Annotated in this window: 58 protein-coding genes; 28 read left to right on the top strand and 30 right to left on the bottom strand. The window is 64.0% G+C overall.

Annotated elements, in window-relative coordinates; genetic code table 11:
- Both HGO92_RS03720 and HGO92_RS03715 read left to right on the top strand, forming a co-directional pair.
- Nucleotides 1-1,427 (top strand): HNH endonuclease signature motif containing protein (locus HGO92_RS03720; RefSeq protein ID WP_169991905.1); only part of this gene is annotated, 1,427 nt, incomplete at its 5' end.
- Nucleotides 1,428-1,453: 26 nt separating this feature from the next.
- Nucleotides 1,454-1,870, top strand: a complete 417-nt coding sequence (locus HGO92_RS03715) for a YchJ family protein (RefSeq protein ID WP_346768836.1) — start codon at nucleotides 1,454-1,456, stop codon at nucleotides 1,868-1,870.
- A gap of 76 nt (nucleotides 1,871-1,946) precedes the next feature.
- Here HGO92_RS03715 and HGO92_RS03710 read toward each other — a convergent pair whose 3' ends face one another.
- On the bottom strand, nucleotides 1,947-5,303 hold the full coding sequence (locus HGO92_RS03710) for an SNF2-related protein (protein WP_169991903.1): 3,357 nt from the start codon (nucleotides 5,301-5,303) through the stop codon (nucleotides 1,947-1,949).
- 328 nt (nucleotides 5,304-5,631) lie between these two features.
- Here HGO92_RS03710 and HGO92_RS03705 point away from each other — a divergent pair, with 328 nt between their 5' ends.
- Nucleotides 5,632-6,066: a hypothetical protein gene (locus HGO92_RS03705; protein ID WP_169991901.1), complete on the top strand. Its 435-nt coding sequence runs from the start codon at nucleotides 5,632-5,634 to the stop codon at nucleotides 6,064-6,066.
- Nucleotides 6,067-6,163: 97 nt separating this feature from the next.
- Here HGO92_RS03705 and HGO92_RS03700 read toward each other — a convergent pair whose 3' ends face one another.
- The 4 genes from HGO92_RS03700 to HGO92_RS03685 all read right to left on the bottom strand — a co-directional run bounded on the left by HGO92_RS03700 (nucleotide 6,164) and on the right by HGO92_RS03685 (nucleotide 11,602).
- Complete coding sequence (locus HGO92_RS03700; protein WP_169992076.1) at nucleotides 6,164-8,017, bottom strand: IucA/IucC family protein; 1,854 nt, start codon at nucleotides 8,015-8,017, stop codon at nucleotides 6,164-6,166.
- A 107-nt stretch (nucleotides 8,018-8,124) separates the two neighbouring features.
- Entirely contained in the window at nucleotides 8,125-8,658 is a 534-nt protein-coding gene (locus HGO92_RS03695; RefSeq protein WP_169991899.1) for a GNAT family N-acetyltransferase, read from the bottom strand.
- Nucleotides 8,655-10,058 carry a lysine N(6)-hydroxylase/L-ornithine N(5)-oxygenase family protein gene (locus HGO92_RS03690; protein WP_169991897.1) on the bottom strand — a complete coding sequence of 468 codons (1,404 nt, stop codon included), beginning with the start codon at nucleotides 10,056-10,058 and terminating at the stop codon, nucleotides 8,655-8,657. The genes HGO92_RS03695 and HGO92_RS03690 overlap by 4 nt, the downstream gene beginning before the upstream one ends.
- Nucleotides 10,055-11,602, bottom strand: a complete 1,548-nt coding sequence (locus HGO92_RS03685) for a pyridoxal phosphate-dependent decarboxylase family protein (RefSeq protein ID WP_169991895.1) — start codon at nucleotides 11,600-11,602, stop codon at nucleotides 10,055-10,057. Before HGO92_RS03685 ends, HGO92_RS03690 begins: the two co-directional genes overlap by 4 nt.
- A gap of 374 nt (nucleotides 11,603-11,976) precedes the next feature.
- Here HGO92_RS03685 and HGO92_RS03680 point away from each other — a divergent pair, with 374 nt between their 5' ends.
- The gene (locus HGO92_RS03680; protein ID WP_169991893.1) at nucleotides 11,977-13,287 is read left to right on the top strand and encodes an Nramp family divalent metal transporter; all 1,311 of its coding nucleotides are present in this window, start codon (nucleotides 11,977-11,979) and stop codon (nucleotides 13,285-13,287) included.
- Between the two features lie 77 nt (nucleotides 13,288-13,364).
- Here the strand turns inward: HGO92_RS03680 and HGO92_RS03675 are convergent, their stop codons facing one another.
- Complete coding sequence (locus HGO92_RS03675) at nucleotides 13,365-13,550, bottom strand: FitA-like ribbon-helix-helix domain-containing protein (protein ID WP_169991891.1); 186 nt, start codon at nucleotides 13,548-13,550, stop codon at nucleotides 13,365-13,367.
- Between the two features lie 67 nt (nucleotides 13,551-13,617).
- A complete protein-coding gene (locus HGO92_RS03670; protein ID WP_169991889.1) occupies nucleotides 13,618-14,865 on the bottom strand; it encodes an NAD(P)/FAD-dependent oxidoreductase in 1,248 nt (415 codons plus the stop codon).
- A gap of 175 nt (nucleotides 14,866-15,040) precedes the next feature.
- On the opposite strand from HGO92_RS03670, the gene HGO92_RS03665 reads away from it, so the two are divergent.
- Both HGO92_RS03665 and HGO92_RS03660 read left to right on the top strand, forming a co-directional pair.
- Nucleotides 15,041-15,496 (top strand): Lrp/AsnC family transcriptional regulator, encoded by a 456-nt coding sequence (locus tag HGO92_RS03665; protein WP_240974352.1) that lies wholly within the window; start codon nucleotides 15,041-15,043, stop codon nucleotides 15,494-15,496.
- Between the two features lie 132 nt (nucleotides 15,497-15,628).
- Nucleotides 15,629-16,354 (top strand): NADPH-dependent FMN reductase, encoded by a 726-nt coding sequence (locus HGO92_RS03660; protein WP_346768835.1) that lies wholly within the window; start codon nucleotides 15,629-15,631, stop codon nucleotides 16,352-16,354.
- A gap of 185 nt (nucleotides 16,355-16,539) precedes the next feature.
- Here HGO92_RS03660 and HGO92_RS03655 read toward each other — a convergent pair whose 3' ends face one another.
- Nucleotides 16,540-17,334, bottom strand: coding sequence for a SurA N-terminal domain-containing protein (locus HGO92_RS03655; RefSeq protein ID WP_169991885.1), 795 nt, complete (start codon nucleotides 17,332-17,334; stop codon nucleotides 16,540-16,542).
- 269 nt (nucleotides 17,335-17,603) lie between these two features.
- Between HGO92_RS03655 and HGO92_RS03650 the strand changes: the two genes are divergently transcribed.
- Complete coding sequence (locus HGO92_RS03650; protein ID WP_169991883.1) at nucleotides 17,604-17,759, top strand: hypothetical protein; 156 nt, start codon at nucleotides 17,604-17,606, stop codon at nucleotides 17,757-17,759.
- 73 nt (nucleotides 17,760-17,832) lie between these two features.
- Here the strand turns inward: HGO92_RS03650 and HGO92_RS03645 are convergent, their stop codons facing one another.
- Nucleotides 17,833-18,300, bottom strand: a complete 468-nt coding sequence (locus HGO92_RS03645) for a DUF4383 domain-containing protein (RefSeq protein ID WP_169991882.1) — start codon at nucleotides 18,298-18,300, stop codon at nucleotides 17,833-17,835.
- A 293-nt stretch (nucleotides 18,301-18,593) separates the two neighbouring features.
- On the opposite strand from HGO92_RS03645, the gene HGO92_RS03640 reads away from it, so the two are divergent.
- Nucleotides 18,594-18,827, top strand: a complete 234-nt coding sequence (locus tag HGO92_RS03640) for a metallothionein (protein ID WP_169991880.1) — start codon at nucleotides 18,594-18,596, stop codon at nucleotides 18,825-18,827.
- Between the two features lie 78 nt (nucleotides 18,828-18,905).
- On the opposite strand, the gene HGO92_RS03635 is transcribed toward HGO92_RS03640, so the two are convergent.
- Complete coding sequence (locus tag HGO92_RS03635; protein ID WP_169991878.1) at nucleotides 18,906-19,583, bottom strand: GOLPH3/VPS74 family protein; 678 nt, start codon at nucleotides 19,581-19,583, stop codon at nucleotides 18,906-18,908.
- Between the two features lie 108 nt (nucleotides 19,584-19,691).
- Here HGO92_RS03635 and HGO92_RS03630 point away from each other — a divergent pair, with 108 nt between their 5' ends.
- Nucleotides 19,692-20,756: an App1 family protein phosphatidate phosphatase gene (locus HGO92_RS03630; protein WP_169991876.1), complete on the top strand. Its 1,065-nt coding sequence runs from the start codon at nucleotides 19,692-19,694 to the stop codon at nucleotides 20,754-20,756.
- Nucleotides 20,757-20,816: 60 nt separating this feature from the next.
- Here HGO92_RS03630 and HGO92_RS03625 read toward each other — a convergent pair whose 3' ends face one another.
- Nucleotides 20,817-21,359 carry a CarD family transcriptional regulator gene (locus HGO92_RS03625; RefSeq protein ID WP_169991874.1) on the bottom strand — a complete coding sequence of 181 codons (543 nt, stop codon included), beginning with the start codon at nucleotides 21,357-21,359 and terminating at the stop codon, nucleotides 20,817-20,819.
- A 134-nt stretch (nucleotides 21,360-21,493) separates the two neighbouring features.
- Between HGO92_RS03625 and HGO92_RS03620 the strand changes: the two genes are divergently transcribed.
- The 5 genes from HGO92_RS03620 to HGO92_RS03600 all read left to right on the top strand — a co-directional run bounded on the left by HGO92_RS03620 (nucleotide 21,494) and on the right by HGO92_RS03600 (nucleotide 25,003).
- The gene (locus HGO92_RS03620) at nucleotides 21,494-22,141 is read left to right on the top strand and encodes a TetR family transcriptional regulator (RefSeq protein WP_169991872.1); all 648 of its coding nucleotides are present in this window, start codon (nucleotides 21,494-21,496) and stop codon (nucleotides 22,139-22,141) included.
- A 28-nt stretch (nucleotides 22,142-22,169) separates the two neighbouring features.
- Complete coding sequence (locus HGO92_RS03615) at nucleotides 22,170-23,429, top strand: plasmid pRiA4b ORF-3 family protein (RefSeq protein WP_169991870.1); 1,260 nt, start codon at nucleotides 22,170-22,172, stop codon at nucleotides 23,427-23,429.
- Entirely contained in the window at nucleotides 23,419-23,901 is a 483-nt protein-coding gene (locus HGO92_RS03610; RefSeq protein WP_240974351.1) for an acyl-CoA thioesterase, read from the top strand. The genes HGO92_RS03615 and HGO92_RS03610 overlap by 11 nt, the downstream gene beginning before the upstream one ends.
- 182 nt (nucleotides 23,902-24,083) lie before the next feature.
- Nucleotides 24,084-24,287: a cold-shock protein gene (locus HGO92_RS03605; RefSeq protein ID WP_074699652.1), complete on the top strand. Its 204-nt coding sequence runs from the start codon at nucleotides 24,084-24,086 to the stop codon at nucleotides 24,285-24,287.
- A gap of 167 nt (nucleotides 24,288-24,454) precedes the next feature.
- A complete protein-coding gene (locus tag HGO92_RS03600) occupies nucleotides 24,455-25,003 on the top strand; it encodes a DUF488 domain-containing protein (protein WP_169991868.1) in 549 nt (182 codons plus the stop codon).
- 141 nt (nucleotides 25,004-25,144) lie between these two features.
- On the opposite strand, the gene HGO92_RS03595 is transcribed toward HGO92_RS03600, so the two are convergent.
- Nucleotides 25,145-25,579, bottom strand: coding sequence for a DoxX family protein (locus HGO92_RS03595; RefSeq protein WP_169991866.1), 435 nt, complete (start codon nucleotides 25,577-25,579; stop codon nucleotides 25,145-25,147).
- Nucleotides 25,580-25,830: 251 nt separating this feature from the next.
- Here HGO92_RS03595 and HGO92_RS03590 point away from each other — a divergent pair, with 251 nt between their 5' ends.
- Nucleotides 25,831-26,604, top strand: coding sequence for a M50 family metallopeptidase (locus HGO92_RS03590; protein ID WP_169991864.1), 774 nt, complete (start codon nucleotides 25,831-25,833; stop codon nucleotides 26,602-26,604).
- A gap of 84 nt (nucleotides 26,605-26,688) precedes the next feature.
- Here the strand turns inward: HGO92_RS03590 and HGO92_RS03585 are convergent, their stop codons facing one another.
- On the bottom strand, nucleotides 26,689-27,027 hold the full coding sequence (locus tag HGO92_RS03585) for a DUF8129 domain-containing protein (RefSeq protein ID WP_169991862.1): 339 nt from the start codon (nucleotides 27,025-27,027) through the stop codon (nucleotides 26,689-26,691).
- 305 nt (nucleotides 27,028-27,332) lie between these two features.
- On the opposite strand from HGO92_RS03585, the gene HGO92_RS03580 reads away from it, so the two are divergent.
- Nucleotides 27,333-27,635, top strand: a complete 303-nt coding sequence (locus tag HGO92_RS03580; RefSeq protein ID WP_169991860.1) for a DUF4193 domain-containing protein — start codon at nucleotides 27,333-27,335, stop codon at nucleotides 27,633-27,635.
- 33 nt (nucleotides 27,636-27,668) lie between these two features.
- Here the strand turns inward: HGO92_RS03580 and HGO92_RS03575 are convergent, their stop codons facing one another.
- Genes HGO92_RS03575 through HGO92_RS03565 form a run of 3 tightly spaced genes read right to left on the bottom strand, consistent with a single transcriptional unit; the run spans nucleotide 27,669 to nucleotide 31,382 of the window.
- Complete coding sequence (locus HGO92_RS03575) at nucleotides 27,669-28,037, bottom strand: nuclear transport factor 2 family protein (RefSeq protein ID WP_169991858.1); 369 nt, start codon at nucleotides 28,035-28,037, stop codon at nucleotides 27,669-27,671.
- 46 nt (nucleotides 28,038-28,083) lie between these two features.
- Nucleotides 28,084-30,756 (bottom strand): multicopper oxidase domain-containing protein, encoded by a 2,673-nt coding sequence (locus HGO92_RS03570; RefSeq protein WP_169991856.1) that lies wholly within the window; start codon nucleotides 30,754-30,756, stop codon nucleotides 28,084-28,086.
- Nucleotides 30,753-31,382 carry a helix-turn-helix transcriptional regulator gene (locus tag HGO92_RS03565; protein ID WP_169991854.1) on the bottom strand — a complete coding sequence of 210 codons (630 nt, stop codon included), beginning with the start codon at nucleotides 31,380-31,382 and terminating at the stop codon, nucleotides 30,753-30,755. The genes HGO92_RS03570 and HGO92_RS03565 overlap by 4 nt, the downstream gene beginning before the upstream one ends.
- Before the next feature lie 227 nt (nucleotides 31,383-31,609).
- Here HGO92_RS03565 and HGO92_RS23635 point away from each other — a divergent pair, with 227 nt between their 5' ends.
- The gene (locus HGO92_RS23635) at nucleotides 31,610-33,265 is read left to right on the top strand and encodes an HNH endonuclease (protein ID WP_240974350.1); all 1,656 of its coding nucleotides are present in this window, start codon (nucleotides 31,610-31,612) and stop codon (nucleotides 33,263-33,265) included.
- A 15-nt stretch (nucleotides 33,266-33,280) separates the two neighbouring features.
- On the opposite strand, the gene HGO92_RS03555 is transcribed toward HGO92_RS23635, so the two are convergent.
- From HGO92_RS03555 to HGO92_RS03545, 3 genes are all read right to left on the bottom strand, one after another.
- Complete coding sequence (locus HGO92_RS03555) at nucleotides 33,281-34,099, bottom strand: family 1 encapsulin nanocompartment shell protein (protein WP_205834109.1); 819 nt, start codon at nucleotides 34,097-34,099, stop codon at nucleotides 33,281-33,283.
- Nucleotides 34,096-34,506, bottom strand: a complete 411-nt coding sequence (locus HGO92_RS03550; protein WP_240974349.1) for a ferritin family protein — start codon at nucleotides 34,504-34,506, stop codon at nucleotides 34,096-34,098. Before HGO92_RS03550 ends, HGO92_RS03555 begins: the two co-directional genes overlap by 4 nt.
- Nucleotides 34,507-34,599: 93 nt before the next feature.
- On the bottom strand, nucleotides 34,600-35,019 hold the full coding sequence (locus HGO92_RS03545; protein WP_169991852.1) for a MarR family winged helix-turn-helix transcriptional regulator: 420 nt from the start codon (nucleotides 35,017-35,019) through the stop codon (nucleotides 34,600-34,602).
- 126 nt (nucleotides 35,020-35,145) lie between these two features.
- Here HGO92_RS03545 and HGO92_RS03540 point away from each other — a divergent pair, with 126 nt between their 5' ends.
- From HGO92_RS03540 to HGO92_RS03520, 5 genes are all read left to right on the top strand, one after another.
- The gene (locus HGO92_RS03540) at nucleotides 35,146-36,045 is read left to right on the top strand and encodes a glucose 1-dehydrogenase (RefSeq protein ID WP_139006130.1); all 900 of its coding nucleotides are present in this window, start codon (nucleotides 35,146-35,148) and stop codon (nucleotides 36,043-36,045) included.
- A 249-nt stretch (nucleotides 36,046-36,294) separates the two neighbouring features.
- On the top strand, nucleotides 36,295-36,498 hold the full coding sequence (locus HGO92_RS03535; protein ID WP_169991850.1) for a cold-shock protein: 204 nt from the start codon (nucleotides 36,295-36,297) through the stop codon (nucleotides 36,496-36,498).
- Between the two features lie 178 nt (nucleotides 36,499-36,676).
- A complete protein-coding gene (locus tag HGO92_RS03530; RefSeq protein WP_169991848.1) occupies nucleotides 36,677-39,511 on the top strand; it encodes an aconitate hydratase in 2,835 nt (944 codons plus the stop codon).
- Between the two features lie 260 nt (nucleotides 39,512-39,771).
- On the top strand, nucleotides 39,772-40,236 hold the full coding sequence (locus HGO92_RS03525) for a DUF4383 domain-containing protein (protein WP_169991846.1): 465 nt from the start codon (nucleotides 39,772-39,774) through the stop codon (nucleotides 40,234-40,236).
- A gap of 90 nt (nucleotides 40,237-40,326) precedes the next feature.
- On the top strand, nucleotides 40,327-40,755 hold the full coding sequence (locus tag HGO92_RS03520) for a hypothetical protein (RefSeq protein ID WP_205834108.1): 429 nt from the start codon (nucleotides 40,327-40,329) through the stop codon (nucleotides 40,753-40,755).
- A 40-nt stretch (nucleotides 40,756-40,795) separates the two neighbouring features.
- Here the strand turns inward: HGO92_RS03520 and HGO92_RS03515 are convergent, their stop codons facing one another.
- Nucleotides 40,796-41,017, bottom strand: a complete 222-nt coding sequence (locus tag HGO92_RS03515) for a hypothetical protein (protein WP_169991844.1) — start codon at nucleotides 41,015-41,017, stop codon at nucleotides 40,796-40,798.
- Between the two features lie 279 nt (nucleotides 41,018-41,296).
- Between HGO92_RS03515 and HGO92_RS03510 the strand changes: the two genes are divergently transcribed.
- Nucleotides 41,297-41,578 carry a DUF3040 domain-containing protein gene (locus tag HGO92_RS03510; RefSeq protein ID WP_169991842.1) on the top strand — a complete coding sequence of 94 codons (282 nt, stop codon included), beginning with the start codon at nucleotides 41,297-41,299 and terminating at the stop codon, nucleotides 41,576-41,578.
- A 48-nt stretch (nucleotides 41,579-41,626) separates the two neighbouring features.
- Here HGO92_RS03510 and HGO92_RS03505 read toward each other — a convergent pair whose 3' ends face one another.
- The 9 genes from HGO92_RS03505 to HGO92_RS03465 all read right to left on the bottom strand — a co-directional run bounded on the left by HGO92_RS03505 (nucleotide 41,627) and on the right by HGO92_RS03465 (nucleotide 46,617).
- Nucleotides 41,627-41,803, bottom strand: a complete 177-nt coding sequence (locus tag HGO92_RS03505; RefSeq protein WP_169991841.1) for a hypothetical protein — start codon at nucleotides 41,801-41,803, stop codon at nucleotides 41,627-41,629.
- A 48-nt stretch (nucleotides 41,804-41,851) separates the two neighbouring features.
- Complete coding sequence (locus HGO92_RS03500; RefSeq protein WP_169991839.1) at nucleotides 41,852-42,085, bottom strand: DUF3072 domain-containing protein; 234 nt, start codon at nucleotides 42,083-42,085, stop codon at nucleotides 41,852-41,854.
- Nucleotides 42,086-42,168: 83 nt separating this feature from the next.
- Nucleotides 42,169-43,635: a peptide MFS transporter gene (locus tag HGO92_RS03495; RefSeq protein ID WP_169991837.1), complete on the bottom strand. Its 1,467-nt coding sequence runs from the start codon at nucleotides 43,633-43,635 to the stop codon at nucleotides 42,169-42,171.
- Between the two features lie 85 nt (nucleotides 43,636-43,720).
- On the bottom strand, nucleotides 43,721-43,858 hold the full coding sequence (locus HGO92_RS03490; RefSeq protein ID WP_169991835.1) for a hypothetical protein: 138 nt from the start codon (nucleotides 43,856-43,858) through the stop codon (nucleotides 43,721-43,723).
- 162 nt (nucleotides 43,859-44,020) lie between these two features.
- Nucleotides 44,021-44,851, bottom strand: a complete 831-nt coding sequence (locus tag HGO92_RS03485) for a phosphatase PAP2 family protein (RefSeq protein WP_169991833.1) — start codon at nucleotides 44,849-44,851, stop codon at nucleotides 44,021-44,023.
- Nucleotides 44,848-45,237, bottom strand: a complete 390-nt coding sequence (locus HGO92_RS03480) for a cytochrome c oxidase assembly protein (RefSeq protein ID WP_169991831.1) — start codon at nucleotides 45,235-45,237, stop codon at nucleotides 44,848-44,850. The genes HGO92_RS03485 and HGO92_RS03480 overlap by 4 nt, the downstream gene beginning before the upstream one ends.
- A 194-nt stretch (nucleotides 45,238-45,431) precedes the next feature.
- On the bottom strand, nucleotides 45,432-45,797 hold the full coding sequence (locus HGO92_RS03475; protein WP_169991829.1) for a DUF2243 domain-containing protein: 366 nt from the start codon (nucleotides 45,795-45,797) through the stop codon (nucleotides 45,432-45,434).
- A 2-nt stretch (nucleotides 45,798-45,799) separates the two neighbouring features.
- The gene (locus HGO92_RS03470; protein WP_169991827.1) at nucleotides 45,800-45,976 is read right to left on the bottom strand and encodes a hypothetical protein; all 177 of its coding nucleotides are present in this window, start codon (nucleotides 45,974-45,976) and stop codon (nucleotides 45,800-45,802) included.
- Between the two features lie 383 nt (nucleotides 45,977-46,359).
- Nucleotides 46,360-46,617, bottom strand: coding sequence for an antitoxin (locus HGO92_RS03465; RefSeq protein WP_169991826.1), 258 nt, complete (start codon nucleotides 46,615-46,617; stop codon nucleotides 46,360-46,362).
- A 219-nt stretch (nucleotides 46,618-46,836) separates the two neighbouring features.
- Here HGO92_RS03465 and nicT point away from each other — a divergent pair, with 219 nt between their 5' ends.
- The 5 genes from nicT (at nucleotide 46,837) to HGO92_RS03440 (ending at nucleotide 51,395) form a co-directional block, all read left to right on the top strand.
- Nucleotides 46,837-47,907, top strand: a complete 1,071-nt coding sequence (gene nicT / locus HGO92_RS03460; protein ID WP_502305981.1) for a Nickel transporter NicT — start codon at nucleotides 46,837-46,839, stop codon at nucleotides 47,905-47,907.
- A gap of 114 nt (nucleotides 47,908-48,021) precedes the next feature.
- Nucleotides 48,022-48,324: an urease subunit gamma gene (locus HGO92_RS03455; RefSeq protein WP_169991824.1), complete on the top strand. Its 303-nt coding sequence runs from the start codon at nucleotides 48,022-48,024 to the stop codon at nucleotides 48,322-48,324.
- The gene (locus HGO92_RS23420) at nucleotides 48,321-48,866 is read left to right on the top strand and encodes an urease subunit beta (protein ID WP_205834107.1); all 546 of its coding nucleotides are present in this window, start codon (nucleotides 48,321-48,323) and stop codon (nucleotides 48,864-48,866) included. The genes HGO92_RS03455 and HGO92_RS23420 overlap by 4 nt, the downstream gene beginning before the upstream one ends.
- Nucleotides 48,859-50,568 carry an urease subunit alpha gene (locus HGO92_RS03445; RefSeq protein ID WP_169991823.1) on the top strand — a complete coding sequence of 570 codons (1,710 nt, stop codon included), beginning with the start codon at nucleotides 48,859-48,861 and terminating at the stop codon, nucleotides 50,566-50,568. The genes HGO92_RS23420 and HGO92_RS03445 overlap by 8 nt, the downstream gene beginning before the upstream one ends.
- A complete protein-coding gene (locus HGO92_RS03440) occupies nucleotides 50,568-51,395 on the top strand; it encodes an urease accessory protein UreD (protein WP_169991822.1) in 828 nt (275 codons plus the stop codon). Before HGO92_RS03445 ends, HGO92_RS03440 begins: the two co-directional genes overlap by 1 nt.
- Before the next feature lie 76 nt (nucleotides 51,396-51,471).
- Here the strand turns inward: HGO92_RS03440 and HGO92_RS03435 are convergent, their stop codons facing one another.
- Complete coding sequence (locus HGO92_RS03435) at nucleotides 51,472-51,864, bottom strand: hypothetical protein (RefSeq protein ID WP_169991821.1); 393 nt, start codon at nucleotides 51,862-51,864, stop codon at nucleotides 51,472-51,474.
- Nucleotides 51,865-51,953 lie beyond the last annotated feature (89 nt).

The following is a 51,953-nucleotide window of genomic DNA, read 5'->3' as shown; positions in this document are numbered from 1 at the left end:
ACACCAGCAGTAACGCGCTGAACTCTGCCAGTGCTGCCGGCAACGCCGAGGCCGCGACCAGCGCTGCGGGTACCGTTCTGGTTGCCGATGCCGGAGTGCGGGGATTCGAGGAGCTGGATTATCGGTCTGCGGTGGAGCAGCTGGTAGCGGGCCGGCGGCTGGCGGCCTGGCTGGACGCGGGCCTGGTGCGCCTGACCCACCGGATCGGGCAAACCGCCGTCGAGGAACTCCCGCCGCGGGAACCGGGTACGCCGCCGGCCGGCCGGGCCGGCCTGGAGAATCTGGCCGAGCAGTCCGTGGTCGAGGAACTGGCCTGCCTGTACCGGATCACCGAGCACCAGGCCCGCAGCCGGTACGAGAGGGCCCAGGAGCTGTGCGAACACTATCCGGGCACGCTGGCCGCGCTCACCGCCGGGGACCTGGACCTCGAACGCGCGGGCGTGATCACCCGGCAGGGCGACACCCTGCCCGACGACGCGAAACCCGGCTTCGAACAAGCCCTGCTGACCGAGGCGCCGGATAAAACCCCGGGCGAGCTGCGCTACGCGGCGCGGAAACAGCGCGAGAAACTGAACCCGGAAACCATCACCGTCCGCCGCAAACGCCAGGAACAGTGCCGCAACGTGTACCTGGAACCGGCGGATGACGGCATGGCGTTCCTGGGCGCGTACCTGCCGGCGGAGGAAGCGTACGCCGCGTACGACCGCCTCACCCAGGCCGCCCGGAGCCTGCAAACCAAGACCGAGACCCGCACGCTCGGGCAGCTGCGCGCCGATGTCTTTATCGAGCTGCTGCTGCACGCTGGCATGGAGGCCGGGCCGGCGGCCGGGATCCGGCCCGAAGTCGCGCTCACCGTGCCGGTGTTCACGCTGATGGGCCTGGACGAGGAACCGGCCACCCTCGACGGGTACGGGCCGATCCCCGCCGACACCGCCCGCAAACTCTGCGAGGGCGCGGACTCGTTCTACCGGATCCTGACCCACCCCGAGACCGGGACCATCCTCTCCTACGGCAAAACCGTGTACCGGCCGCCGGCGGATCTGGCCCGCGCCGTCCGCCACCGCGACACGACCTGCACCGCGCCGGGCTGTCATGTTCCGGCGAAGGACTGCGACCTGGACCACACCATCGATTACCATGCGAACGGCGGCCACGGCCGGACCGATTTCGGCAACCTCGGCCCGCGCTGCGGCTCGGACCACCGGCTCAAATCCCTCGCCGGCTGGAAAGTCACCCAGACCAGGCCCGGTGAATTCACCACCACCACGCCCGGGAACCAGACCTACACCACCAAACCCGGCGACACCGGAGCCGGACCGCCCTCCTTCACCGACCGGATCCTCGACGCCCTGCCCGACAACTTCCGCAACCGCCTCAAACGCAAAAAACCACCACCACCGGAACCTGAAAAAGAACCACCATTCTGACTTCTGAATGAAGGGATAATGGGCGGGTGAAATCTACCGCCTCGTCGATCGACGATAGTTCAGCCCTTTGCCCCTGCCAGAGCGGGCAGGAGTATGCCGAATGTTGCGGCCGGTTCCATCGAGGTGACGCCGCGGCGGGCACAGCGGAGGAGCTTATGCGGTCGCGCTATTCAGCTTTCGCCGTCGGCGCGGAGGACTACCTTCTGCAAACCTGGTACGTCGAGACCAAGCCCACCGCAGTGGAACTGGATCCGAAACAGAAGTGGACGGGACTAGAGATCCTCGGTACTCGAAAGGGCGGGCCGCAGGACAAAATGGGCACCGTCGAATTTACAGCCCATTTCCGGCAGGACGGCGCCGACCACGAGCACCACGAGGTCAGCACCTTTGTGCGCGACGACGGCGGCCGCTGGGTCTACCGCGAGGCCTTGTCGCTCGAGTAGGCACTCCAGTGCATTGACGCTCCTCCGGGACGCCAGACCCTCGACGGGGAAAACGACGGAGCCCAAGGCGGAGCTCCTAGCCCTCGAGCAACCCCCGGATATCGTCGGCCGTGAGTTTAGAGGAAAACATGGCGTCGTCGTCCATCACGGATGAGAAGAGCTTGGACTTGCCTTCCTTCAGGGCCATAACTTTCTCCTCGATGGTGTTCTTGGCGACCATCCGGTAGACCATCACGTTCTTGGTCTGCCCGATCCGGTGCGTCCGGTCCACAGCCTGGGCCTCGCTGGCAGGGTTCCACCAAGGATCCAGCAGGAAACAGTAGTCCGCTTCGGTCAGGTTCAGGCCGAAGCCACCGGCCTTGAGGCTGATCAGGAAGACGGGTGCGTGCCCTTCCTTGAACCGATTGATGACCTCCGCCCGACGTCGGGTGGAGCCGTCCAAGTACGTGTACTCGACGCCCTCGACATCCAATCGTTCAGCGGCCTTCTTGAGGAAGCTGGTGAACTGGCTGAAAATCAGTGCCCGGTGGCCTTCCGCCAGCACATCCTCGAGCTGCTCGAAGAGGACATCCAGTTTGCTCGACGGGACGGCCGCGTAGTCATCGTGGATCAGCGAAGCATCCAGGCTGAGCATGCGCAGCAGCGTCAGCGATTGGAAGATGGTGAACCGGTTCTTGTCCATGTTGTCCACCAGGCGCATGATCTTTTGCCGCTCGCGCTGCAGGTGGGTGTCGTAAATCTTCCGGTGTTTGGCGCTGAGCTCTACCTCGAGGATCTGCTCCTGCTTGGGCGGCAGATCCGAAGCGACCGCCTCCTTGGTGCGGCGCATCATCAGCGGCCGGATCCGTCGTCGTAATCTGGCCAGCAGTTCGGTGCTGCCGCTGCGTTCAATGGGCCGCTGGTACGTGTCCGCAAATTTCAGCGCCGAGGGGAACAGCCCCGGGGCCGTAATCGCGAAGATCGACCACAGCTCCATCAGATTGTTTTCCATGGGTGTACCGGTGACGGCCAGCTTGAACGGAGTCTGCAGGTGGCGGGCGGCTTGGTGTGCCTTAGTGGTGCGGTTCTTCACGAACTGCGCCTCGTCAAGGATCAGCCCGGCCCACTTCTGCTCCTGGTAGTCCTCCGCGTTCAGCCGGAAGATTGTGTAGGAAGTGATAACGACGTCGGCCTCTGCCGCCGTCTCGGACAGCGGGCGGCGGGTGCGCGCCTGGGTGTCGGTGATCGAGGTGACGCGCAGGCCGGGAGCGAACCGGCGGGCTTCGGTCACCCAGTTGGGCACTACGGACGTAGGAGCGACGACGAGGAAGGGGCCGACGTCGTCGGTTGAGGTTTCCTTGGCGTGAAGCATCAGGGCCAGAGCCTGCAGCGTCTTGCCCAGGCCCATGTCGTCGGCGAGCACGCCGCCCAGACGGTACCGCCACAGGAAGGCCAGCCAGTTGAAACCCTCGGCCTGATACGGGCGCAGTTCCGCGTGCAGCCCGGCCGGCAGGGGCGTGGGCTCCACCTGGTCAAGCTTCAGCAGCCCGCTGACCGATTGCTGCCAGGCCTGAGCCTGCTCCGTGTCCTCGGCGAGCTCTTCGAACTCGGCCCACAACCCGGCCTGATACCGGCTGATCTGCAGTTCGCCGCTGCCGCGGTCCTGCAGGGCCATGGCCTCATCCACCAGCTCGCGCAGCTTGTCGAACACGGGCTGTTCCAGCGACAGGTAGGTCTTGTCCACCAGCAGGAGCTTTTTCTGCCCCTTGGACAACGCCTTGAAAATGTTGCCGAACGGGATCTGGCGGCCGGCCACCGTCACCATGACACCCAGATCGAACCAGTCGGTCTGCTCGGTTTCCACAGTGCTGATGGTCAGCTCCGGGGTCTCGGTGAGCTCGCGGTAGTCAGGCTGCTCGCCGACGACATCTACGCGCACGCCGTCGATCTTTTCCAGCCTGGGCATGGTCTCCTGGGTGAAATCCACCGCGCCCATGTCCTTGACCGTAGTTTCGGCCGGAATGTGCTCAACGTGCAGGACTTTGCGGACGGCAGCCTTCAGTTCTGCTTCGGCTTCCGCGTCCCGGTACCCGGTTTCCTGCGCGCCTGCTTCGAGCGGCTTGCGGGTGGCCGCCTCGTCCCTGCCGTATTCGAAGGCCCATTCCAGCTTCAGGCTGTTCGCCTTGCCGTAGGTCGCGGTGAGTACCAGCGCCGGCGGCAGGATTTCCGGCAGCTCCACGGAGGCGTCGCTGCTGGTGACGCTGATGGTGCGCTGCAGCCGGGGGTAGACCTGTTCGAGGAACTGCGGGACATCTTGCTCAGGAACGGCGACGGCGGCGGGTCGCTGCAGCAGCTGCTGCTCGCCGGCAGTCAGCTGCTTTTGAGTGGGAGCCAGCGTGATCTGGCGCAGCACGTTGTCGTAGCTGTAGGCTCCGTGGTTGCCGATGGCGCCGGCCATTTCCAGCGGCTGCGGCGTCCCGTCGATGTAGAGCGAAGGCTCCAGGGTCAGGCCGGCCTCGGGAGCCCGGGCATCCAGGCGGAGCTCGGCGTGCCGGCCGATGATAACCGCGGTGTCCGCCTTGGCACCGAGCAGGGCAATACCCAGGCGCTTGGCCTCGTCAAGCAATTGCCATAGCAACGAGCTGCTGAACTCGTCCAGGTACAGCCAGTCATTGTCTTCGCCGAAGTGCAGCTGGCCGCCGGCGCGGTGGAGCGGCACAAACTGTGAAAACCAGCGGTGCTGCTCGGGATCCAGAGTCATTCCAAAGGTCTTGAAACTGATGGAATTCCAGCGCAGGTTGTTTCTGACCCAGCGGTCCTTGTCGTTCCGGACCACCGGACGCACGCCGAGCTGGATCCGGTTGGTGGGAACGCGGCCGCTATGGCTCACGCCCGATCCGGGCCGCCATTGCTGGTGCGCCTGCAAGGTCTGGTCCCGCACTTCGAACTGCAGTCCCAACGGCATGACGCGGCTGCGCGTCTTGCCTCCGATGCTGCTGGCAGCTCGCTTCGGAGCGGACTGCGGTCCTGTTGCCAGCAACGTGTCCAGCGCCTGCTGCCACTGCGGCACGGCCGGAGAAGCGGATGCGCCGTAACCGGCAAATGGAGCGGGACCGGCGGGCAGCTTGAATTCTTCGGCTGTGCGCAGGTGCATCAGATTGCCGTACAGCAAGGTGGCTGCCACGTGTTTGCAGTCGTAACCCACCGGGCAACTGCAGGAATTATCGAGCAGGCTGTATCCGGCGTCGTGCTTCTTCTTGAGCTGGACCCGGCAGCGGTACGGCACGGCGGCAGTGCCGTTGACTCGGCTCTGCAGGACGCCGGTGTCCGGGTCCCACGTCAGGTCCTCGACGGCGTTGCCCGAGGAGTAAGCCTTGCCGCGGGCGAAGGCGGCACCGCCGACATGGCGGATGATCTCGCCGGCATCCACCTGCGGAAAAGAAAGTTGGGGCACGTCTTCCATCTTGTCACGCACCGCCGACAGGCTGCGCCGGGTTCGCGCTCGGCTCACAGCGGCGGTGGCGGCGCACCTATTTGCTGGCGCTGCCGCCGCCTTCGCCATCGCTCCTGTTGTCCGGTTCGAGTTCCGTTCCTGCGGCAACCAACCGGTTCGTCGGGACCTGGCTGCCGAACGGGGCCGAGGGTTGGGGTTGGGACCGTGCCGTGCGAACGACGGCGGAGCCTTACCTTTGGCGACAAGCACTGTTAGCGTGGAAATCACCGGCCGCGGGCACTGCAATGCAGCCTGGGAACGCCGCCTGAGGATGAGAAGGAGAAGGCCAATGAGCACTGACGCCAGCAATCCGCAAAAGGATCCGACGACCGAGCCGGAGGGGACTATCCCCAACACGAAGGACGGCGTGGGCATGGGCGCCGGCGGAGAGGAAAGCACCTTCGAACCGGAAGAAACCCCGGAGGCCACTCCCGCGGACACCGGGCATTCGGACAGCGGTTCTGCCGGCCGTGGTTCGGGCAGCAGCAGCTCTTCCGAGAGTGGTTCCGATGATCTGAACGACGGACGGCCCGCCCCGGTGGCGCACGAGGAACGTTCGCCGGACGTCGGCGCACCCCAGCAGGCCTCCGCCGAGGATGCATCGGCCGATCCGGAATCCATCGAGGTTCCGGTGGCGGGCGAACCTACGGGTCCGGCGGCGGAAAAGGACCGGCAGGAGCCGGACGACCGCGGGCTGACCACGGATACGTCGTCCAGCGAGTAACGGGCAACCGGCAACAGGGCCAGACAAACTAGCCATACAACGCAGTAGCCGTCCTTCCGGGTAAAGCCCCGGAGGGACGGCTGCTGCTTGCCCGCGGCTACGACCGGAAACGTGCCAGCGGGTTGGCCAGCGTTCCCTGCAACTGGAGGCTGCCGGAGGGGTCGGCCAGGTCGAGCATCTGCTGGTTGTTGCGCAGCTGCAGCCGGTTCAGGCAGGACAGCGTGAACTCCGGCGCGAAGAGGTCGTGCCGGGCGAAGGCGTCCGCGAGTTCGGGATGCTGTTCCTGGTATTCCCTCACGACGGCGGCGACGGTGTGCCAGAACCGAAGCTGGTCCAGCTCGCCGTGCTCATGCAGTATCGCGCCGAGGAAGCGGAAGAAGCAGTCGAAGACGTCGGTGAAAATGGAGAGCACCCTGTCCTGCTCCGGCACCTCGACCCTAATCCGTGCGGCTTCGGCCGGCACCTGAACCGTGTCGCCCAGCAGCACGATCTCTTCGCCAATATCTTTCATGATGGCGCGCACCGGGACACCGTCCTGCAGCACCAGGATCAGGTTTTCGCCGTGCGGCATAAAAACCAGTTCGTAGCGGTAGAAGCAGTGCAGGACCGGGACCAGGTACGCCTGCAGGTAGCGGGTCAGCCAGGCTGCGGCGGACAGGCCCGAGCGGCGGATCAAGGCGGCGGCCATCGGCTGGCCGTCCGCATCCAGGTGCAGCAGCGAGGCCATGGTGGCCACTTGTTCTCCCGGTGCCAGCGAGGGCATCGGACTTTCCCTCCACAGTGCCGAAAGCATCTTGCGGTGCCCGGAGCCGGCCGGGGAACCGGCCTCGAAATAGCGGTTGCGGTAGCCGATGGCGGCGGTTTCGCGCAGGATGCTGAAGCCATGGTCCTGCAAGGTGTTGTCGGCTTGGACCAGGCCGTAGGCCCAGTCATTGATGGCCGGCGTGCTTTCCATATAGTCGGGTGAGAGCCCACGCATAAAGCCCATGTTCAGGACCGACAACGCCGTCTTCACGTAGCACTTGGAGCCGTCAGTCCGGTTGAAGAACGTTCGGATCGACTGCTGCGCCTGATAGAGGTCCTCGCCCGGTCCCAGGTAGATGATGTGCTGCCGCGCGATCTCGGCTGCGAAGGTGACTGTCAGCTTGTTCTCCCACTGCCAGGGGTGGACGGGCATCAGCAGGTAGTCCTCTGGCAACAGGCCGCGGGAGGTTAGCTCGGCGTCGTAGACGGCCAGGGCCGCTGCACCGAGTTCGGCCTCCATGTGCGCCCGGTAGCCCAGTCCGCCGATCGCGTGGAAAGCCGCGTGGTTCCGGTGCACGGCAATCCACACCAGCCTCACGCCGCTGCCGGTCTCGGGTGCGTAGGCGAGATAGTCGTGCAGGCCGAAACCGAGCCGGCCGTTGTTTGCGACGAAACAGGGATGTCCCTCGGACATGGACCGCTCGATGGTCTGGAAGTCCGCGGCGGGATCTGCCCCGTGCGTGACGCCTTGAGCCAGCGCCATGGAACTTGGGGCGGCCGGAGGGGCGGCCGGATCGTCAGTAGGATCCGCGGCCGGGCCGGGATTCTTGTAGGCGTGTCCGGACAGCGTGCTGCTGATCTCCTCCAGATAGACCGGGAGCATGGCCTCGTTGATGCCGAGGGTCCCGCGGAATTCGGTGATGAAATCGAGGGCATCGAGGGGCCGCTCGGTTCCGTCGATCACGCGGTGAATGCTGGCAGCGGGGATCAGCCAATGGTCAAGCTCCAGCAGCTCGGCGGCGAAGTGGTACTGCACCTGGCCGTTGTCGGAGACCAGCCGGTAGGCGCCGCCGCCGCGGGGCTCGGGCGTGAAGATCCGCTCGTGGGAGAACTCGGCCAGGGCCTTGCGGACCAGATGACGGTTCGCCTCGGCCCAGCGGGTGGGCGTCAGATGGACAGGCTCGGCGGTAACCGTCCCGGGAGCCATCGCATGCTGCCAAGCACCGGTCTGGAAAGTGGCGCCAGGAGTCGGGGCGCGGTGTGTTGGGACGTTGTTGGTTGGCAGGGGAGCGTGGCGGGAATCGGCTGCGGTAGTCATGATCGGACTCCTTCGGTGGTTTGGCTGAATTGTTCGCGGGTGCAGAAACTGAGCAGGGCGTCCTTATCCGGCAGGGCGAGGACCCGGTCCTGCCGGAAACCCATGCGGGCGTTGAGGGCGAGGATCTTGGCATTACGCACGTCCGGCTCGACCACCACGCGTGCGGTTCCGGGCCGGTCGAAGAGGAACTGCATGACGCTGCGGAAGACGGCCGCGGTGTAGCCGGTGCGCGGAACCTCCGGCGGTCCGACCAGCAGATGCATGCCGACGTCGCCCGGCAGCACGTCGTAGCGGCCCGCCAGTGGTGAGTGCCGCGGTTCGTAGCATTCGAGCAGGAAGGCGGGGACACCGCCGTCGTACCCTAGCCACGCCTCGTGGTGCGGATCGGCAGCAATCTTCACGTGCTCGTCGGCGACGTCGCTGACCGTAGCGTCCAGCATGTCCCAGAAGCGTGCATATCCCTGCGTGACCCAGCTGTGCAGGAGGGGTGCGTGCAGGGCGGGATCAACGGGCTCAAAGGTGAAGGTCACAGCGCCGCCTCGGCTGCCGCTGGAGTGGCCAAGGCCGTGGCCAGGGTAGCGGTTGGGACTGAGGTCTCCGCGGGTGCTGCGCCTGGCTGCACACCGGACGCAGCAGCCGGGGGAACACCGAACTCCTGGAACGCGATGCGCCGCTCCACCGGGTAGTACTCCCAGCCGAGCATCTCGCGGATGATGCAGGAATTCCGGTACGCGGCCATGCCCAGATCCGGCGTGACGAAACCGTGCGTGTGCAGTTCCGCGTTCTGCACGAAAATCTCGCCGGGCCCGACGCCGATGCTGTAGCCGCGGTCCACGTCGAATCCGCCCTGTCCGTCCCGCCGGATCCGCCGCTCGATCCCGGTGAGGAAATCCGGCTCCCGGTAGGTATAGCCGGTGCCAAGAACGACGGCGGTGCTCGCCACCGTGAATCTCCGTCCCTGTTCGAGGTGGTGCAGTTCCAGCGTGTGGAGGCCGGTTGCCGGGTTGTATTCCGCTGCCTCCAGCGCGGAGTTGGTCAGCAGCCGGGTGGGCACAGGACCGGCCAGGCTCTTGGTGTAAAGCAAGTCGTAGATGTCGTTGACTAGGGCGCCGTCGATGCCTTTGTACAGATTGTGCTGGTTGGCATTGAGGCGATGCCGGGTTTCCGGCGGCAGGGCGTGGAAGTAGTCCACATAGTCCGGCGACGTCATTTCCAACGTCAGCTTGGTGTATTCGAGCGGGAAGAGCCGGCCCGAACGGGTGACCCAGTTCAGCTCGTACCCGCAGGTATCGATGTCCTGCAGCAGGTCGTAATACAGCTCGGCGGCGCTCTGGCCGCTGCCGACAATGGTGATGCTGGCGCTGTCCTGCAGTTCGCATTTCCGCTCCACATACTGCGAGTTGTGCAGCGCGGTTCCGCCGGCATCGAGGATGCCCCGGCAGGACTCGGGGACAAACGGCTCCGTCCCGGTTCCCAGCACCAGCCGGCAGGCGCGGCTGACGGTTTCACCGCCGGTGCGGGCATTGCGCGAGCGGACCTCGTAAACGCCGTCGTCATAGCCGACGTTGACCACGCGCTCGCCGAACCGGACGTTGGGTAGCTTGGCCGCCACCCATTGACAGTACTGGTTGAATTCCGCGCGGAGGGGGTAGAAATTTTCGCGGATGTAGAACGGGTACAGCCGGCCGGTGTCCTTCAAGTAATTCAGGAAGGAGTACGACGACGTGGGGTCGGCGAGGGTGACCAGGTCGGCCAGGAACGGTACCTGCAGGTGGGCATCCTGGAGCAGCATACCGGGATGCCAGTCAAAGCCGGGGCGGGCGTCGAGGAACAGGCCGTCGAGCTCGGGGATCGGTTCGGTCAGCGCGGCCAGGCCCAGGTTAAAGGGGCCGACGCCGATGGCAATGAAGTCGTGGATTTTGGTGTTCATGCACGTACTCCCGCCAGGTAGCCGGCGCCGACGCTCCGGACCAGTGCGAGGATCTCCTGCAAGTCTTCCAGCGTGGTCTCCGCGTTCAGCAGGGTGAACTTCAGGTAGTGCCGGCCCCGGACCTTGGTCCCGGCGATGACCGCTTTGCCCGAAGCGAAGACGGCCTGGCGGATATGGAGGTTCAGCGCATCAGCCGTTTCGCCGCCGAGGCCGCCGGGAACCTGCGGCAGGTAGCGGAAGACCAGGGTGCTCAGCTGGGCCGGGGCGGCGACCTCGAAGTCCGGGTCTTGTGCCACCAGTTCGCCGGCTTGCCGGGCCAGGTCGATCGACTCATCCAGCAGGGCGCCGATACCGTCCGGTCCCATGGTCCGCAGGGTCAGCCACAGCTTGAGGGCATCAAAGCGGCGTGTGGTCTGGATGCTCTTGTCCACTTGGTTGAGGGAAACGGCTCCTGCCGTGCTTTGCGGGTTCAGATAATCCGCGTAGTAGGCCACGTGCCCCAGCATGGTGCCGTCGCGTACGAGGATGGCACTGGAGCTGACGGGCTGGAAGAACGTCTTGTGGTAATCCACCGTGACCGAGTCCGCTGCGCCGATGCCGTCAAGCAGGTGCCTGTACCGCAGCGAGGTGATGAGTCCGCCGCCATAGGCCGCATCGACATGGAGCCACGCCCCGAACTCCTCGGCCAGCGTGGACAGGGCTGCGAGCGGGTCGATACTGCCGAAGTCGGTGGTGCCCGCCGTTGCCACGATGGCCAGCGGGACCTCGCCCCGGGCACGGCTGGCCACAAGGGCCTCTTGCAGGGCTGCCGGGTCCATCCGTTGGTGAGCGTCGCACCCAACTTGGATGACGCCGTCGTACCCCAGACCCAGGAGCGAGGCGGACTTTTCGATACTGAAATGGCTGGCCGCGGAGGCGAAAATCCGCAGCCGGTCCAGCAGCCCGGGCAGGCGTTCGGAAGTAAGGGCGGGATCCTGCCGGAGCTTGCTGACCGCATGGTTGCGGGCGATCAGCAGGGCCTGCAGGTTGGACTGCGTGCCGCCGCTGGTGAACACGCCGTCCGCGGAAGGCCCCAGCCCCAGCCGGCCGGCCGTCCAGTCGATCAGCCGGCGTTCCATCAGCGTGGCGCCGGCGCTCTGGTCCCAGGTGTCCAGCGAGGAGTTCACTGCCGAGAGGACGGCCTCGCCCACGAGCGCGGGGATGACCACCGGGCAGTTCAGGTGGGCCGCGTACTTGCTGTCGTGGAAGTAGACGGCGTCGCGAAGGTAGAGGGTTTCGAGCTCTTCCAGCGCAGCGGCAGTGTCCGCCAACGGGGCTTCCAGGTCGACGGCCTCCACCGCGGGAGCCAGTTGTGCCGGGGCGATCCCGGTGAATGGCCGGTCGACGCGGGAGACCTTGGTGGCGACGAGATTGACCGCCTGCAGCACGTCGGCCACATAGCGCGGGGAATTGCGGGCGTTGAAGAGCTGGTTACTGGCGCCGAGGGCCAGTTCGATCCGCGAGCCGAAGTCGGCCCGCTCGTCCGTATGGGGCAGCAAAGTCATCAGCAGACTCCCTGTGTTAGCCGGGGATAAAGGAACAAAGGCAACCCTTACTTAGGCTCACCTTTGCGTCAAACTTTTGTGCCCTAATTGGCCGCGACGACGAAATCTTGCGACTTAAACGTGGAATCGCCACCAGGGCTCTTCCCTCAGAGCCCCGACAGGCGGAGAATTTGCGCACGCGAAATACGTTTGCCGCAGGCCGGACGGAATCCGCTGGTCGACAAAATTGGCCCGCCCGTCGAGCCGGCCGTCGTGCGGGCGGCGTATTACTGACTGCCCGGTCGGAAGTTGTGAAACAATACACGGGTTCCCGTGATGGCCGGCATACCGCCAAGGACCCGGGACGAAACTCCCCAAGGATAGGAAAATGGCTGATGTCAGCTGACAACAACACGCCAACCGGAGCGGTGAACCACGCCGACCGTGTTGACGACGACGGCGGAAAGCCTGCTAAATGGAAAATTGTCGGCCCCGGGCTCGTCGTTGCGGCGACCGGTGTCGGTGCCGCGGACATGGTGGCCACCCTGGTGGCCGGTTCACAGTTCGGCTACCAGCTCTTCTGGGCCGTGATCGTCGGTGTCATCCTGAAGATCGTCCTGGTTGAAGGCGCGGGCCGTTACACTCTGGCCACCGGCAAGACCATCTTCGAGGGCTGGCGCTCCCTGGGCCGCTGGACCACTTGGTACTTCGGGCCTTACATCATCGTCTGGGGCTTCGTCTACGGTGCAACCGCGATGTCCTCGGCGGCCCTGCCTCTGGCCGCCTTGTTCCCGGTGTTCCCGCTCTGGGTCTGGGCGATCATGATGGGCCTGGCCGGCTTCGCCATGGTCTGGTTCGGCAAGTACGCCACCTTTGAAAAGATTACCGCTGCCCTGGTCGGCATCATGTTTGTGACCGTTGTGGGGCTGGCAGTCATCGCGGTTCCCAACATCCCTGAAATGCTCACGGGCCTGATCCCCTCGATCCCGGCCGAAGGCGGACTCCTGTCCACGCTGGCCCTGGCCGGCGGCGTCGGCGGCACCATTACCCTGGCTGCCTATGGCTACTGGCTGCGTGAAAAGGGCTGGTACACGCCCAAGTGGATGCGCGTCATGCGGATCGACAACTCGGTTGCGTACATCATGACCGGTGTCTTCGTCCTGGCCATGCTTATTGTCGGTGCGGAGGTTGTCCGCTCCGCCGGAGTCTCCATCAGTGGTGGCGACGAAGGCCTGCTGGAACTGGCCGGCGTCCTTAACGAACGCTATGGCGATGTCGTCGGCACCGGCTTCCTGATCGGTTTCTGGGCCGCATCGTTCTCGTCGATCATCGGCGTCTGGAACGGTGTGTCGCTGATGTTCGCCGACTTCTGGGGCCACATGCGCAAGAAGGAGTCCGGCCACCCGGACACCCGTGTGGGCGGCAAGTACTTCAAGTTCTATGTGCTCTGGCTGACTTTCCCGCCAATGCTGCTGTTCATCCTGGGCAAGCCGATCGGCCTGATCCTGGCTTACGGCGTACTCGGCTCGCTGTTCATGCCGTTCCTGGCCCTGACTCTGCTCGGCCTGCTCAACGGCAAGCGCGTGCCCAAGGAATGGGCCAACAAGCTGCACACCAACATCGCCCTGGGCATCTGTGCCCTGTTGTTCGGCATCCTCGGTGTCCAGCAGCTGGTCAAGGCCATCGCACCGCTCTTCGGCGGCTGACCCAGCGGGCAAAAGTATTGCCCGGAGAAAAAAACTCTGCCCTGCCGCAACTTCCATGTGCGGCAGGGCAGAGTTTTTCAAGGGGCCGGCTGGTCGTGGGTGACGATCGAGGCGAGAAACTCGTCCGCTTCGGTCAGGCCACGGGCAGCTTGCTCAAGAATGGCCCGCGCCTCGGTCTCCAGTGTGCGGCCGTGGCAGGCGGCCAGCACACGGAGGCCTTCGATGGTGCGCGTACTCAGGTTGGAAATGCTCAGTGAATCCATGACGCCACCTTCCGTGTGACATCAATGCTAGACCCGGCCTCCCGTGCTGTCACCGGAGCGGATGTTGTTACCGGAGCGGATCGAAGGGGCGGATCTCGTCCGGGATATGTCCGGTGACGATCTGCTCGGCCAGCAGCTTGCCGGTGGCCGGGCCCAGGACGATGCCCCACATGCCGTGGCCGCCGGCCACGTAGACTCCGGGGGAGCGGGTTGCGCCGACCACCGGCAGTCCGTCCGGGGTGACCGGTCGTGCGCCAACCCAGATGTCCTCAAGGTTTTCCAGGTCCATGTTGGTAAACAGCGGGCGTACCGAGGCGAGGATGGCGTCGATGCGTCCGGTCTGCAGCGGCTCGTCCGGACCGCGGAACTCCATCGTGCCGGCGATGCGCAGCCGGCCCTGGTATGGCGTGCAGGCGACGCGGCGGGCGGGGAAGTAGATGGGGAACTCGGCCGGATCGTCGGTGGCCACACTGAACGAGTAACCGCGGCCGGCCTGGATCTGCGTCTTTACCCCGAGCGGCTTGGCCAACTTCGGCAGCCAGGCGCCGGTCGCCAGCACTACGACGTCGGCGTTCACCGGTTCCTGTCCGTAGCTGTCCACGGAGATTCCCTGCGGGCCGTGGCGCAGCGAGTGCACCTCGCCGCCGGTCACGATCTTGGCGCCGCGGGCCTGCACGGCGTCGGCCAGCGCCTGTACGAACGGCCCGGGTTCGATGAAGCGCTGGTTTTCCATTTCGTAAACGGTGGAGACTCCGGCGGACAGTTGGGGTACCTTGACCTGCGGATTGTCCAGTCGCTTGAGTGGCACGCGCTGGCCGGCCTTCTCCACCTGCTGGATCTCGTGGATGAACGGACCGCTTTCCTTCTCCTGCTCGAAGCCGATGATAAAGGGGCCCTTCCGCGTCCACGCGTCCACGCCGTTCGATGTCAGTTCGTCGAAGGAATCCAGGGCCATACGGTCGATCGGGGTCAGTGCGGCCATCGTCTTGTCCCACGCCTTCGCCGTGGCGTGCAGGCCGAAGCGTGCCAGGAACGCCCAGAGCTTCGGATCCAGTCGGGCCGGGATATGCAGCGGCGCGGTGGAATCGAGAAGCGCCTTCGGGGCGTAGGACCACAAGGTCGGATCGGACAGCGGCATGGCCATGCCGGGCGTCAGCCATCCGGCGTTGCCCCATGAGGCGCCGGCAGCTACACCGGAGCGGTCCAGGATTGTCACCTCGATCCCGCGTTCCTGCAGGTGCCAGGCCGTGGCCAGGCCAACCATCCCAGCACCGACAACGACGGCGGTGCGCGGCGACTGTGCGCGTGAGTACATTTTGCTCTCCCTAACTTATGACTCATGCCACATGGCATTGACTCCAGTGTGAACAATCTAAAAACAACTCGCAATTGATTCGACAATGATTCTGAGCGAAGCTGGTTTTATGCCGAGTGATTCAACAAAATCCGGAAGTTACATGCGTCGGCCGAATAACGTTCGACACCCCGTATTGGATGAAACGGACCGCATCATCGTGCAGCTGCTGCAAGCCGATGCCCGCACCCCCAACAATGCCATTGCCGCTGCTGCCGGCATTGCGCCATCCACCTGCCACGGCCGGATCCGCTCGCTTCAGGAACGGGGCATCATCCGCGGCTTCCATGCCGATGTGGACCCCGCTGCCGTGGGACGTGGCCTGCAGGCGCTGATCTCCATCCGGCTGCAGGCCGATGCGCGGTCCAATCTGACCAGGTTTGAAAAGTATCTGGCAGGCTTGTCCGCCGTCGAGAGCATTTTCTTTGTTACCGGGGACCGGGACTTCATGATCCATGTCGCGGTGGCCGACTCCGAGGCGCTGCGGGAGCTCGTGGCCAACAACCTGAGCCTCAGGCCCGAAGTTGCCGGCACCAATACGACGGTGATCTTCGAATACGTCCGCCCGCCCGGCAGCTCCCTCGCACCCTGACCAGGCCAGCCCTCGCCGCCATCTATCCGACGTGCTGCCTCACCTTTGACTGCGACCCCGTGGTCTTGTTGACACGTCAATGAATCCACCTCTAAGATAGTTGAAGAATCAACCAACCGACAGAAGGTAATCATGTCCTGGTTTAAGAACCTATTCCGCTCGTCCAACGGCCGTCGCTCCGCCGAAACCCCTGTTGAGCAGACTCCCGCCCCTGAGGCAGCGGAGGTTGCCGCTCCGGCTCCGGTAGTCGAGGCCGCGCCTGCAGAGCGCGCCGCTGGCCTGCCCAGGATCGCCATCGTCACCGGAAGCACCCGCCCTGGCCGGGTGAACGGCTCCGTGGCCGAGTGGGTACTAGCGCAGACCGAAGGCCGTACCGACGCCGAATTCGAACTGGTGGACATCGCGGATTTCAACCTGCCGCTGCTGGATGAGCCGGCCCCCGCTATGTACCAGAGCTACCAGAACGAGCACACCGAGGCCTGGTCCGGGAAGATCGCCGGGTTTGACGGTTTCATCTTCGTGGCCAGCGAATACAACCACACCGTCGGGCCGGCGCTGACCAACGCCCTGTCCTTCCTGAATGTGGAGTTCAATAACAAGGCTGCCGGCATTGTGTCGTACGGTTCCATGGGCGGCGTCCGCTCCGCCGAGCACCTGCGCAACGTGCTCGCCGAACTGCAGATCGCCGTGGTCCGCAACCAGGTGATGTTCTCGCTCTTCACCGACTTCGAGAACTTCGCCGACTTCAAGCCGACCGAACAGAACGCCGGCACACTGACCCCCATGGTCGACCAACTGGTCCCGTGGGCCAAGGGCTTCACCACCATCCGCACCGAACTGCTGGCCGTCAGCGCCTGATCCAAGCCCAGCCGAGCAGAAACAGCTCCGCCCTGCAGTGCTTGTGAAGCGCGGCAGGGCGGAGCCGTTTAATGCACGACGGCGGGACCAGACTCGGGTGATTCCCCTTCAGGGCCGTGCCGCGAAGATTTCGGATACCGACAGGGTGAATGCCGGCGCGGCCGGCAACCAGTCCCGGACGAGGGTTACAGGTGGATCTTTACGTCCGCATCCGCACGCAGGTCCTTGACCAATGCCTGCGCTGCTTCGCCCTGCTTCTGGCCCTTCAGCTGCTCTTCGAGGGCTGGCTTGGCTTCCTCAAAGGACGGCAGCTCCCCGGCCTCGCCGCCCTGCTGCTTCATTTGTTCCTGCTGGGCCTTGGCCTGGTCGTAGGCCTTCTTCAACTCGTCTTCCGTGGGCTTGGTGTCCCCGGATTCTTCGGCAATGAGCGCTTCCACTCTTACCTGCTTCTCGATTTCGGACATGACTGTTTTCTCGTCCATGCCCTGGTCCTTCATGGCAGCCAGGAACTCGTCCTTGCTCTTGAGCTGGCTCGATTTCACCAGCTTGTCCAGAGTGGAATCCACTTCTTTCTTGGGTGCCTCGAGGCCGCGGTTGTCTGCTTCTTGCGTGAGCAAGAGCGAACTGATCATGCCTTCGACCGTCTGGTCTTTGAGCTGGTCTTGGTCAAGCTTCTGCCCGCTCATTTGCGACTGCATGGCAACTTGCTGGAACTGGCCTTCATAGGCGGCCACAAAGTCCTTCTTGGCGATCTTTTCGCCGTTGACTTCCGCCACGACGTCAGGAACGCCCTTGGTGTCCGGCTTGGGCATTTCCTGCGCCTCCGGATTCGCGCCTTCGGAGGCCTGGCCGCTTGGGGCGGGCGCTTCCTGCTGGGTGCTCGCGCTGTTCCCGCCTTCTCCGGCCGGGGCACTGCATGCGGTAACGGCGGAAATCGAGCCCGCCACGGCCAGGGCCAAAAGCCACTTCTTGCTGCTCATAAAGTCCTTTCCAATCAAGTTAACCACCGACGGTAACAGGCCCGGGCAAATCCATCTCCCAGCCGGCATTCAGGAACGGCCGGAAAGCCAGGTGTGGACGAGCTATACAATCCGTACCGGCCGGACCGCCGAATACAGCGCAGCGTCCGCCCTGCACACCCTTATTTTTCGGCCCGGACGCTGTTAATGTGGATGTACAGGCAGCCGTCGGTCATGGCCCGCCGGAATGGATCGAGCCGGAGCCAGGCGCGCGGCACCAGGAGGTAGTCATGCCATCAAAAGAAGAGATCCAGCAGGAACCGGGGGACCGGGAGCACGCTCTGGGCGTAACAGAGACGGACAAAGACACGGACGAAGACAGTGACCAGCCCCTCGACGAGGACCTGCCCACCGGACATCTGGAGGCCACCCCGGAGACGGACTGAGCCGAAATGAAGCTGCATATGAAGGTGCCCTGTACGTTTCGCGTACAAGGCACCTTTTTTCCTGGGAAACCGGTCAGGTGTTCATCCGTGTATCGCCACGGTGCCGGACCATATACGCAACCCCCAGTCCCGCCAGAACTACGCCGACAATGAAGTGCAGCCAGTTGGTCGCCATGTTGAAGGACAGGAAATTGGCCGCGGACTCCAGATTGATAATCAGGCCATAAATCCACATGGCCAGGTACAAGGCGCCTGCACCAAGCAGGAAGTCCTTGGCCCCGGCGGCCGTACGGCTCATGGCCCACCCCGCAGCACCGACCACGATATAGACGATGTTCAGCAGCATGGAGATCTGGAATGCGTTGAAGAGCATGGCCTCGGAACCGGCGGCGAATGCCAGCTGGTCATAAGCCATGGTGATGCCTGGAATGAATCCCAGGACGCCGAGAACAGTTAGAACAATGCCCGAGCCCATCGCAGCGTTTCGCACATTTCCACGTGAGACATGTGCATGATGCGCAGACGGTGAAGCGGTGGTCATTTTTCCTCCCAAAACTGTGAGTAACAATTTTCGCCGGACGCATACCCGGCTGTTGGTAGGGCGTATCTGACGGAGTACCAGCACTTAAATTCTACTGCTGCAGGGGTGCGAAGCATATGGAAAAGTTGCCGTCGGCAATAACGACGGCGGCTGCTCGGCAACGGTTCCACCGGTCACCGGCGGTGGCCAACCACCTGGAAGACGGTGGCGAACCAGATGGGCCATAAGTAGGCTGAGAATTACCAGTGCCGCGGCATCGGGTCCCGGCGCCAACGGCACGAAAGGGCATGCTCATGGAAACCTGCGATACCTGCGGCAATTCGTACGACAAGACCTTCACCATCACCAAGGGCGACAAGACCGGCACCTATGACAGTTTCGAATGCGCCATCCATGCTCTGGCCCCCACCTGCGAGCACTGCGGCTGCCGCATTCTGGGCCACGGCGTCGAGGCGGATGAGCGGATGTACTGCTGTGCACACTGTGCCGGGGAATCCGGACACCAGGAAGTGGCGGACCGCGCCTGAAGTCAACACCGGCAGGAGCCCGTCAGGTCTGCCGCTGTTCGGCCCGGCCCGCTGGTTGAAGAAGTTCGGCCCGGCCCGCTAGTTCGATCCGGCTGAGGACACCGCGGTCATGGTGGTTGTGGTGGTGGCAGCCGTGATCGCGGCGGAGATGGCGTCCTTGACCGCCTTGGATGCCCAGTCGCCGTCGGTAATTTCTTTCACCCGTTCCTTGGGGACCGGACCGAAACGCTTCTCCAGGATCTTCGTGGCATCCGCCAGAGCGATAACACTGGCGCTGAAGCCATCTGGCCGGAGACCGGACAGGACGTTGGCGATGCGTTCGCGCAGCTGCTGCTCCGGTACCGGATCGACTTCCGGGTATCTGACGGTGGGAAAGACCCACAGGATCCTGCCTTCCGCGCGGGCCACAATGTTCCGGGCGGCGAGCAGGTCGCCGACCAGCTGCCTGGGGGAGCGGCTGGCGAACTTCGTCACCCAGTGCTCGGTCTTATACGGTCTGCGGGCGGCGGTGATGACCTGAATGAAGGGCTTGTAAGCGCCAGAACCGTCGATGTCATAACCGGGCGTGGGAACGACCTTCCGGTCCTGGATGGTGATGGCGCCGGCCAGGGCCAGCTCGCTGAGGATTGCCCCGCCGAGCCCGTAGCCAAGCGTTGATCCGTCCAGCATCGCCTTGCCGTCCTCATCGCGCAGGCAAAGCAGCAGGAAGGCTTCGGGAACGCTCAGAGGAGAGGAAGCAACCGGTTCCTGGGGCATGGGGTCAGCTTAGTCGCTGACCCCCGAAATCGGGCGTAAAATCCGCACCTGCCGGCCTGAGGCTGGCAATCTTTCCGCGGGGCGGGACCAGCATGGCAAACTGTGCGTATGTCATCCAGCGTAGAGAACGAGGACATCCAGGAGAAGGCCGCCCATATCGGGATGCGCCTTGAGGACAAGTGGCAGAGCTGGCGTGAGCGCAGGGCCCGGGGGCGTGGCGATAATGTTGCCGTCCTGCCGTTCACCGGCTACGGGACCAATGGTTGGGTCCGCGTGCTGGGGCGCGTGGTGATGGCCAAGGAAGGCGCGTTCGAAAACGGGAAGGTTGCCTCGCAGATTCTGGCGGACGGCATCCGCGGCTGGCGCAACTTCATCAGTCCGCCCGTCGCCAACGCCAAAGTGGTCATTGGCATCAACGGCGAGCAGCATGAAGTCACAGCAGACCGTGGCGGCGTTGTCGATTCGCATGTGCCGGCTGACCTGCCGGAAGGCTGGACCACCGTGACGCTCAGCTGCGAGGGCTCCACCCCGGTGGAGGCCGCGGTCTACATCGTGCCCTCCGACATTAAGTTCGGAATCCTGTCCGACATTGACGATACCGTCATGGTCACCGCGCTGCCGCGGCCGTTCCTGGCGGCGTGGAACACCTTTGTGCTGGACGAGCATGCCCGCAACGCCACCCCGGGCATGGCTGTCATGCTCGAACGCGTCACCCGGGAGCATCCGGGGAGCCCGGTGCTGTACCTCTCCACCGGTGCCTGGAACGTAGCCCAGACACTCACGCGCTTCCTCTCGCGGAACCTGTACCCCGATGGCGCCCTGTTGCTCACTGACTGGGGGCCGACCCGCGAGCGGTGGTTCCGCAGCGGGATGGAGCACAAGACCAGCCAGCTGATGCGGCTGGCCCGCGAGTTCCCCGAGGTAAAATGGCTGCTCATTGGCGACGACGGGCAGCATGACGAGGCCATCTACGCGGGCTTCGCCCAGCGCTATCCGGAGCATGTTGCCGCGATTGCCATCCGCCAGCTGTCCGTCAGCGAGGCTGTGCTGGCTGGCGGGCGCTCGCAGGCCAAGCCGGTCAACGCCACCCCCGGCATTGACTGGATCTACGCTCCGGACGGTGCCGGGATCGCCGCCCAGCTGCATGAGCTCGGGATCATCAACGGCTCCTGAGAATGCAACAGCGGAGCCGGAATCGATCCGGCTCCGCTGGCGGTACTGCTATGTTGCGCGTTAGGCGCTGGCTGCCGCTTTGATGCGCTTCGGCGTCGTCGCTGGTGTTTCTTCCACGTCTTCCGGGCGCAGGACGTCGTCGATGATGGCACCGGCACCGGCCTCGTCCGTGTTCTCGGACAGGGCGAGTTCGGACACCAGGATCCGCCGGGCCTGTTCCAGCTGGCGCTTCTCGCCGGCAGGGGCGACGCCGGACTGCAGGCGGCGGGTCAGATCACGAACAACTTCGCTGATCTTGTAAACGTCCCCGTTGGTGATCTTTTCCTGGTTGGCCTTGAAACGGCGGGACCAGATTTCCTTCTCGGTGGAAACCGGGGTGCGCAGGATGCTGATGACCTTCTGCACGCCCTTCTTGCCGATCGGCTGGCGTGCGCCGAGGTCCTTGGCCTTGGCGGCGGGTACCTCGATCATCAGCCCGTCATGGTGTACGCGGAACTGCACGTACTTGGTGTCGGACTCGTTAAAGGAGCGGTTGGTAACGCCTGTTACGGTTACTGCGCCGTGCGGCGGGTAGACAAGACTGTCGCCTACGTTAAGCTTCATGAGAATAATGCCCTTTCATGCCATTATGGCAGATACTGCCACATTGGCAGGGGGTGGGCAAATGTGGGATATCCTAGAAGCTGGCCAGCGCCACGGGAAGTCCGGATGGGCACCGGAAGGGATGAAAGAGGCGAATGAAGGTCAAAACCGCGGAAACACGGGCGACAGAGGCCCATCAGAGTGCCGTTTCACCTGGTTTGAGAGAGCGCCGGAGGCTGCAAACCCGGGCGGAAATCACCGACGCGGCACTACGGCTGTTCGCGGAGGGCGGAGTCGCCAGCACCACTGTGGACGATATCGCCGCCACAGCCGGAGTCTCGGCACGGACCTTCTTCCGCTATTTCGCCACCAAGGAAGAAGCTGCTTTACCGGTTCACCAGGACTTTCATGAAGCCATCGCCGCGGGGCTGCCCTCGGTAGATCCGCAGGGCGATGTTCGCGACGAGGTGGACCGGCTTTACGCCCTGACCATCCTGCCCTACACCGACAATGATTCACCGGCTGCCCAGCGGATGCTGCAGGTCAGCCAACTGATCCGCAAGGAACCCTCGCTGCGTTCGGCACAGGTCCGGCAGACGGTGGAGCGGACCGAGGACCTGCTGGCTGCCCTGAGCGCAAAGTTCGGCCCCGAGCGGGCCGACCAGATGGAACTGCGGCTGGCCATCGACATTTCCGGAGCCGTGGCCCGCGCCGCGCTGGACACCTGGGTAGGCCTGCTGGAGGCAGGGAAAGCGGCGGACCTGGCCGAGATTTACGGCCAGGCGCGCGCCTTCGCACGTTAACGGCCAGGCTGTCAGCAAAACTGGCAGAATGACGATCATGCGAGCCGCCGAGAAAGCCCTCGACCTGCACATCACTATTGCCGGAACGGAACCGGCGATCTGGCGCGACCTGCGCGTGCCCGCCGCCATCACGCTCACCGATCTGCACAAGGTCATCCAGCGGGCGTTCGGCTGGGACAACCGGCACCTGCACATGTTCCGAAGCACCGATGCCGCGGGCCAGGAACGCCGGTTCGCCAGCAACGATGAAACAGTCATGGAACTGGAAACCGAGCAGGCAGCGGTCTTCACCCTTGAGGACGTGTTCAGCTCCAAGGGCACCGAGTTGGTTTACGAGTACGACTTCGGCGACAGCTGGCTGCACGAGATCAGCATCAGCGGCCATGCGGTAGCACCCGCAGGCCAGCTCTCTTGCATTGCCGGTGCCAACCGCGGTCCGGTGGAGGATTCCGGCGGAATCAGTGGCCACCGGGAGCTGTGCGAGATCCTGCTGGACCCGAACCACGAACGGCATGACGACCTGGCCAAGTGGTACTCCTGGGTTACCAACAAGCCTGCCGCACAGTTCGATCCGCAGGAATTCGACCTGGAGAAATGCAACCGGAGCCTCGCGCGGTTAAGTCCCCAACTCGGTGACGCGACGCCCACGCCTGAGGAAATGGCCGCCGTCGTACTTCCTGCAAAGTGGCTGCTGCAGCGGGTCGGCGCCGACGGGCTCGAGCTGACCAAGGACGGTTACCTCAAGCCCGCCGTGGTCGCCGAAGTGATGACCAGTCTCGGTTGGGAAAAGCGTTGGTACGGCAAGTTCAATCGGGAATCGCAGACGCTGCCGGTTTTGGACTTGCGTTCGGCGCTGCAGGAATGGGGCCTGCTGCGGAAATACAAGGGAAAGCTGGTGCGGACCCCTGCGGGGCGAAAAGCGTACGACGACGACGTCCGGCTCTGGAGCCACCTCGCCGACCGTTTCGCGAACCCGCGCACCCCGGCGGAGAAAATGGTCCGGAGGGTCCTCGTCCTTTGGCTGCTGGAGGACCGCGTGCCGTCTTACGACATGCTTGCTGAAGCCGTGACGCAGACCTTGATGAGCGTCGGATTCCGGATGCCGGACGGGGCCGCTATCCCCGAGCATGAGGGGCGGTATCTGTACAACGAATCGCGCCTCATGCTGGGCAGCCTCGGGGTTTTCGAGGAGGAAGATTATTTGCGCAGTTCCCCGTCGCCCAGCGAGGCCGGCATCAAATTCCTGTTGGAAGTCCAGCGGCGGCAGAATGAACAGCATGAAGACTGACACCGCAACGGGCGGGAAGCGGCTGAGCTGCAACGTCCCCATGCGCTGGGGCGACATGGATGCCTACGGGCACATCAACAATGTGGAGATCCTGCGCATTCTCGAGGAGGCGCGCATTCACGCCTTCGGGCCGCCGGCGGGTACCGGTGGACCGGGGCTGGACGTGGACCTGCCGGTCTTCTCCGACCTGCCTGAGGGAGCCCAGGCACTGGTGACCGAGCACCGGGTCAAGTATGTGCGGCCGCTGAACTACCGGAACATTCCGGCGCACGTAGAGGTCTGGGTCAGCGCGTTGAAGGCGGCCAGCCTGACCATCGCCTATGTCATTAGTGATCCGGTCACGCAGGACGAGTGCGTCCGGGCCGAAACAACGCTGGCGTTCTTCCACGAGGCGGATCAGCGGTTACTGCGTGTTACGCCGGAGCAGAGGTCCCGCCTGCGGCCGTTCGTGGGCGAAGCAAACTTCCGCTGACCAGCGGCTATGTCCGCGCCGGGCGACTCCGTGTACACTAGGTCACAGTTGTAGTGTTGCGCATGTACTAGGAACGGCGAACCCAAAGGGCTAGCCGTTTTTTCTGTAGAAGCGGACAATGGACACCGCGACTGGGGCTTCCCGAAGGCCGGGAACAGTCTCAAACAGAAGGATGCATAAAAATGGCAACAGGTACCGTCAAGTGGTTCAACGCTGAAAAGGGCTTCGGATTCATCCAGCCCGACGACGGCAGCGCAGATGTTTTCGCGCACTTTTCTGCGATCAATTCGGGTGGCTACCGGTCCCTCGAAGAGAACCAGAAGGTCAGCTTCGAAACCGAGCAGGGCCCCAAGGGACCCCAGGCAGTAAACATCACGGTCCTCTAAATAAGGATCTGAGGCTTTCGGGCCAGGAAACAGGGCGGATTTCCCGTCCTGTTTCTGTTTTAAGCAGCCGGATCGTGGCCGCCTTACAGCAACCCGCGCACTTCCGCCGTACCGGGGAACCGCCCTGAGTGTTGGACAGGCGCCTCGGTGCCGAGCAGACTGTCGGTATGGCGTCCGGTAAAGCTTTGCGAATCTTCACTGTCGGCCACGGCACCAGCAGCCGGGATGAACTGGCCGGACTACTGGCGGGGGCAGGCATCGAAGCCCTCGTTGACGTGCGGCGCTTTCCGGGCAGCCGCAAGCATCCGGACATGGGCAAGGATGCTCTGGCTAAATGGCTTCCCGACGCCGGTATCCACTACCGCTGGGAAGAGCAGTTGGGCGGCCGGCGAAGAATTCCTGCTGGCGAACCTGAACCGGACAGCTGGTGGAAGGTAGCCGCCTTCCGCGCCTACGCCGCCTACACCCGGACCCCTGAATTCGACGCAGGCCTGGAGCGGTTGCTGGAGTACGCGCCGTTGCAGGCGACCACCGTGATGTGCAGCGAAACTGTCTGGTGGCGTTGCCACCGGCGCCTCATCTCCGACGTCCTGGTCCTTCGGCACGGTGTGGAAGTGCTGCATTTGATGCCCGGCGGCAAGCTGACGCCGCACAAAGTGGCAGAAGGAGCCCGGCTAAACGGCAGTATTGTCCGTTGGGACGGGCCTGCCGAATAAGCGCCGCTCGACTGCGCGCATGAACGAACGCGAACGCGCCCGCGGTTTTGGCCGGAATGGCCGCAGATTGGGATGCCATTCCAGCCAAAACCGCGGACGCGTCCGGCAGGATCTTGAGTCTAGATATTGGTTACGCGTTGGTTACGCGAGGACGCTCAGCTTGGAGTCCTTGCGGCCGAAGAGTGCATGATCCACCGAAACGCGTCCCGGGCCCACCAGGGCAAGAGTCAGGGCGGCGGTGCCGAGGAGGAGCACCAGTTCGTAGCCGCCGTCCATGGCGAACACACCGGCCGGGGCGTGAACGAGGAACAAGGCGCCGAGCATGTTTACGAGCAGCAGGATGGCGACCGGGCGAGTCAGCAGGCCCAGGATCAGGGCGATGCCGCCGGCCAATTCGAGGGTGGCAACAACCGGAGCTGCGATCTCGGCGGCGGGAACGCCCATCTGGCCGAAGGAGGCCTGGGTTCCGGCGATGGTCCATTCGTTGAACTTCTGCCAACCGTGGGCGGTAAAGAGGAAGCCGAGGACAACGCGGAGGACAGTGCGGGCGGTATTGGTCAAAGCGATTTTGTTCATGATGTTTTCACCGTTTCTTATGGTCAAAGTATCGGCCGTCGGGAACGAGCGATAAGCATCAATTGATTGACGCTTCAATAAAAGAGTGGCAGAAAAACACTTGAAGTGTCAAGTCAGGCTTTGTCGACCCGGGTCGCCGGGCTCCAGTGCCGCCGTCGTAATCACGCTGTTCGGTCCTGGCTGTTTCCGAACATCGTCCAGCTTGCCCTGCTACAGTCCGCTTCGGATGCAGTTCGAGAACCAAGGATGAGATGACCAGCACAGCACGTAATGTTCAGGGTTTCGCCGCGGAATGGTGGGGCAGGATCGCCGCGGGCTTCCAGCAGGGACCCGCGCTGGACGCGCCGGCGATAGAGCTGTTTCTCATTCTGTTGGCGGCCTTGATGCTTTCCGTGCCGCGACCCATGTGGCGGTACTTCGGGTTGTTCGTCACCGTAGTCCACGAGTTGGGACACGCGTTCGCGGCGCTGACCACCGGGCGGATTGTCAGGGGCATCCACCTGCGCTTTGACCATTCCGGGGCGATGATCAGCCGCGGCTCGGGGAAGGCCGCCGCGGCCTGGACGGGGTTCTGGGGCTATCCGGTTCCCGCCGTTGTCGGGGCCGCACTGGTGTGGGCTGCTTTCAATGGCTGGTCCTCGCTGGCGCTGTCCGTGAGTGCGGTTCTGCTGCTGGTGACCCTGTTGTTCATCCGGAATGTCCAAGGGGCGGTCATCGCCGTCGGACTTGCGATCGTGTCCGAACTGATGGTGTTTTTCGCGCCGCCCGCGTTCCTCGGGCATGCGACATTGGCCATCGGGATTGCGCTGTTGGTCGGGGCGGTCCGCGACTGGCTGAACGTCGTGAGCGTCCACACACGCCGCCGCCAGCTCCTGGGCAACTCGGATGCCTACATTTTGTCCCGGCGCACGGGCCTTCCGTCCGGTGTGTGGCTGGCCGGTTTTGCCCTGGTGATTGCCGTTTCCTGCGCCGTGGCGGCGGGGGCGGCTTGGTCCGCCGTCGGGCCGATGGCTTTGCCCTTCTGATGGGTGTGATGGGTCAAGTAGCCGTCCACCCGCCCCGGCGGACAGCTACTTGACCGGCTAGGAAAGTCCAGGGCCCCGGATTGGTCAGCGAGGCTGTGCGGGGTTGGACGGATCCCCCTGCGACGGGGGATTGACAGGCGGCCCGGACGTAGCCGGCGATACGGGCGACCCGGTCTGATGCCGGGTCACTTCCGGCAGATCCTGTGCCACTGAACCGCTGGGTTCTGCGCCGTTCCGCAATGCCTCGATCCGTTTTTCGAGGACCTGGGTGACCGGCAGGCGGTTGCCATGCTCGCGCTCGTAGGCCAGCAAGGTGCTCACACCCTCCTCGTCCAGCGCCGTAATCCGTGTTGGCAACGTGCCGAGGGGGATATGGTCATAGTCGGGCAAGGGGAGTTCGTCATGCTTGGGGGAGTCGTTCATACTTCCTCCTGACTCGTCGAGACCGGAATGAATCCTTCCCCGCCGCCGCTGGTCCGTGAAGCAGGACCGTGGCGGAGGTTCCTATAACCTAACAGCGGACCGGGGTGAAAGTAAGGGGTTATAAGCTACCTTGGTCCGGCAGTTCTGGGAGCTGCCGGAGGCCCCCGAAAGGCCCTCAAATGCTCGGGAATTATTCACGCGTTCCGTTCGTTGTGCAGGCGATGTTGAAATTTTCGCTCAAACAGCTAAAATGGGCGCTCACATATAGGTCAAAAACCCAATACCATCAGGAGCACTAAACCCGCATGGCAACCGATTACGACGCACCCCGCAACAAGGACGATGACCAGAGCAACGAGTCTCTGGAAGCGCTGCAGACCCAGCGCTCCGGTGGTGCAAAGACCGCGCTCATTGACGTCGAGGACTCGGATACGGCCGAAGGCATTGATCTGCCCGGCGCCGATCTCTCCGGCGAAGAGCTTGTTGTCCAGGTCGTTCCGGCACGTGAAGACGAATTCACCTGCTCGTCCTGCTTCCTGGTCCGCCACCGCAGCCAGGTAGCCCGTGAAAAGAACGGCGAACTGTACTGCCGCGACTGCGAAGGCTAAACAGCTTCCTGCGAATCACCCCAAACCCCGTGCTTATGAGCGCGGGGTTTGTTGGTGAAAGGACACTTTCCAGCCGTCGTCGCGACGGACATACAAGGTGCTGACAAGGGCCGAATATTCCGGCTGGCCGTCGCGATGCGCGGTAACGCCGTAGGTTATGACGCCTGTCTCCGCGGTGGGCCACAAAACCTGGGGGACTTCGAGCCGGAAGTCCGACCACGGCGCGCCGCTCATGGCCTCGATGGTCAGGCTCCGGTCCGTCAGGCGCGTCCCGCCGGGCAGCAGCATCACCACTTCCGCGTCCAACATCGCCTGGTAGAACTCGGCCGCGGTCTGACCCCCGGATGACAGGGCTATCCAGCCGCGCTGTTCCAGTTCGATCAGTTCGTCGCTGGCGTCCATGGCTCCCCCTAGATCCGGTAGTGCCAGCACACACCAGCGGGACCCGCTAGTCAACCACTTCGATGACCCCCATGGCGCCACGCTCGGCATCCACAAAGGCATGGTTGACGAACGTGTACCGGCCGGCCTCCGCGAACTCGAGCTCGACAAATCCGCCTTGCGCAGCCGCGAGGTCAAGGGCCTGCGCCCCGCCCTGCTCCGCGTTATCCGGTTCCAGCAGGTAGGCCCCTTCCTTGAACACCGTGTCGAACTGCCCGCCCACCACGTGGAAGCTGGTGCCGCGGGAAGGACCGGCGGCCAGCAGCCAGATGCGCACGCGCTCACCCGCCTTCACCTGCAGCGGGTGGTGCATGTACTGCGTGGCGTGGCCGTTGAACATCACGATGTCGGGGTCTTCGGCAGAAATCTTGTCCACGTTTACCGGCCCGGCCTGCTCGCCGAGATAGGCCTCGGACTGGACCAGTAGGAACTCCTTGTCTACCTCAGGCAGGTCTGCCGGATCGATGATCACGGCCCCGAACAGGCCCGAGGCTATGTGGGCCGACATCGGCATCGTGCCGCAGTGGTAAAGCCAGATGCCGGAACGCTCTGCCGTGAACTCATAGATCAGCGATTCGCCCGGCGGAATGGTCCGCATGGGCTCGTCCGGGGAAACGGCGCCGGCGTGGAAATCCACCGAATGGCCCATGGTTCCGTTGTTGACTAGCGTGATTTCGAATCTGTCGCCGACCTTGCCCCGCAGCGTGGGCCCCATGACGCGGCCGTTGAAGGTCCAGGCCTGCTGCACGACGCCGGGAGCCACCTCCTGCGCCAGCTCCTCGACGTTGAGGGTCAGCTTGTGCGTGGTGCCTGACGCCGCCGGTGACAGTTCTGCCGCACGCGGCTCGAAGTCTTCGCCCGGCCGGGCATGGAAATCCAGCGCGCCCGCGGGAGCTGCCGTGCCGTCGTCGTTGTTCAGGTGGTTTGCATGGCCGCCGGCCGGATCCTGTGCCTGGCTTCCAGCATCCGCTGCGCTCTCGGCCTCGGCGGAGCCGGCCACGTTGATCTTAAAGCCCATGCCCTGGCTGCGGTGGCCCACCACGGTACACCAGCCTTCCACGTTCGTGCCGATGATGCCCGCGTCGATGGTGGCGGATTCACCCGGGTAGAGCCGGCCGGATTCCTGCCCCGTGGCCAGCCTCAGATCGTGCACCGTGGTGGGGTCCTCGTTGGTCAGTTCGATGACCAGCCGGTTGCCCTCGGGGACATCCACGGAGGCGGGCGAGAAGCGCATATTGTTGGCCGACACCCGGACCGTAGTGGTTTCGCCAGTGGGCTCCACTGCGGAGGCAGGAGCGGTGGAACCGGACAGCGCAGCAGGATCCATGGCCACGCCTCCAGCCGCGCCGAGCAGCACCAGGATCACTCCTGCGGCGCCCCAGGCAAGATGGTTCTTCGGTCGCGGCGCAGCTTCGACCTGCAGCGGCAGCGGCTTGCCGCCATTGGCCAGCACCGCCTTCCGCCCCGCAACAGATGCCTTCACTGCCCGGAACATCAGCGGCAGGAACGAGGCGAAGGCCAACAGCACCAGCACGGACACGATGACCCGCACCAAGCTGGGTACCGGAAGCAGGCAGACAAGCAAACCAAAATTCACGACGGCGGTACGCAGCATGGCAAATTTGCTCATCTGCGCGTTGGCCGCCTTAACCGCCGCAGGGCCTCCGCCCATAATTGCAGGCATCAGATAGCCCATGACGCCCAGCAGTACCTGGGCCACGAACCCGGCAGCGAACGGCGCGGTCAGTTCTCCGAGCCGATGCGGATCCAGCGGCCCGGAGATCAGCATCGTGAAGAGCGCGACCAGCGAACCAACCAGCCACACCAACCCTGCTCCGACCGAAAAACCGGGAAAGTCGTCCGGCCGCTTGGCCAAGGCGCAGCGGACAATATACACGCCAATGTAGGCCACACCGAGCAGATAAAGCAGTACGCCGGCGGCTGCGGCCGGAGCCAGCCCGACCAGCGCACCGAGCACCGAAATCGCCAGCCCGGCGGCCATCGCAATTAAACTGCGCCAACCTGCCAGGTCCATTCCCGCGGGCATCCGGGTGTGCAGAATGGTGGGCCAGAGGGTGATGAGCGTGCCGATTACCGTCAGTCCCACGAAACCAAGCAGATTGGTCACCTGGTGTGCCAGCAGGAGCCGGGCATGGGCTGCGTCGCTCAAACCGTACGCCAGCGCCGCCCCGAAAGCGGCCCCGACCGGCAGTAGCAGCGCTGCTGCTATATAGAACTTCACCGTGGTCGCGAACCGTGATGGCAACGCGCGGCGCAGTTGCAGCATCAGATGAACGGCATGCCAGGCAACAGAACCGCCCACCACCACGGCGCCGATCAATGTCAGGAGCCAGATGCCGGAAAGAACGCCGGCAACGGTCACCACAATCCCGGCGTTCAAGGTCCGGATGCGCCACAGTTGCACGGCGCGCGCCGTGTCCGGCAAGCGGTTCTTCAGCAGCGCTTCGGTGAAGTGCTGGCTCCAGATCAGGATGGAGTTGGTAACCATGCCCAGCGTGAACATGTGGACCAGCAGCCACCGCGATTCGGGGACGAACGGGTGGACGATCGCCAGAACAATCAACAGCACGAACCACACGGTGACCGGCAGGCTGGCCTTGCGGTGCCACGAGGACCGACTTGCCGGTCGGGAGGTCTGTGCCGGCGCCGGGGTTGTCATGAGTTATCCGCTCTTCCGCTCGAATCCAATGTGTCCGTCAGCCTGACCGTGCAGTAACCGGATCCGGCGAAAGGCTCAAGGTCTGCTGCGGTGCCTCCATGGTCTTCCAGCCAGCCGCGGACCAGGCCTAAATGTACGTTGCACACCACTTCAGGTTGCTCCCGCGCTGCCGCCAGCATCGGGCACTCGCGCAAGTGGATATCCACCTTGCCGGACGAGGCATCCTGCGTTGCCTTTTGGGGGAGTGGCACGAAGCCGTGCTCGGTCAAGCGTTGCAGGACCTGCTCAAGAGCGGGGCGGGAGGTATCGCCGACCCTCCCGTCCGAACGGTCCATGGCCGCCCAAACACGGCCCGCCCGTACCGCAGCAGCAGCGGGATCGGACGCTGCGTCCGATAACTCCGCTGCCAGGGCCACAGCGAGTTCAGTTGTTGGCTGGTGAGCCCGGACAGCTTCAAATAACGACGACGGCCGCCCCCGTCCGAGCGGCGCCTCCACGCGGTGCCGGACCAGACCAGTCTTGGCCAAAGCATTCAGGTGTTCACGGACGGTGTTTCCATGCAGCTTCGTAATGGCGGACAGCTCAGCGATTTTGGCTGGGCCGCCATGGCTTACCAGCGCCTGCAAGACTAAGGATTGAGCGCTCGTTAATGAGCGTGGTGCCCCCTCCGAAGTGGCAGGCGCAGGGCCTTGGTGTAGCCCAAATTGCGCCGTGGAGTTCCGTTCATTTTTCACGGTTCTAATTGTATTTATTCATGCCCTCTTCTCTAAATCCAATGGGAATGGGACTGAGGGTTATCCACCGCCACCTGTCGTTGTTGTGCGCTCCGTCACGCCGCAGTAGAATCGAATGTATGTTCGAGTCAATCGTTCCAGCAGAGATGGATCCGGTTAAGCCGGTCCCCGGTGATCCTGGTGCTGGACTGATCCGCGCCGCGATCCTGGAACTGGCGAACATGGACCAGGACGCCTCCGAGGGGGTGCGGATTGACCGGATTACCGCACTGGAGGAACTCAAGGCCGCCGCGGCTGCCGCGCAGGCGCGCGAGACGGAAGCGTTTGCTGCGTCCCGCCGGGAAACCCGGGCAGCGGCCGGGGTCGCGGCGGAGAAGCAGGGCCGGGGCCTGGCCAAGGAGATCGGCCTGGCACGCAAGGACTCCCCGAACCGGGGCGGTAAGCACCTGGGCATGGCCACCACGCTGATCAGGGAAATGCCGCACTCGTATAAGGCGTTGGCGGAGGGCCGGCTGAACGAGTGGCGGGCGACCATCCTGGTCCGCGAAACCGCGTGCCTGAGCGTGGAAGACCGGGCCCGCGTCGACCGGGAATTGTGTGCTGATCCGAAGACGCTGCGCGGCTGCGGGGACAAGCGGATCGGGGCGCTGGCGAAGCAGGCCGCGCTGCGGCTGGATCCGCTGTCGGTGGTCCGCCGGGCCGCGAAAGCCGAAACCGAACGCCATGTCTCCTGCCGTCCCGCGCCGGACACCATGGCCCAGGTGAGCTGCCTGCTGCCGGTGGTACAGGGCGTGGCCGTCCACGCGGCCCTGGCCAAGGAAGCCGACCGGCTGAAGGCGCAGGGCGATGAACGAGGCCGGGGCCAGCTCATGGCCGACATCCTCGTCGAACGCGTCACCGGCCAACCAGCCGAGAATCCCGCAAAAATCGAGGTGCAGCTGGTCATGACCGACCGCACCCTGTTCCAAGGCGACTCCGAACCTGCCCGTCTGGCCGGGTACGGCATCGTCCCCGCCCAATGGGCCCGCGACCTCCTCCGCACCGGCAACACCGACCACGACAACGCGAACGGCGGCACGGACGCCTCCGCCGACAGTAAGCCGATGAATGGCGTCGCCGGGGAAGACGAATTCGTTGCCGGCACAGCGGATGCCGGCAACGGGGACGGCGCTACGGCATCCGGCCCGCCAGACACAGCCGAACCCATACCGGCCAACGATGCAGGTGCCGACACCGGAAACACCGAAGAAACCGGTACGGCAACCGGGCCGCCAGGCTCGGAGCGAAGAGCCTCAGGCGATGGGGCCGATGAGTCGGAGGTGGAAGTGTGGGTGCGCCGGCTGTACACCGCGCCGGGCACCGGACAACTGCTCGGCATGGACTCGCGGGCGCGGTTAATGCCGTCCGGAATGCAGCGCATGATCCAGGCCAGGGACCAGCTCTGCCGCACACCTTGGTGCGACGCACCGATCCGCCACCACGACCACGTCGTGCCCTGGCGCGACGCCGGGGCGACCAGCGAGCTCAACGGGCAAGGGCTATGTGAAGCATGTAACCTGGCGAAAGAAACCGACGGCTGGCACGCCCGAAGCGTCCCCGGTCCGCGGCACACCGTCGAAACGACCACCCCGACCGGACACACCTACGTGTCAACCGCACCAGCCCTGCCTGGCACGCCACCGGCGGCGGAACAACCGGACGAGACAGTGGAGCCGTTCTCAGTCTTCGAGCAGGCGCTGGGCCGCATCGACTTCATCTACCGCCAAGCAGCCTGACAAGCAGGCAAGCGGTTAGTCGTTGGCGCTCCTTAGATGGATGGCTGCTTCCGGCGTCGCCACCCTGAAGCTGAAGGACTGCTCAAGATAGAGGTGGACGTTATCGGCATCGTGACGGTCATAGCCCACGGAGAGGTCTTGCCCGGACTCGAACAGGAAGTCGCCGCCGCGCAGGCTCATCACCACTGCACCGCGGACCCCGGGTGCCCACACAATGGGTCCTTCAAGGATCCGGCGAAGATGCTCGGCCAGCAGATAGCCGCCGCGCTCGGCCGTCTCAACTACAGCCGTATAGTGGCCGGGGCCAAGAGCGAGGCCGAAGGGACCGCCGATGCCTGCTTTCAGCAGCACCGCGACAGCCTTGGCAATGCGCTTCGGATAGTCGTTGAAATCTTCCACTCGGGGAACCGGCGGGTGCGGGCTGGCTTCGGTAATCCCCTCGATACCCGCCTGCTCCCAACCGTGGAAGACCGCTACGTTCTCCGCACTGGCTATTCGATGGGCAGCCTCGTGCAGGCTGCTCAGATCCACGTCCACTGCGCCGCGGTCATTATCCAGCAGTTCGGAGCGGGAGACGTTGAATTCCGCGCGCATTTCGACCAACGGCAGGACCCGCCGTCGGCGGGCAGCAATGCCATTGTCATCGGTGCCGGGCAGGGGCTCCGTTCTGCCCACGTTGGTGGCCGAATAGTCCCAGCCGAGCGGCCCAAAGAAGTCGACAAGCTTCCGTGCGCCCAGGGCAACGGTCAGTCGCTGTTTGGCCTCGGTGTCGAGCAGCAGCCAACCGCCGTCGGTAATGGGGGCGTGTTCGCGCAGGAGGTGGTTCATCGTCATGGTCGTGACTCCTTCAAGCTGCCGATTCCCAGGGACGGATCCGCCGCCGCGGCCGCCGCCGTCGACGACTGCGCAGCGCTGGCTCCGCTCCCTTCGGAGCCGGCCTTTTCGGCGGCTTCGCCATTCGCGACAATATCGCCGTCCTGGAAGAGGATTCCGCGGGCAATTGCGCGCCACACTGGTTTGGCGCGCAAAAGATACTCAAGCTCCATGCTGAAGTGCTTGAATTCCTCGGTCAGGGAGTTGTTCATGATGTTCCGGGCGGCGGCGTCCGGTTCCACGGAAATACGCTGCTCGTACCAGCCGATGGCCTCGGCTTCCTCGGTCAGGTTGGCGCACATCCGGGCAAAGGTGCGTGTCTCGGCAGAGAGTTCTCCTGCCGGCTCATGGTATTGGTCAAAGCCCATCAGCAATCCTTTGACGAGTGTCTGCGGAATCGTTGCTTACTTGCCAGCCTATCGGCGCCGCCCGGCGATGACTACCCCGGGATTGCCCGGAGCCTAGCCTTCCCACCCCAAGTTCCGCGCCATCCGCTGCAGCACGTCAAGGGTTGCCTCGTACTCCTGATCGGTGACGCCTTCGGTGACCTGTTTCCGGTTCCGGTCCACCACGTCGCCCAGCAGCGTCAGACTGTTGCGTCCCAGCTCGGTCAGCGAGTATTTGCCGTCGTCGTCGGTGATCCAATTACTTTCCAGCAGTTCGTCCAAATGCTCGGCCGAGGACTCTTCGGCGGTCTGGCTGAAGAACGGCTTGAGTGATTCGTTCAGCTCCGCCGCCGTGGCAGGGGCCTCCGCCAGCACATTCATGATCTGCCATTGCCGGCGGGTCACACCGTGCTCCTCAACGGTCGCGTCGAACTGCTCGTTGATCAGTCCGTCAACCAGTCTGAGCCAGAATCCAATGGGTCGATTAGCAGCCATGTCCCCACCATACAAAGCCACGTCAAGACCCCAAAGAGTACGACGGCGGTGCCTCCCGCCGTCGTAAGCCTTGCTGGGGTGCGGGCCGGCTTATAGCGTGAAGGCCTACCCGTTGAGGAGGACCGCATGAGCAATGAGCCGCAGGAGACGCTGGACAAGGAAAACCCGCGGGAGCCGGCCGTGGATGTGTCCACCGAGACCCAGGAGTACCCGGGGTTTACCGAGGAGATGGAGCCGCGGCCTGACCATGGCGAAGACAGCTACAAGGGCAATGACCGGTTGAAGGGCAAGAAGGCGCTGATCACCGGCGGCGACTCGGGCATCGGCCGCGCCGTTGCCCTCGCGTTCGCGCGGGAAGGCGCCGACGTCGCTATTTCCTACCTCCGTGAAGAGGAAGAAGACGGCCAGAACTGCCTGGACCTGATCCTGGCCGAAGGGCGCACTGCGCTAGGCGTCCCGGGCGACGTGCGTGACGAGGACTATGCGAAGTCCGCCGTGGCCGAGACTATCGACGAGCTGGGCGGCCTGGACATCTTGGTCAACAACGCCGGCTACCACCTCGGTCAGCCCAACGGCATCGAGGATATAACCCCGGACCAGTTGCGCCGGACTTTCGAAACCAATGTCTACGGCACGTTCTGGATGATCCAGGCCGCGCTGCCGCATTTGAAGCCCGGCTCGGTCATCATCAACACCACGTCCATCCAGGGGCACCATCCCTCCACAAGCCTGATGGACTACGCGGCCACGAAGGCAGCGCTGAACAACCTGACTTTCAGTCTGGCCGAGCTGCTGGGGGAGAAGGGGATCCGCGTCAATGCGGTTGCGCCAGGTCCTATCTGGACGCCGCTGCAACCTGCGACCACAACGCCGAAGAAGCTGGCTTCCTTCGGCGACAGCACGCCCTTGGGGCGGGCCGGTCAGCCGGCCGAAGTTGCCGGTGCCTTTGTCTTCCTCGCCTCCAACGATGCGCGCTACGTCTCCGGCGAGATCATCGGCGTGACCGGCGGCATGCACTTGGCGTAAGGACGGACGTACGACGTCGGTGGGCCGGGAACGCTTCCGGCTCACCTTTCTTCCGGGCCCGGGGAGGGGTGGTCAGTACTGCTCCCAAACCCGTGTACAGTGGAGGAAGTTGTTGTGTTGCGCATTTTGTATTCTGAGCGGCGAACCCATCTGGGCCAGCCGCTCTTTCTGTAGAAGCGGGAAAAGAACGCCGCGACTGAAACTCCCCGACAGTCGGGATGAGTTTCAATCTCAGAAGGATGAATAAAAATGGCTACAGGTACCGTGAAATGGTTCAACGCTGAAAAGGGCTTCGGCTTCATCGAGCCCGAAGACGGCAGTGCCGACGTTTTCGCTCACTTCTCCGCTATCAACTCGGGCGGCTACCGTTCTCTCGACGAGAACCAGAAGGTCAGCTTTGAGACTGAGCAGGGCCCCAAGGGTCCCCAGGCTGTAAACATCCAGGTTGCATAATTTTGTAATCTGAGGTCCTAGGACCAGAAGCAGGGCGGGAAGAAATTTCCCGCCCTGCTTCCTTTTAACCACCGGCCCGGTCCGATGCCGCCTTCCGTCACCGACCCGTGTACAAAACTGAGCAGGGGCCATAGCCTAGCTGTAAGTCTGCCCATCGCTGTCGAAGGGAATTTAGGCAATGACTTCTGTGAATACTTTCGGTGCACGAGGTACGCTGAACGCCGCCGGAACCGACTATGAAATTTTCCGGCTGAATGCCGTCGATGGCGCCGACCGGCTGCCGTTCAGCCTTAAGGTCCTGCTGGAGAACCTGCTCAGGACCGAGGACGGCGCCAACATCACCGCGGACCATGTCCGGGCGCTGGCCCAGTGGGATCCCGAAGCGGAGCCCAGCACGGAAATCCAGTTCACCCCGGCGCGCGTGATCATGCAGGACTTCACCGGCGTGCCGTGCGTGGTGGACCTGGCGACCATGCGGGAGGCGCTGGAAGAACTCGGCGGCGACCCCAAGAAGGTCAATCCGCTGGCACCGGCCGAACTCGTCATCGACCACTCGGTCCAGATCGACGTGTTTGGCAATTCCAGTGCCTTGGAGCGCAACATCGAGATTGAGTACGAGCGCAACGGCGAGCGGTACCAGTTCCTGCGCTGGGGCCAGACAGCCTTCGACGATTTCAAGGTAGTGCCCCCGGGCATGGGCATTGTCCACCAGGTCAACCTGGAGTACCTGGCCCGCACCGTGATGACGCGCGAGGTGGAGACCGGTAACGGGACCGTGTTGCGCGCCTACCCGGATACCTGCGTCGGCACGGACTCGCACACCACTATGGTCAACGGACTGGGTGTGCTCGGCTGGGGCGTCGGCGGCATCGAGGCCGAGGCAGCCATGCTCGGCCAACCCGTCTCCATGCTGATTCCGCGCGTAGTCGGATTCAAGCTGACCGGCGAGATTCCTGCCGGTGCCACTGCCACGGACGTGGTCCTGACCATCACCGAGATGCTCCGTGACCATGGCGTCGTCGGGAAATTCGTGGAGTTCTACGGCGAAGGCGTGGCCGCAGTGCCGCTGGCCAACCGCGCCACGATCGGCAACATGAGTCCGGAATTTGGTTCGACCGTGGCGATGTTCCCGATCGACGACGTGACGCTGGAGTACCTGCGCCTGACGGGGCGTTCCGATGACGACGTCGCCCTGGTGGAGGCCTACACCAAGGAACAGGGGCTGTGGCACGATCCGGCCAAGGAAGTGACGTACTCGGAGTACCTCGAGCTGGACCTCTCCACCGTGGTGCCGTCCATCGCGGGCCCCAAGAGGCCGCAGGACCGGGTGTCGCTGACCAACGCCAAGGCCCAGTTCCACCGGGACCTGGAAAACTATGTCCACAAGAGCGTGGAAGCCGAAGGCGCCACCGTGGACGAGGCCGTGGAGGAATCCTTCCCGGCCTCGGATCCGCCCACGTACACGGAGGCCGGCAGCAAGGTCAAAAACGCCCCGCATATGACCGTGACCCGGACTGACCCGGATTCGGGCTGCGCGCACAATCCGGTGGAGGTCTCGATGCCGGACGGCCGCCGGTTCGAACTGGACCACGGCGCGGTGAGCATCGCGTCCATCACCTCCTGCACCAACACATCGAATCCCTCCGTCATGCTTGCCGCCGCGGTGCTGGCACGGAATGCGGTGCAGAAGGGGCTGGCCTCCAAGCCCTGGGTCAAAACCTCGGTGGCGCCGGGCTCCAAGGTGGTCACCGACTACTACGACAAATCCGGCCTGACCCCGTACTTGGAGAAGCTGGGCTTCTATCTGGTGGGCTACGGCTGCACCACCTGCATCGGCAACTCGGGGCCGCTGGAAGAGGAGATCTCCCAGGCCATCGCCGACAATGACCTGGCCGTGTCCGCTGTCCTCTCCGGAAACCGCAACTTTGAAGGCCGGATCAATCCGGACGTGAAGATGAACTACCTGGCCTCGCCGCCGCTGGTGGTCGCCTACGCCCTGGCCGGCACCATGGACTTCGACTTCGAGGACGATCCGCTTGGCCAGGACGAGGACGGCAACGACATTTTCCTGAAGGACATCTGGCCGGACCCGCTGGAGGTCCAGCGCATTATCGATTCCTCGATCGACGAGGATATGTTCACCTCCAGTTACAGCACGATTTTCGACGGCGACGAGCGCTGGCGCTCGCTGCCCACGCCGGAGGGCGCGACCTTCGCGTGGGACGAGCAGTCCACCTATGTGCGCAAGCCACCGTATTTCGAGGGCATGCAGGCCGAACCCCAGCCGGTGCAAGACGTGGCCGGGGCGCGGGTCCTGCTCAAGCTCGGTGATTCGGTAACCACGGACCACATCTCGCCCGCGGGATCCTTCAAGTCGGATACTCCGGCGGGCAAGTACCTGCTTGAGCACGGCGTGCAGCGCAAGGACTTCAACTCCTACGGTTCCCGCCGCGGCAACCACGAGGTGATGATCCGCGGCACCTTCGCCAACATCCGCATCAAGAACCAACTGCTGGACGGCGTCGAGGGCGGCTTCACCCGGGACTTCAGCCAGGACGGCGCGCCGCAGGCCTCCGTTTACGATGCCTCGATGAACTATCAGGCGGCCGGCACGCCGCTGGTGGTCCTGGCCGGCAAGGAATACGGCTCCGGTTCCTCACGCGACTGGGCGGCCAAGGGCACCGCGCTGCTGGGTGTGAAAGCCGTCATCGCCGAGAGTTTCGAGCGTATCCACCGTTCCAACCTGATCGGCATGGGCGTGCTGCCGCTGCAGTTTCCCAAGGGGGAAACTGCCGAGTCGCTGGGCCTGACGGGCACCGAGACGTTTGCCATCGGCGGTGTCACCGAGCTCAACAACGGCTCGACGCCGAGGACCGTCCGGGTTACCGCCACGGCTGAGGACGGGACGACCAGGAATTTCGACGCCGACCTGCGCATCGATACCCCGGGCGAGGCCGACTACTACCGGCACGGCGGCATTCTGCAGTACGTCCTGAGGCAATTGGTCGCGTAACCGCAACGTGGACGGAGGCGCCGGCCGAACGTGCCCGGAATCTCCTCCGTCCACGGGCTTTCTTCATCACTTGGTGAAAAAGCCGATGAAACGCTGCATCCGGCGTCGTGCATCGGTCTCCTGCCAACCGTGCCCTGAAAGTTATGGTCGTTTCCACACCTAAATACTAAGTTGCCTTAGTATTTAGGTGTGAGCTTAGCTCCGCGTGAATCAACCATTGCGGTCCACCGGGCCGCAACAGGACAGATTGGAACGACGCAATGACCGCATCATCAGGCCGCGTTGAAGCCCGCGGCAACGAGAAAACCAATGTCCAGAAGGCCGCCATGGCCGTCGGCGCAGTATTCCTTTTGGTCGGTATCCTGGGGTTCATTCCCGGCGTCACGACTAATTACGACCAGATGTCCTTCGCCGGGCATGAATCGGAGTCCATGCTGCTAGGCGTTTTCCAGGTCTCCATCCTCCATAACATCGTCCACCTGCTCTTCGGCATCGGTGGGATCGCCATGGCGAAGAGTGTCTCAGGTGCCCGCAACTACCTGATCTGGGGCGGTGCTATTTACCTGGTCCTGTGGCTGTACGGCCTGATCATCGGACACGATACCGCCGCCAACTTCGTCCCGGTCAATACCGCGGACAACTGGCTGCACTTCGTCCTGGGCATCGCCATGATCGCCCTCGGTGTCCTGCTCACCCGCAACCGCACAACAGCCAGGCGCACTTAGTCCCATCGAAGAACAACCGGAGCGGCTCGGAAGTGATGGCAGGGCTGCAGGCGCTGCCATCACTTCTCGCTGACCGGTGAAAGGTGAATCATGAGGAGATCCCGGCTGGCGGTGGCCCACGGCTTGTTCAACATGGCGGCAGGGCTCTGGCCGTTACTTCACTACCGCAGTTTCGAAGCGGTGACAGGGCCAAAAGCGGACGACTGGCTGGTCAAATGCGTGGGCGGCCTGATTGTTGGCGCCGGCTACGCCCAGCTGCGCGCCCGGAAATCACCGGAAGGACTGGCCACAGCCCGACGCATCGGAGTGGGAACGGCGGGAACTTTCGCCGCGGTTGATCTGATCTACGGCGGCACTGGGCGCATCAGCGGCGTGTATCTGCTCGATGCGGTTGTGGAAGCAATGTGGCTGCGGGCCTGGACGAAGGATCTGATGGTCGAACGCTACGACTGTCCCGCCAGGCCGATCGACCAACGACGGCGGATCGGCCCGGCGTCCGTTCTGGATGTCCCCTCCTAGGCCAGGTCTGGATGTCCCGTCCTAGGACAGGCGCCTGAAGCTAGCCGGGGAACTGCACGTAGGGGGCGTCCCCGTCGCCGTCGTTGTCTGTATCGCCGAAGGCTTTCTTTTCCAGCTCTTCCGCCTTCTCCGGATCTCCGCCGTGCGCGCGGTCCTCGTCCTGCTCAAGCCGGCGGGCTCCGCCTTCGGTGTCGTCCTGGTTGCCAATGGTCCCTTCCGACGCGCTGTTCGGGGCCTCGGTATTCGGGTTTTCTTCAGACATTTTCTGCCTTCTTTCCTTCGGCTGAGCGGCCTGCGGTTGGGCCTGCACTCCCAGCCTAGGCAGGCCCAACAAGCCTGCCAAGGGCTCTTGCGGGACCGGCCGGAATGAGTTTTGTTACGAGGCTTCGACGCATGGCGGTGCCCATTGCTCCGCGGGGCGAATTTTCGTACTCTTATTCCGACCAAAAGCTTGGTCATCGGCCTCTAATGGGAGAGAAGCCAATGAAGTACCACACGCAACGATGCGTGCGTCTCGACTTTGCAGAAGTCGGAGACGACCATGACGCTTTCTGACTACGAGCGTCAGCAGCTGTTCCTGCTTGAGCAGCAGCTCAGGGTGGATGATCCGGCCCTGGCACAATCCCTGTCCCTCGCTCCGGCTCCGGCCGTTCCCCACCGCACCCTCGTAGCCGGCTGGCTGCTGGTGCTTTGCGGAGCCACTGCGGTGCTGTGGGGGGCTTACGCCAGTTTCGTCGCATCGGCCGTTGTCGGCCTGCTGTTCGTCGCAGCAGGTTTGTACTGGGCGGAGAATCCCGGCAGCAGGAAACTAAGAAGAATGTAGACTCTTCCGGGTTCGCTCAGGAATCCGTCCGTCAGTCTTTTCCGTCCGTCAGTCTTTTGCTGACTCCGTGTCCGGCTCGTCCGGCTTCTGGCCTTGCTCGGTATCCGCGCCTTCGGCTGGCGCCTGCGGGTGCTGCCCGGAGTCGGTGGGCCGCTGGGGGCGTTCGCCTTCGGCCGGCATCTCGCTGTGTTCGCGCGGATTGTTGCCGGACTCGGTTGCCGTCATGGTGTCCTCCTGGTCGCGGTTCCCGCTGTGCGGGTTCCGGTTGCTGGGTTACTGGTCCTTCGAGAGCCGGCTGCTTGATTTCTGCAGGCGGTCAATGTGTTCCGATGCTTCGGCCTTGGTCAGATTGGCGGGCAGTTCCTCCCCGGCCTCGCGGGCGAGCGTGTCCAGGTAGCTGCGTTGGGCGTCAGTCATCGGTTCATCGCCGGTGACCCATTCCTCCGGGTCCCTGTTGATGTCGCCGCCGGATTCCGGCGTCGGGCTGCCGAGGGTTTCTTCTGCCATGGGGTGCTCCAATCTCGTGGGTTCGGGTTCGGGTTTCGGGTCGTGTCCGGGGTCGGGTGCGGGCGCGGGGGAGGTGTCTGCGGTTAGTGGACCCCGGACATGAGGCTCTTGATGGGCTTGACGGCGAGGAACAGTGCCACGGCCATCACAATGGCCACGGCGCCGATCGTGCCGAAGTACGGTATTTCGTCGGTCGGATCGTAGAATCCCGCGAGGACGCCGGACAGCGCCGTGCCCAGTGACACCGAAAGGTAGTTCAGGGCGACCATCTGCGTGGTGAAAATCCGGGGGGCCAGTTTTGTGGATAGCGACAAGCCGACCGGCGAGATCATCAGCTCGGCCACGGTGAACAGGAACAGGATACCGACGATCGCCAGCAGCGGGCTGCTGTTGGGACCGCCGCCGGCCAGCGGGATGAACGCCAGGATGGCCAGCCCCATGACCGCCAGTCCGATGGCGAATTTCAGCGGCGTCACCGGCTGCTTGTGGCCCAGTCTGGTCCACGCGGCGGCGAACAGCGGGGCAAGCAGGATGATGAAGATCGGGTTGAAAGACTGCACCCATTCGATCGGCATGATCCATCCGAAAATGTTGCGGTCCAGCCGCTGGTCCGCGTACAGCGTCACCACCGTGAACTGCTGCTGAAAAAGCGAAAAGAACGCCGCGCTTGCGATGAACATTGGGATAAAGGAGTACACTCGCCGTCGTTCGGTGTGGTCCACGCCTCTGCTGCTGAGAATGACGACGAAATACATGATGGCTGCGGCAATGGCAACGCCGGCGACCACCGTATCCAGGTTTGCCGGAGTGATCAGGCCGCTCATGACGGCGACCACAATAACGACGACGGCGGCAACCGCCAGGATCGCGATCAGCGGCTTCTTCTTAGATGGCAACGGATCCGGGACGATGTGGGACTCTTCGGGCAGGTTCTTTCGCGTCAGGCCGTACTGGATCAGGCCGACGGCCATGCCGATCGCGGCCAGGCCAAAGGCGAAGTGGAAGCCCAGCGTCTCGCGGGTGAGACCGGTCAGCAGCGGCCCGAACAACGCACCGATGTTCACGCCCATATAGAAGATGGAGAAACCGGCATCGCGCCGGTCGTCGTCACGGTCATAGAGGGACCCCACCAGCGCCGTGGCATTCGCCTTCAAGCCGCCGCTGCCCACCCCGACAAGAATCAAGCCCGTGGCCAGCCCGGCGACACCGGGCAGCAGGGCCAGGGCAATGTGGCCGAACATGATCATCACGGCGCTGTAGAACAGCACACGTTCGGAGCCGAGCAGGCGGTCCGCTACCCAGGCGCCGAGGATGCTGGAGAGGTAGACGGAGCCGCCGTAGGCACCGATGATGCCGGCCGCAACGCCCTCGTCAATGCCGAGGCCACCCTCCGATACCTCGAAATACATGTACAGCAGGACGACAACCTGCATGCCGTAGAAGGAGAAGCGCTCCCAGAGCTCTACGCTGAACAGATTGGCCAGCATGCGCGGCTGGCCGAAGAATGTCTTGCCGCTCGGATTCCTGTGATTTGTTTCCGTCGGTGCCATACTTCCCCATGCTCCCACTCACTGTGGGACCTGTCACGGGTGCCGCCACGAACGGCCTTTCGGCTTAGGCCCTGATCAGCGGCTTCTAGTCGTCAGTATCGGGGCCCTCCGCGGCGTCCTGCGAGTGCGGGTGGGAGACGTACGGGACCTGCTCCAGCTCTCCCTCCACCGCATCCTCGCTGTGCAGGCGGTCGTTCTCTTGCGGAAATACTGGTGTTGTCATGGCTGCTGTCCTCCAGCGGGCGCGCCCGTCCCACGTAGGCGGGCTGATGCTTCCAAAGGTACCCCCGGGCCGGGGCCAGTTCCACCCCTGCTGGTCCTGCTCCGCACGCCACCACGGCCCGCTACCTACTCGACACGGCGGGAGGCCGGAAAGGATTTCGCCTCATGGCGGGCCTGCCTGCGCCCGCCGTCGGCTGCCGGCCCTGCGGTAGCTAACGGTTAGGAACAGGCGGTGGATTGTGATGACGGTGGCAAGCCAGGCAGTGCCCAGCGTCCAGGCGACAAGGACATCAGTAAACCAATGGTGGCCCAGGAAGACGCGGCTCAGGCCCATGGCGACGGCGAACAGCGCCGCTCCCGCGATGGTCAGCGTGCGCGTGCGCTTCGATTGCTGCTTCAGGACCAGCAGGTAGGCGACGATTCCAGCGATGACGATGGAGTTGAGCGAGTGGCCGCTGGGAAAAGACGGCGAATATTCGAAGGGCGCTACCGCTGAGGAAAGCGGCGGCCGGGTGCGCCCGATGAGCTCTTTCCCGGCAATGGTCATCAGCAGGGAGCCGGCGGCCGCAGCGACCATGAGAATCAGGGGTGTCCATGACCTTCGCCGAAGCGTCAGCACGAGAAGTGCCAGGGCTGCCAGCACGGTCATGCCTACGCTCCCGCCGAGATTGGTGAAGGCCGTGACCGCCGTGTTGGCTTCCGGGGAACGTACCGTCTCGGCGGCGTCGAGCAGCGGTTGGTCCAGTACAGCGACGCCATCGGTTTCGACAACGGCTTCGTAGACTTCGGCCGAAAGAGCAGTCAGGGCGGTGGCGAGGATGGCGCCGGCCGTGAGCGTGATGACGAGCGCGGCGTGCGGACCGAGCGCGCGGCTGGCCCATTCCATCGCACGTGCGAAAAACCGCCCCACCGGGGTCTTCCACTGCGTGAGATCCTTGCTACCGACAAAACGATCCTCTGTCGGCTTCGGCGGCTCGTGCGGCCCGGGTGTCATGCTGCCTGTCCGGTACGGGGGCGGCGTACGACGGCGGCGGGAACCTTGCGTGCGCCGGTACGGTACCACTGGTGCCACAGCAAGATGATGAGCGCCAGTTCCACCGCGCCGCCAGCGTAGTACATCAGTTGCCCTCCGGTCTCTGCCTGGCCGGCAGGGACTCCGGCTGGCGGGATGGCGCACAGGCTCTTGGCCAAAACGTTGTGTGCCGCAATGCTCGCGATCAGCACAACGCACCGGTAGGCATGCGTCGGCCGGTGCGGAGCCGGATCCCGTCCCACCATTGCCGCGGTAAAAAGGTAACCGGCAGCCAGCACATGGCCCATGACCAGCCAGTGGATAAAGACAGCATCCTGCATACCTTGGTAAAGGTCCGTCCGGTACATCGAAATCCCGATGGCTGAGCGCGGCGAAAGGGCCCACGAAGGTTGATGCCGCGGCGATCGCCCCGAGAATGAAGAAGGCCGAGCGGCGTTTCGGCCAGCCGGCTACCCGTGGGGAAGCGGCCGAGAAGAGATACGCGGCGACTGCGACCAACGCCGGCAGGAAGAGCGCAACTTCGAGCAGGAAGCCGCCGTGCTCATGCATCGTTCGCCAGGCTGTCCCGGGCTTGCCAGCCGCGGAACAGCAGTTTGTGCTGCACCAAGCCGTCATACAGCTGGAACGCTCCAGCCCCGAGCAGCCCTGCACCCGCCCACAGCCGACGGCGCAGTTCGTGCCGCCGGCGTAAATCGGCGAACAGGAACAACCCGGCGATCGTGGCGAACCAACTGAAGGCATGGAACACGCCGTCGGAAACGAGTCCGGCGGCCGTTGTGCCCCGGTCATAGAAATGATGCCAGTGCAGGAGTTGGTGAAAGACCACCTCGTCCAGAAAGGCGATGACGCCCAACCCGAAGAGCAGCCCGGAGACGAGATTCTTCCGACGGGCTGCAGGAGTCGGCATGTTCAGTCCTGCTGGTTCCGCTTCAGCGGATCCTGCTCCTCTGTGGATTGGCCAAGTGCATTCTCCGGTTTCTGATCGGCTGCCGGGTCGCCGCTGCCGACAAAGCCTGGGGGAACTGCGCCGCCTGCTTGGGTCTGCTGCTCATCGCGGATGTTATCGGGGCGGTCTTTTTCGCTCATGCCGGCTCCTCAAGGGTGAAGCCGCAATCGCAGCGGTATGTCGTGACTGGGTGCGGCTCGGCTATTGCTCCGGAGCCGACTGCGGAACCCGAAGGTTCCGCGCCGACGAGCAGAGGTTCCGAGACGGACGGACGATCGGCATCGACCACCTGCATGGGTTTGCGGCAGTGCACCCTGTTTCTCATCGTGTGTAGCAGCGATGCGTCCGTGGGAAGGAACTGCGCAAGTGAAGGCGCTGTAAGGGTCGACGGTACTGCGTTCGGTCTGTCAATCATGCTTTCGTTCGTGCCTTCCAAATTTGGGTACCACTAAAGCCAAGCATGCTTATTATGGCGAAGGCAAGCTCAAATAGGTCCCTGTGGATATGCTATGCCGATGCCTGACTACGCTGAGGGCTTATTGTCGCCGAGCCCGTGATTGCCGTTGTTGTCCCCTCCGATGAGCCGCTTCCTGGCTTCATTGCGGGCGCGTTGGATCTTGTCGGCGTGCTTGCCCTTGGTCGCTTTGTCCGCGGCATTGGCAGCGCGCTCAACCAGTTTGGCGCCGGCCTGCTTCGTCTTGGGGTTCTGCAGTGCCTGCCTGACCTTCGGGTTTCGCGCGAGCTCCTGGGCGATCTTGCCGAACTTGCTGAATCCTGCCATGGGGTATGCCTGCTTTCGTTGACTCTCCACCACGCAGTCCTTTCAACAGGATGCGTAGTCCTCCAGCCCCACATCCTAGACAAAGAGTCTGGGGAGTTTCTGTGTAGAGGGAACGGCCTGCTATTGACAGCGCAGACGGGACTTCTGCATTCTGGGCGGACGTGCTCCATTGAAGTTCCATAGACGAAGCCGTCATGCGGCAAGAGTGGCAGGACAATCGTGAAACGTGACCTCCAGAGACAGGCGGCAGGAAACCGGCGCAGTATCTTGGGCATGGCCGTGGTGATTGCGTTTCTGCTGGTCGCCGGGTGGGGCATGTTCTTCGCCGTCGTATTACCCGGGCAGTATGAACTTGCCGACCAGGCACCTTTTGGGCTCGGGCTGGCCTTTACTGCTTTCATTCTCGGAGCGCGCCACGCGTTCGACGCGGACCATATTGCGGCCGTGGACAACACCACACGCAAGCTGGTGGGGGAGGGCCGCCGGCCGGTGTCGGTGGGGTTCTGGTTCGCGTTGGGCCATTCGAGTGTTGTGATCGTTGCCGTCGCACTGCTGGCCGCGGGACTGAATCTGCTGGCCGACCAGATTTCCGACGACGGTTCGGTGCTCGCTTCCATTACCGGGCTCTGGGGGGTTATCGTCTCCGGGCTGTTCCTGCTGCTGATCGGCTCACTGAACCTGTATTCGTTCATCGGGATCGCCCGCGTTTTCCGCCAATTACGGAGCGGCGAATACAACGAGGCGCAGATGGAGGAACTGTTGCAAAACCGCGGCCTCATCAATCGCATTCTGGGGCCGTTGGCCCGTCAGATCGACCGGCCGTGGAAGATGTATCCTATCGGAGTGCTGTTCGGGCTGGGGTTCGACACGGCGACGACGATCGGGTTGTTCGTGATCGGCGGCAGCGCCGCGCTGGCCGCGCCGTGGTACGTGGTTCTCGTGCTGCCGGTTCTGTTTACGGCGGGCATGACGTTGTTCGACACACTCGATGGCATTTTCATGCACCGGGCGTACCAGTGGGCGTACGCGCGGCCGGTGCGGAAGGTGTATTACAACCTGATGGTTACCGGCATGTCCGTGATCGTGGCTTTCCTGGTCGGCGGGGTGGGCCTGTTGGGGTTGGCGGCGGAGAAATTGCCGGTGCGTGGCGGCCCGCTTGCCTGGGTGGCTTCGGTGGATCTGGAGAATTTCGGTTTCGTGATCTGCGGGCTGTTCGCGGTGGCCTGGCTGTCCGCGGCCGCGTATTGGAAGCTGGGCAAGGTCGAGGCCCGCTATTCGGTGCCGGACTGACCGTCCGTAACGACCGCGGCCATTGCCGGGGCTGGAGTCGCGTGGTTACACTCAGGTTGTACTGCGTTCGCGTTGCCGGTAAGCACGTCTTTTGAGAATGCTTGGAGTCCGCTGATGTTGTTGAGCACCTTTGAAGTTGAACGCCTGATGACCTATACGGCCGCTAAACTCGCGATGGAGCGGAAGGGTCGTGGGCTGAAGCTCAACCTGCCCGAGGCCACCGCGGTCATCACCTCTTATTTGCTTGAGGGTGCCAGGAACGGGGACACGGTTGCGGACCTGATGGAATCGGGCCGTGAAGTCCTTGGCCGGGACGAGGTGATGGAAGGTGTTCCGGAGATGCTGGCGCAGGTCCAGGTCGAGGCGACCTTCCCGGACGGAACGAAACTCATCACGGTCACGGGACCGATCCAATGAGGATTACTGAGAATCCTTTCAGCAACCCGGCCCTGGCCAGCCGGGACACCGATGATAATTACAGCCATCCCAGTGACAACCCGGGCTATGACACCGGTGTTGTCTATAACCATAAGACGCGTCATCCTGCTTCCGGGTCCTCGGGGACGAGCCAGCCGCGGCGTCCGGGCACCAGCGAGCGGCAGTCGCCCACCCGGCAAAGCAGCCAGAAAGTGGTGGCCTACGAGCCTATCGTCCCGGGTGAAGTGCTGTACGGGGATGAAGCGGTGGAGATCAATGCGGGCGCGGAAGTGACGGTCCTGCGGGTCGAGAACACCGCTGACCGGCCGGTCCAGGTCGGGTCCCATTACCATTTCGCCGAGGTGAACTCCGGGCTGGAGTTCGACCGTGACGCGGCGTGGGGCAAGCGGCTGAACGTGCTCTCCGGCGGTTCCATGCGTTTCGAGCCGGGCGCGGCCGAGGAAGTGGAACTGATCCCGATCCGGGGGGCCAGGATCGTCCTTGGCCTCAGGGGTCTGTGCAAGGGGAACCTCGATGGGTGAGATCCGGCGTTCGGAGTATGTTGCCTCGTTCGGTCCGACGACGGGGGACCGGATCCGCCTGGCCGATACCAACATCCTCATCGAGGTTGAGGAGGACCGGTGCCGGGGCGGGGACGAGGCGGTTTTCGGCGGCGGCAAGTCGATCCGCGAGTCCATGGGCCAGTCATCGGCGACCCGGGCCGAGGGCACCCCGGACCTGGTCATCACCGGGGCGGTGGTCCTGGACCACTGGGGCATCATCAAGGCCGATGTCGGTGTCCGCGGCGGCCGGATCGTGGCGCTGGGCAAGGCGGGCAACCCGGACACCATGGACGGGATCCACCCGGACCTGGTCATCGGCCCGTCCACGGAAGTGATGTCCGGCAACGGCCTGATCCTGACCGCCGGGACCGTGGACACGCACGTCCATCTCGTCGGCCCGGACATGCTGGCCATGGCCCTGCAAACGGGCACGACCACGGTGGTCGGCGGCGGCACCGGCCCCACGGAGGGGTCGAAGGCGACCCTGGCGACGCCGGGTTCGTGGTGGATCGAGCGGATGCTCGAGGGCCTGGAGCCCTGGCCGCTGAACGTGCTCTTCCTGGGCCGGGGCAACACGACGTCGCACGAGGCCATGTGGGAACAGTTGCGCGGCGGGGCCGGCGGGTTCAAGGTCCACGAGGACTGGGGTGCCACGCCGGCGGTCATCGACGCGGCCCTGCAGGTCGCCGATGACTCCGGGGTCCAGATCGCCATCCACAGCGACACCCTGAACGAATCCGGTTTCGTCGAGGACCTCCTCGAGGCGGTCAACGGGCGCACGTTCCATGCTTTCCATACCGAAGGCGCCGGCGGCGGGCACGCCCCGGACATCATCAGGATCGCCAGCGAATCCTACGTGCTGCCGGCCTCGACGAACCCGACGCGGCCCTTTACCCGCAACACCATCGACGAGCACCTGGACATGGTCATGGTCGCGCACCACCTGAATCCGCAGGTCCCCAACGACCTTGCCTTCGCCGAGAGCCGGGTGCGTGAAGGAACGATCGCGGCCGAGGATGTGCTGCAGGACATGGGTGCGCTCTCGATCATGTCCTCGGATGCGCAGGCGATGGGCCGCATCGGCGAAGTCGTGATGCGGACCTGGCAGACCGCGCACCGGATGAAGCGCCTGCGCGGTTCCCTGCCCGGGGATGACCGGGCCGATAACCACCGTGCCCGCCGGTACGTCGCGAAGTACACGATCTGCCCCGCCGTCGCGCACGGACTCGAACACGAAATCGGGTCCATCGAGCCGGGCAAACTGGCGGACATGGTGCTCTGGCAGCCGGCACTGTTCGGCATCCGGCCGACAGCCGTGTTCAAGGGCGGGGTCGCCGCCGTGGCAGCGCTGGGAGATCCCAACGCGTCCGTACCCACGCCGCAACCGGTCATGGAACGCCTCGGCTTCAGCGCCTTCTCCCGCGCTGCCGCTTCCACCTCGGTGGCGTTCGTCGCTCCCGCGGCGATCGAAGACGGACTCGCAGACCGGCTCTCGATCAACCGCCCGCTCGTCCCGGTCGGCAACGTCCGCGGCCGCGGCAAGGCAGACATGCCCGAAAACACCGCGATGCCGCACATCGAAGTCGATCCGAATACCTACGGCGTCAAAATCGACGGAGAACTGATCGAGCACGAACCGGCCACCGAACTGCCCATGGCACAGAGATACTTCCTGTTCTAATGCTGGCCCACGCGCGTCTTATCGCGGACAACCCATCCGGCACGACGGGAAGACAGTCCGCGCGCATCCTGCGCATGCGGTCCCAGGCGCCGTTGATTCTGCGACCTACCCGCCAACAACCGCCGGCGGCGCTGCACCATTGGCGGCTGAACACGGATCACAGTGCCGGCGTCAGCCTGGTTGCCGGCGCTGCCGGTCCGCTGGGCGGAGACCACTTCCGGCTCGATATTGAGGTCAGGGAGGGGGCGGTCTTGATTGTCCGCGCCGTTGCCGCCACCTTGGTACTGCCCGGGCCGCATGGCCTGGAATCCCGAAGCGAGATCAATATCAAAGTCGCCTCAGGCGGGACGCTCGTCTGGCTGCCGGGAAGGCAGATCCTGGCGGAGCGCTGCCGCCATGAGGCAGGCACCCGTATTGACATGGACGACGGCGCCCGGCTGTTCGCACGCGAGGAACTCGTGCTCGGCCGTCACGGCGAGAGCCCGGGAGCGGTGCGCCAACGCCTGCGCGTCTCCTACGACGGCGTTGCCCTCTACGACCAGGAACTCGCGGTCGGCGACGGCATGACCGGCTGGGACAGCTCCGCCGTTACGGGCGGCCGCAGGGCGTTGGGATCGTTGCTGGTCGTGGATGCGGAAACAGAGGGGCAGACCAACGTCGTCCAGTCTCTGCCGGACGGAATCCCGGATACAGCCTTGATGCAGCTGGACGCGAAGACGCTATTGATTTCGAGCCTCGCCGAGGACTCGATCATGCTGACCCGGCAACTCGACGCTGGTCTGGCCCAATATGCACGCCAGCAGCAAGCCGGCCACGTACAGGTATGAAACCGGGGCCGGCCTGGCAAGAAACAGCAGCGCCGCGCCCGTGCCGGGTTGCGCGGGGGCGCTGCTGATCCCGCTGTTACCAGGAGCAGGACGCCCATAGCGGTAATCGAGACGGTGACGTATTCCGTGCGCTGGTCTCCCGTCGCCATGTCCACGACATAGGTCTTTCGCGCGACCCGGACGCCACGGCCAGGCGCCCTGCCAGCCGGCCTCCAAGGATTCCTGCCAGCCCGGAGGCAATGAAGAACGGTCCCAGCCCGCTCAAACCGCCGGTGCCGCGTTCTTCCGCCATGGCGACAATGAACGGCGGGCTCAGGACGGATACCAGCAGCAGTACGCGCGCCCCAACGAATCTGCGGAAGGGCTGTTCTTCCCGCAGCAGGCTCCAGGACCGCGCGAGCCAACCACCGTCGTCGTTATTTTCTGCGGGGACGCCAGCCAGTTCCTTAACAACGCAGGCGAAGGTCACCGGGGCTGCATGTCCGGCCGCCCCGGTGATCCAGACCGCTTCCGCTGCCCGACTCGCGGACCGGTACGAGGAGAGCCCGATAATCCATG

Source organism: Crystallibacter degradans (assembly GCF_012952295.1).
GTDB classification, from domain to species: domain Bacteria; phylum Actinomycetota; class Actinomycetes; order Actinomycetales; family Micrococcaceae; genus Crystallibacter; species Crystallibacter degradans.
The sequence above is the reverse complement of the archived record's forward strand: the minus strand, read 5'-3'. Positions and strand labels throughout refer to the sequence as shown.

Excerpts from the sequence above, each read along its gene's own strand:
- HGO92_RS03705 (WP_169991901.1), top strand. The coding sequence starts at position 5,632 with ATGAGCACTGACGCCAGCAATCCGCAAAAGGATCCGACGACCGAGCCG.
- HGO92_RS03700 (WP_169992076.1), bottom strand. The coding sequence starts at position 8,017 with ATGGCTCCCGGGACGGTTACCGCCGAGCCTGTCCATCTGACGCCCACC.
- HGO92_RS03690 (WP_169991897.1), bottom strand. The coding sequence starts at position 10,058 with ATGAACACCAAAATCCACGACTTCATTGCCATCGGCGTCGGCCCCTTT.
- HGO92_RS03685 (WP_169991895.1), bottom strand. The coding sequence starts at position 11,602 with ATGACTTTGCTGCCCCATACGGACGAGCGGGCCGACTTCGGCTCGCGG.
- HGO92_RS03680 (WP_169991893.1), top strand. The coding sequence starts at position 11,977 with ATGTCAGCTGACAACAACACGCCAACCGGAGCGGTGAACCACGCCGAC.
- HGO92_RS03675 (WP_169991891.1), bottom strand. The coding sequence starts at position 13,550 with ATGGATTCACTGAGCATTTCCAACCTGAGTACGCGCACCATCGAAGGC.
- HGO92_RS03670 (WP_169991889.1), bottom strand. The coding sequence starts at position 14,865 with ATGTACTCACGCGCACAGTCGCCGCGCACCGCCGTCGTTGTCGGTGCT.
- HGO92_RS03660 (WP_346768835.1), top strand. The coding sequence starts at position 15,629 with ATGTCCTGGTTTAAGAACCTATTCCGCTCGTCCAACGGCCGTCGCTCC.
- HGO92_RS03655 (WP_169991885.1), bottom strand. The coding sequence starts at position 17,334 with ATGAGCAGCAAGAAGTGGCTTTTGGCCCTGGCCGTGGCGGGCTCGATT.
- HGO92_RS03650 (WP_169991883.1), top strand. The coding sequence starts at position 17,604 with ATGCCATCAAAAGAAGAGATCCAGCAGGAACCGGGGGACCGGGAGCAC.
- HGO92_RS03645 (WP_169991882.1), bottom strand. The coding sequence starts at position 18,300 with ATGACCACCGCTTCACCGTCTGCGCATCATGCACATGTCTCACGTGGA.
- HGO92_RS03640 (WP_169991880.1), top strand. The coding sequence starts at position 18,594 with ATGGAAACCTGCGATACCTGCGGCAATTCGTACGACAAGACCTTCACC.
- HGO92_RS03635 (WP_169991878.1), bottom strand. The coding sequence starts at position 19,583 with ATGCCCCAGGAACCGGTTGCTTCCTCTCCTCTGAGCGTTCCCGAAGCC.
- HGO92_RS03630 (WP_169991876.1), top strand. The coding sequence starts at position 19,692 with ATGTCATCCAGCGTAGAGAACGAGGACATCCAGGAGAAGGCCGCCCAT.
- HGO92_RS03625 (WP_169991874.1), bottom strand. The coding sequence starts at position 21,359 with ATGAAGCTTAACGTAGGCGACAGTCTTGTCTACCCGCCGCACGGCGCA.
- HGO92_RS03620 (WP_169991872.1), top strand. The coding sequence starts at position 21,494 with ATGAAGGTCAAAACCGCGGAAACACGGGCGACAGAGGCCCATCAGAGT.
- HGO92_RS03615 (WP_169991870.1), top strand. The coding sequence starts at position 22,170 with ATGACGATCATGCGAGCCGCCGAGAAAGCCCTCGACCTGCACATCACT.
- HGO92_RS03610 (WP_240974351.1), top strand. The coding sequence starts at position 23,419 with ATGAAGACTGACACCGCAACGGGCGGGAAGCGGCTGAGCTGCAACGTC.
- HGO92_RS03605 (WP_074699652.1), top strand. The coding sequence starts at position 24,084 with ATGGCAACAGGTACCGTCAAGTGGTTCAACGCTGAAAAGGGCTTCGGA.
- HGO92_RS03600 (WP_169991868.1), top strand. The coding sequence starts at position 24,455 with ATGGCGTCCGGTAAAGCTTTGCGAATCTTCACTGTCGGCCACGGCACC.
- HGO92_RS03595 (WP_169991866.1), bottom strand. The coding sequence starts at position 25,579 with ATGAACAAAATCGCTTTGACCAATACCGCCCGCACTGTCCTCCGCGTT.
- HGO92_RS03590 (WP_169991864.1), top strand. The coding sequence starts at position 25,831 with ATGACCAGCACAGCACGTAATGTTCAGGGTTTCGCCGCGGAATGGTGG.
- HGO92_RS03585 (WP_169991862.1), bottom strand. The coding sequence starts at position 27,027 with ATGAACGACTCCCCCAAGCATGACGAACTCCCCTTGCCCGACTATGAC.
- HGO92_RS03580 (WP_169991860.1), top strand. The coding sequence starts at position 27,333 with ATGGCAACCGATTACGACGCACCCCGCAACAAGGACGATGACCAGAGC.
- HGO92_RS03575 (WP_169991858.1), bottom strand. The coding sequence starts at position 28,037 with ATGGACGCCAGCGACGAACTGATCGAACTGGAACAGCGCGGCTGGATA.
- HGO92_RS03570 (WP_169991856.1), bottom strand. The coding sequence starts at position 30,756 with ATGACAACCCCGGCGCCGGCACAGACCTCCCGACCGGCAAGTCGGTCC.
- HGO92_RS23635 (WP_240974350.1), top strand. The coding sequence starts at position 31,610 with ATGTTCGAGTCAATCGTTCCAGCAGAGATGGATCCGGTTAAGCCGGTC.
- HGO92_RS03555 (WP_205834109.1), bottom strand. The coding sequence starts at position 34,099 with ATGACGATGAACCACCTCCTGCGCGAACACGCCCCCATTACCGACGGC.
- HGO92_RS03550 (WP_240974349.1), bottom strand. The coding sequence starts at position 34,506 with ATGGGCTTTGACCAATACCATGAGCCGGCAGGAGAACTCTCTGCCGAG.
- HGO92_RS03545 (WP_169991852.1), bottom strand. The coding sequence starts at position 35,019 with ATGGCTGCTAATCGACCCATTGGATTCTGGCTCAGACTGGTTGACGGA.
- HGO92_RS03540 (WP_139006130.1), top strand. The coding sequence starts at position 35,146 with ATGAGCAATGAGCCGCAGGAGACGCTGGACAAGGAAAACCCGCGGGAG.
- HGO92_RS03535 (WP_169991850.1), top strand. The coding sequence starts at position 36,295 with ATGGCTACAGGTACCGTGAAATGGTTCAACGCTGAAAAGGGCTTCGGC.
- HGO92_RS03530 (WP_169991848.1), top strand. The coding sequence starts at position 36,677 with ATGACTTCTGTGAATACTTTCGGTGCACGAGGTACGCTGAACGCCGCC.
- HGO92_RS03525 (WP_169991846.1), top strand. The coding sequence starts at position 39,772 with ATGACCGCATCATCAGGCCGCGTTGAAGCCCGCGGCAACGAGAAAACC.
- HGO92_RS03520 (WP_205834108.1), top strand. The coding sequence starts at position 40,327 with ATGAGGAGATCCCGGCTGGCGGTGGCCCACGGCTTGTTCAACATGGCG.
- HGO92_RS03515 (WP_169991844.1), bottom strand. The coding sequence starts at position 41,017 with ATGTCTGAAGAAAACCCGAATACCGAGGCCCCGAACAGCGCGTCGGAA.
- HGO92_RS03510 (WP_169991842.1), top strand. The coding sequence starts at position 41,297 with ATGACGCTTTCTGACTACGAGCGTCAGCAGCTGTTCCTGCTTGAGCAG.
- HGO92_RS03505 (WP_169991841.1), bottom strand. The coding sequence starts at position 41,803 with ATGACGGCAACCGAGTCCGGCAACAATCCGCGCGAACACAGCGAGATG.
- HGO92_RS03500 (WP_169991839.1), bottom strand. The coding sequence starts at position 42,085 with ATGGCAGAAGAAACCCTCGGCAGCCCGACGCCGGAATCCGGCGGCGAC.
- HGO92_RS03495 (WP_169991837.1), bottom strand. The coding sequence starts at position 43,635 with ATGGCACCGACGGAAACAAATCACAGGAATCCGAGCGGCAAGACATTC.
- HGO92_RS03490 (WP_169991835.1), bottom strand. The coding sequence starts at position 43,858 with ATGACAACACCAGTATTTCCGCAAGAGAACGACCGCCTGCACAGCGAG.
- HGO92_RS03485 (WP_169991833.1), bottom strand. The coding sequence starts at position 44,851 with ATGACACCCGGGCCGCACGAGCCGCCGAAGCCGACAGAGGATCGTTTT.
- HGO92_RS03480 (WP_169991831.1), bottom strand. The coding sequence starts at position 45,237 with ATGTACCGGACGGACCTTTACCAAGGTATGCAGGATGCTGTCTTTATC.
- HGO92_RS03475 (WP_169991829.1), bottom strand. The coding sequence starts at position 45,797 with ATGCCGACTCCTGCAGCCCGTCGGAAGAATCTCGTCTCCGGGCTGCTC.
- HGO92_RS03470 (WP_169991827.1), bottom strand. The coding sequence starts at position 45,976 with ATGAGCGAAAAAGACCGCCCCGATAACATCCGCGATGAGCAGCAGACC.
- HGO92_RS03465 (WP_169991826.1), bottom strand. The coding sequence starts at position 46,617 with ATGGCAGGATTCAGCAAGTTCGGCAAGATCGCCCAGGAGCTCGCGCGA.
- HGO92_RS03455 (WP_169991824.1), top strand. The coding sequence starts at position 48,022 with ATGTTGTTGAGCACCTTTGAAGTTGAACGCCTGATGACCTATACGGCC.
- HGO92_RS23420 (WP_205834107.1), top strand. The coding sequence starts at position 48,321 with ATGAGGATTACTGAGAATCCTTTCAGCAACCCGGCCCTGGCCAGCCGG.
- HGO92_RS03445 (WP_169991823.1), top strand. The coding sequence starts at position 48,859 with ATGGGTGAGATCCGGCGTTCGGAGTATGTTGCCTCGTTCGGTCCGACG.
- HGO92_RS03440 (WP_169991822.1), top strand. The coding sequence starts at position 50,568 with ATGCTGGCCCACGCGCGTCTTATCGCGGACAACCCATCCGGCACGACG.